General features: G+C 70.9%; 57 protein-coding genes and 5 pseudogenes (2 of these 62 running past the window's edge). 35 read left to right on the top strand and 27 right to left on the bottom strand.

Going from position 1 to position 54,552, the window contains the following annotated elements:
- On the bottom strand, positions 1–842 hold the 5' portion of the coding sequence (locus ACFWI4_RS02245) for a glutamine synthetase family protein (protein WP_387189907.1). It extends 514 nt beyond the left edge of the window; only the first 842 of its 1,356 coding nucleotides appear in the window; its start codon is at positions 840–842; its stop codon lies off the left edge, out of view.
- Positions 843–1,196: 354 nt separating this feature from the next.
- Between ACFWI4_RS02245 and ACFWI4_RS02240 the strand changes: the two genes are divergently transcribed.
- From ACFWI4_RS02240 to ACFWI4_RS02205, 8 genes are all read left to right on the top strand, one after another.
- Positions 1,197–1,385 (top strand): ferredoxin, encoded by a 189-nt coding sequence (locus tag ACFWI4_RS02240; protein WP_037622194.1) that lies wholly within the window; start codon positions 1,197–1,199, stop codon positions 1,383–1,385.
- Positions 1,386–1,390: 5 nt separating this feature from the next.
- Positions 1,391–2,599 carry an NAD(P)/FAD-dependent oxidoreductase gene (locus ACFWI4_RS02235; RefSeq protein WP_387189905.1) on the top strand — a complete coding sequence of 403 codons (1,209 nt, stop codon included), beginning with the start codon at positions 1,391–1,393 and terminating at the stop codon, positions 2,597–2,599.
- Positions 2,600–2,619: 20 nt separating this feature from the next.
- The gene (locus ACFWI4_RS02230) at positions 2,620–3,426 is read left to right on the top strand and encodes an acetoacetate decarboxylase family protein (protein ID WP_385393826.1); all 807 of its coding nucleotides are present in this window, start codon (positions 2,620–2,622) and stop codon (positions 3,424–3,426) included.
- A gap of 40 nt (positions 3,427–3,466) precedes the next feature.
- Complete coding sequence (locus ACFWI4_RS02225; RefSeq protein ID WP_387189902.1) at positions 3,467–4,930, top strand: aldehyde dehydrogenase; 1,464 nt, start codon at positions 3,467–3,469, stop codon at positions 4,928–4,930.
- Positions 4,923–5,861: a 3,4-dihydroxyphenylacetate 2,3-dioxygenase gene (locus ACFWI4_RS02220; protein ID WP_387189899.1), complete on the top strand. Its 939-nt coding sequence runs from the start codon at positions 4,923–4,925 to the stop codon at positions 5,859–5,861. The genes ACFWI4_RS02225 and ACFWI4_RS02220 overlap by 8 nt, the downstream gene beginning before the upstream one ends.
- A 10-nt stretch (positions 5,862–5,871) precedes the next feature.
- Complete coding sequence (locus ACFWI4_RS02215) at positions 5,872–6,717, top strand: fumarylacetoacetate hydrolase family protein (RefSeq protein WP_385393818.1); 846 nt, start codon at positions 5,872–5,874, stop codon at positions 6,715–6,717.
- A gap of 244 nt (positions 6,718–6,961) precedes the next feature.
- The gene (locus tag ACFWI4_RS02210) at positions 6,962–7,588 is read left to right on the top strand and encodes a TetR/AcrR family transcriptional regulator (protein ID WP_387189896.1); all 627 of its coding nucleotides are present in this window, start codon (positions 6,962–6,964) and stop codon (positions 7,586–7,588) included.
- A gap of 170 nt (positions 7,589–7,758) precedes the next feature.
- Positions 7,759–9,219: an APC family permease gene (locus ACFWI4_RS02205; protein WP_387189894.1), complete on the top strand. Its 1,461-nt coding sequence runs from the start codon at positions 7,759–7,761 to the stop codon at positions 9,217–9,219.
- Positions 9,220–9,679: 460 nt separating this feature from the next.
- Here the strand turns inward: ACFWI4_RS02205 and ACFWI4_RS02200 are convergent, their stop codons facing one another.
- Positions 9,680–10,402 (bottom strand): type 1 glutamine amidotransferase, encoded by a 723-nt coding sequence (locus tag ACFWI4_RS02200; protein ID WP_387189892.1) that lies wholly within the window; start codon positions 10,400–10,402, stop codon positions 9,680–9,682.
- Between the two features lie 117 nt (positions 10,403–10,519).
- Between ACFWI4_RS02200 and ACFWI4_RS02195 the strand changes: the two genes are divergently transcribed.
- Complete coding sequence (locus tag ACFWI4_RS02195) at positions 10,520–12,010, top strand: aldehyde dehydrogenase (RefSeq protein WP_387189889.1); 1,491 nt, start codon at positions 10,520–10,522, stop codon at positions 12,008–12,010.
- Positions 12,007–12,708 (top strand): gamma-glutamyl-gamma-aminobutyrate hydrolase family protein, encoded by a 702-nt coding sequence (locus ACFWI4_RS02190; protein WP_387189886.1) that lies wholly within the window; start codon positions 12,007–12,009, stop codon positions 12,706–12,708. Before ACFWI4_RS02195 ends, ACFWI4_RS02190 begins: the two co-directional genes overlap by 4 nt.
- 87 nt (positions 12,709–12,795) lie before the next feature.
- Here ACFWI4_RS02190 and ACFWI4_RS02185 read toward each other — a convergent pair whose 3' ends face one another.
- Complete coding sequence (locus ACFWI4_RS02185; protein WP_387189883.1) at positions 12,796–13,449, bottom strand: response regulator; 654 nt, start codon at positions 13,447–13,449, stop codon at positions 12,796–12,798.
- Positions 13,446–14,471 (bottom strand): sensor histidine kinase, encoded by a 1,026-nt coding sequence (locus ACFWI4_RS02180; protein ID WP_387189881.1) that lies wholly within the window; start codon positions 14,469–14,471, stop codon positions 13,446–13,448. The genes ACFWI4_RS02185 and ACFWI4_RS02180 overlap by 4 nt, the downstream gene beginning before the upstream one ends.
- A gap of 126 nt (positions 14,472–14,597) precedes the next feature.
- Here ACFWI4_RS02180 and ACFWI4_RS02175 point away from each other — a divergent pair, with 126 nt between their 5' ends.
- Together ACFWI4_RS02175 and ACFWI4_RS02170 are read left to right on the top strand one after the other, a co-directional pair.
- On the top strand, positions 14,598–15,332 hold the full coding sequence (locus ACFWI4_RS02175; protein ID WP_387190164.1) for an ABC transporter ATP-binding protein: 735 nt from the start codon (positions 14,598–14,600) through the stop codon (positions 15,330–15,332).
- Entirely contained in the window at positions 15,332–16,120 is a 789-nt protein-coding gene (locus ACFWI4_RS02170; RefSeq protein WP_387189879.1) for an ABC transporter permease, read from the top strand. Before ACFWI4_RS02175 ends, ACFWI4_RS02170 begins: the two co-directional genes overlap by 1 nt.
- Before the next feature lie 15 nt (positions 16,121–16,135).
- On the opposite strand, the gene ACFWI4_RS02165 is transcribed toward ACFWI4_RS02170, so the two are convergent.
- Positions 16,136–16,711 carry a MarR family winged helix-turn-helix transcriptional regulator gene (locus ACFWI4_RS02165; protein WP_387189877.1) on the bottom strand — a complete coding sequence of 192 codons (576 nt, stop codon included), beginning with the start codon at positions 16,709–16,711 and terminating at the stop codon, positions 16,136–16,138.
- 235 nt (positions 16,712–16,946) lie between these two features.
- Between ACFWI4_RS02165 and ACFWI4_RS02160 the strand changes: the two genes are divergently transcribed.
- From ACFWI4_RS02160 to ACFWI4_RS02150, 3 genes are all read left to right on the top strand, one after another.
- Positions 16,947–17,348 carry a YciI family protein gene (locus ACFWI4_RS02160; RefSeq protein WP_385393789.1) on the top strand — a complete coding sequence of 134 codons (402 nt, stop codon included), beginning with the start codon at positions 16,947–16,949 and terminating at the stop codon, positions 17,346–17,348.
- On the top strand, positions 17,345–18,595 hold the full coding sequence (locus ACFWI4_RS02155; RefSeq protein WP_387189875.1) for an RNA polymerase sigma factor: 1,251 nt from the start codon (positions 17,345–17,347) through the stop codon (positions 18,593–18,595). Before ACFWI4_RS02160 ends, ACFWI4_RS02155 begins: the two co-directional genes overlap by 4 nt.
- Before the next feature lie 90 nt (positions 18,596–18,685).
- A complete protein-coding gene (locus ACFWI4_RS02150) occupies positions 18,686–19,606 on the top strand; it encodes a phytoene/squalene synthase family protein (protein WP_387189873.1) in 921 nt (306 codons plus the stop codon).
- A gap of 19 nt (positions 19,607–19,625) precedes the next feature.
- On the opposite strand, the gene ACFWI4_RS02145 is transcribed toward ACFWI4_RS02150, so the two are convergent.
- Complete coding sequence (locus ACFWI4_RS02145) at positions 19,626–20,000, bottom strand: MerR family transcriptional regulator (protein ID WP_387189871.1); 375 nt, start codon at positions 19,998–20,000, stop codon at positions 19,626–19,628.
- A 91-nt stretch (positions 20,001–20,091) separates the two neighbouring features.
- On the opposite strand from ACFWI4_RS02145, the gene ACFWI4_RS02140 reads away from it, so the two are divergent.
- Positions 20,092–20,613 carry a hypothetical protein gene (locus ACFWI4_RS02140; RefSeq protein WP_387189869.1) on the top strand — a complete coding sequence of 174 codons (522 nt, stop codon included), beginning with the start codon at positions 20,092–20,094 and terminating at the stop codon, positions 20,611–20,613.
- A gap of 302 nt (positions 20,614–20,915) precedes the next feature.
- Here the strand turns inward: ACFWI4_RS02140 and sigJ are convergent, their stop codons facing one another.
- Positions 20,916–21,824: an RNA polymerase sigma factor SigJ gene (gene sigJ / locus ACFWI4_RS02135; RefSeq protein WP_387189867.1), complete on the bottom strand. Its 909-nt coding sequence runs from the start codon at positions 21,822–21,824 to the stop codon at positions 20,916–20,918.
- A 139-nt stretch (positions 21,825–21,963) separates the two neighbouring features.
- On the opposite strand from sigJ, the gene ACFWI4_RS02130 reads away from it, so the two are divergent.
- Together ACFWI4_RS02130 and ACFWI4_RS02125 are read left to right on the top strand one after the other, a co-directional pair.
- Positions 21,964–22,380 carry a hypothetical protein gene (locus ACFWI4_RS02130; protein WP_387189864.1) on the top strand — a complete coding sequence of 139 codons (417 nt, stop codon included), beginning with the start codon at positions 21,964–21,966 and terminating at the stop codon, positions 22,378–22,380.
- An 82-nt stretch (positions 22,381–22,462) separates the two neighbouring features.
- A complete protein-coding gene (locus ACFWI4_RS02125; protein ID WP_387189862.1) occupies positions 22,463–22,870 on the top strand; it encodes a hypothetical protein in 408 nt (135 codons plus the stop codon).
- A gap of 323 nt (positions 22,871–23,193) precedes the next feature.
- Here the strand turns inward: ACFWI4_RS02125 and ACFWI4_RS02120 are convergent, their stop codons facing one another.
- The 5 genes from ACFWI4_RS02120 to ACFWI4_RS02100 all read right to left on the bottom strand — a co-directional run bounded on the left by ACFWI4_RS02120 (position 23,194) and on the right by ACFWI4_RS02100 (position 29,258).
- Positions 23,194–23,841, bottom strand: a complete 648-nt coding sequence (locus ACFWI4_RS02120) for a hypothetical protein (RefSeq protein ID WP_387189860.1) — start codon at positions 23,839–23,841, stop codon at positions 23,194–23,196.
- A 42-nt stretch (positions 23,842–23,883) separates the two neighbouring features.
- Positions 23,884–26,304: a SpoIIE family protein phosphatase gene (locus ACFWI4_RS02115; RefSeq protein WP_387189858.1), complete on the bottom strand. Its 2,421-nt coding sequence runs from the start codon at positions 26,302–26,304 to the stop codon at positions 23,884–23,886.
- A 94-nt stretch (positions 26,305–26,398) separates the two neighbouring features.
- The gene (locus ACFWI4_RS02110) at positions 26,399–27,091 is read right to left on the bottom strand and encodes a response regulator (protein WP_387189855.1); all 693 of its coding nucleotides are present in this window, start codon (positions 27,089–27,091) and stop codon (positions 26,399–26,401) included.
- Between the two features lie 4 nt (positions 27,092–27,095).
- Positions 27,096–28,352: a sensor histidine kinase gene (locus ACFWI4_RS02105; RefSeq protein ID WP_387189852.1), complete on the bottom strand. Its 1,257-nt coding sequence runs from the start codon at positions 28,350–28,352 to the stop codon at positions 27,096–27,098.
- A 27-nt stretch (positions 28,353–28,379) separates the two neighbouring features.
- The gene (locus ACFWI4_RS02100; protein ID WP_387189850.1) at positions 28,380–29,258 is read right to left on the bottom strand and encodes a CPBP family intramembrane glutamic endopeptidase; all 879 of its coding nucleotides are present in this window, start codon (positions 29,256–29,258) and stop codon (positions 28,380–28,382) included.
- A gap of 482 nt (positions 29,259–29,740) precedes the next feature.
- Here ACFWI4_RS02100 and ACFWI4_RS02095 point away from each other — a divergent pair, with 482 nt between their 5' ends.
- The 4 genes from ACFWI4_RS02095 (at position 29,741) to ACFWI4_RS02080 (ending at position 34,469) form a co-directional block, all read left to right on the top strand.
- Positions 29,741–30,580, top strand: coding sequence for an RNA polymerase sigma factor SigF (locus ACFWI4_RS02095; protein WP_387189848.1), 840 nt, complete (start codon positions 29,741–29,743; stop codon positions 30,578–30,580).
- Positions 30,581–30,711: 131 nt separating this feature from the next.
- Entirely contained in the window at positions 30,712–31,512 is an 801-nt protein-coding gene (locus ACFWI4_RS02090; RefSeq protein ID WP_387189845.1) for an alpha/beta fold hydrolase, read from the top strand.
- Between the two features lie 2 nt (positions 31,513–31,514).
- The gene (locus tag ACFWI4_RS02085; RefSeq protein ID WP_387189843.1) at positions 31,515–32,795 is read left to right on the top strand and encodes a PP2C family protein-serine/threonine phosphatase; all 1,281 of its coding nucleotides are present in this window, start codon (positions 31,515–31,517) and stop codon (positions 32,793–32,795) included.
- 312 nt (positions 32,796–33,107) lie between these two features.
- Positions 33,108–34,469: a beta-1,3-glucanase family protein gene (locus tag ACFWI4_RS02080; protein WP_387189840.1), complete on the top strand. Its 1,362-nt coding sequence runs from the start codon at positions 33,108–33,110 to the stop codon at positions 34,467–34,469.
- Positions 34,470–34,524: 55 nt separating this feature from the next.
- Here the strand turns inward: ACFWI4_RS02080 and ACFWI4_RS02075 are convergent, their stop codons facing one another.
- A complete protein-coding gene (locus ACFWI4_RS02075; protein WP_387189838.1) occupies positions 34,525–36,132 on the bottom strand; it encodes an FAD-binding oxidoreductase in 1,608 nt (535 codons plus the stop codon).
- Positions 36,133–36,217: 85 nt separating this feature from the next.
- On the opposite strand from ACFWI4_RS02075, the gene ACFWI4_RS02070 reads away from it, so the two are divergent.
- Entirely contained in the window at positions 36,218–36,877 is a 660-nt protein-coding gene (locus ACFWI4_RS02070) for a TetR/AcrR family transcriptional regulator (protein ID WP_387189836.1), read from the top strand.
- A gap of 46 nt (positions 36,878–36,923) precedes the next feature.
- Here ACFWI4_RS02070 and ACFWI4_RS02065 read toward each other — a convergent pair whose 3' ends face one another.
- On the bottom strand, positions 36,924–38,168 hold the full coding sequence (locus ACFWI4_RS02065; RefSeq protein ID WP_387189833.1) for an MFS transporter: 1,245 nt from the start codon (positions 38,166–38,168) through the stop codon (positions 36,924–36,926).
- Positions 38,169–38,332: 164 nt separating this feature from the next.
- Between ACFWI4_RS02065 and ACFWI4_RS02060 the strand changes: the two genes are divergently transcribed.
- On the top strand, positions 38,333–39,295 hold the full coding sequence (locus ACFWI4_RS02060; RefSeq protein ID WP_387189830.1) for a LysR family transcriptional regulator: 963 nt from the start codon (positions 38,333–38,335) through the stop codon (positions 39,293–39,295).
- A gap of 18 nt (positions 39,296–39,313) precedes the next feature.
- On the opposite strand, the gene ACFWI4_RS02055 is transcribed toward ACFWI4_RS02060, so the two are convergent.
- Positions 39,314–40,183 (bottom strand): SDR family oxidoreductase, encoded by an 870-nt coding sequence (locus tag ACFWI4_RS02055; RefSeq protein WP_387189827.1) that lies wholly within the window; start codon positions 40,181–40,183, stop codon positions 39,314–39,316.
- Positions 40,184–40,226: 43 nt separating this feature from the next.
- Complete coding sequence (locus ACFWI4_RS02050) at positions 40,227–40,640, bottom strand: DUF1398 family protein (protein WP_387189825.1); 414 nt, start codon at positions 40,638–40,640, stop codon at positions 40,227–40,229.
- Positions 40,641–40,747: 107 nt separating this feature from the next.
- On the opposite strand from ACFWI4_RS02050, the gene ACFWI4_RS02045 reads away from it, so the two are divergent.
- On the top strand, positions 40,748–41,191 hold the full coding sequence (locus tag ACFWI4_RS02045; RefSeq protein WP_387189823.1) for a MarR family winged helix-turn-helix transcriptional regulator: 444 nt from the start codon (positions 40,748–40,750) through the stop codon (positions 41,189–41,191).
- A gap of 46 nt (positions 41,192–41,237) precedes the next feature.
- Here ACFWI4_RS02045 and ACFWI4_RS02040 read toward each other — a convergent pair whose 3' ends face one another.
- Positions 41,238–41,768, bottom strand: coding sequence for a hypothetical protein (locus ACFWI4_RS02040; RefSeq protein WP_387189821.1), 531 nt, complete (start codon positions 41,766–41,768; stop codon positions 41,238–41,240).
- A gap of 198 nt (positions 41,769–41,966) precedes the next feature.
- On the opposite strand from ACFWI4_RS02040, the gene ACFWI4_RS02035 reads away from it, so the two are divergent.
- Entirely contained in the window at positions 41,967–42,488 is a 522-nt protein-coding gene (locus ACFWI4_RS02035; RefSeq protein WP_387189819.1) for a hypothetical protein, read from the top strand.
- A 59-nt stretch (positions 42,489–42,547) separates the two neighbouring features.
- Here the strand turns inward: ACFWI4_RS02035 and rph are convergent, their stop codons facing one another.
- The 3 genes and pseudogenes from rph to ACFWI4_RS02020 all read right to left on the bottom strand — a co-directional run bounded on the left by rph (position 42,548) and on the right by ACFWI4_RS02020 (position 46,288).
- A complete protein-coding gene (gene rph / locus ACFWI4_RS02030) occupies positions 42,548–45,244 on the bottom strand; it encodes a rifamycin-inactivating phosphotransferase (protein ID WP_387189816.1) in 2,697 nt (898 codons plus the stop codon).
- Between the two features lie 429 nt (positions 45,245–45,673).
- Positions 45,674–46,069: pseudogene (locus ACFWI4_RS02025) on the bottom strand (MerR family transcriptional regulator); the annotation flags it as partial.
- Entirely contained in the window at positions 46,070–46,288 is a 219-nt protein-coding gene (locus ACFWI4_RS02020; RefSeq protein WP_387189814.1) for a hypothetical protein, read from the bottom strand.
- A gap of 202 nt (positions 46,289–46,490) precedes the next feature.
- On the opposite strand from ACFWI4_RS02020, the pseudogene ACFWI4_RS02015 reads away from it, so the two are divergent.
- Positions 46,491–46,670, top strand: a pseudogene (locus tag ACFWI4_RS02015) (site-specific integrase); the annotation flags it as partial.
- A 52-nt stretch (positions 46,671–46,722) separates the two neighbouring features.
- On the opposite strand, the gene ACFWI4_RS02010 reads toward ACFWI4_RS02015, so the two are convergent.
- Complete coding sequence (locus tag ACFWI4_RS02010; protein WP_387189812.1) at positions 46,723–46,980, bottom strand: hypothetical protein; 258 nt, start codon at positions 46,978–46,980, stop codon at positions 46,723–46,725.
- A 346-nt stretch (positions 46,981–47,326) separates the two neighbouring features.
- Between ACFWI4_RS02010 and ACFWI4_RS02005 the strand changes: the two genes are divergently transcribed.
- Positions 47,327–48,022 (top strand): hypothetical protein, encoded by a 696-nt coding sequence (locus tag ACFWI4_RS02005; RefSeq protein ID WP_387189810.1) that lies wholly within the window; start codon positions 47,327–47,329, stop codon positions 48,020–48,022.
- 383 nt (positions 48,023–48,405) lie between these two features.
- Here the strand turns inward: ACFWI4_RS02005 and ACFWI4_RS02000 are convergent, their stop codons facing one another.
- Positions 48,406–48,900 carry a hypothetical protein gene (locus ACFWI4_RS02000; RefSeq protein WP_387189808.1) on the bottom strand — a complete coding sequence of 165 codons (495 nt, stop codon included), beginning with the start codon at positions 48,898–48,900 and terminating at the stop codon, positions 48,406–48,408.
- 471 nt (positions 48,901–49,371) lie between these two features.
- On the opposite strand from ACFWI4_RS02000, the gene ACFWI4_RS01995 reads away from it, so the two are divergent.
- Entirely contained in the window at positions 49,372–49,767 is a 396-nt protein-coding gene (locus ACFWI4_RS01995) for a DUF6234 family protein (RefSeq protein ID WP_387189806.1), read from the top strand.
- 13 nt (positions 49,768–49,780) lie between these two features.
- Here the strand turns inward: ACFWI4_RS01995 and ACFWI4_RS01990 are convergent, their stop codons facing one another.
- From ACFWI4_RS01990 to ACFWI4_RS01980, 3 genes are all read right to left on the bottom strand, one after another.
- Positions 49,781–49,969: a hypothetical protein gene (locus tag ACFWI4_RS01990; RefSeq protein ID WP_387189803.1), complete on the bottom strand. Its 189-nt coding sequence runs from the start codon at positions 49,967–49,969 to the stop codon at positions 49,781–49,783.
- Positions 49,966–50,409 carry a hypothetical protein gene (locus ACFWI4_RS01985; RefSeq protein WP_387189801.1) on the bottom strand — a complete coding sequence of 148 codons (444 nt, stop codon included), beginning with the start codon at positions 50,407–50,409 and terminating at the stop codon, positions 49,966–49,968. Before ACFWI4_RS01985 ends, ACFWI4_RS01990 begins: the two co-directional genes overlap by 4 nt.
- A gap of 123 nt (positions 50,410–50,532) precedes the next feature.
- On the bottom strand, positions 50,533–50,997 hold the full coding sequence (locus ACFWI4_RS01980; protein ID WP_387189798.1) for a hypothetical protein: 465 nt from the start codon (positions 50,995–50,997) through the stop codon (positions 50,533–50,535).
- A 363-nt stretch (positions 50,998–51,360) separates the two neighbouring features.
- Here ACFWI4_RS01980 and ACFWI4_RS01975 point away from each other — a divergent pair, with 363 nt between their 5' ends.
- The 5 genes and pseudogenes from ACFWI4_RS01975 to ACFWI4_RS01955 all read left to right on the top strand — a co-directional run bounded on the left by ACFWI4_RS01975 (position 51,361) and on the right by ACFWI4_RS01955 (position 53,520).
- The gene (locus ACFWI4_RS01975; protein ID WP_387189795.1) at positions 51,361–51,522 is read left to right on the top strand and encodes a hypothetical protein; all 162 of its coding nucleotides are present in this window, start codon (positions 51,361–51,363) and stop codon (positions 51,520–51,522) included.
- 65 nt (positions 51,523–51,587) lie between these two features.
- Positions 51,588–51,737: pseudogene (locus ACFWI4_RS01970) on the top strand (IS256 family transposase); the annotation flags it as partial.
- Positions 51,718–51,917 (top strand): annotated as a pseudogene (locus tag ACFWI4_RS01965) (hypothetical protein); the annotation flags it as partial. The pseudogenes ACFWI4_RS01970 and ACFWI4_RS01965, both read left to right, overlap by 20 nt.
- Before the next feature lie 270 nt (positions 51,918–52,187).
- Positions 52,188–52,823 (top strand): DUF4360 domain-containing protein, encoded by a 636-nt coding sequence (locus ACFWI4_RS01960; RefSeq protein ID WP_387189793.1) that lies wholly within the window; start codon positions 52,188–52,190, stop codon positions 52,821–52,823.
- A 220-nt stretch (positions 52,824–53,043) separates the two neighbouring features.
- On the top strand, positions 53,044–53,520 hold the full coding sequence (locus ACFWI4_RS01955; RefSeq protein WP_387189791.1) for a hypothetical protein: 477 nt from the start codon (positions 53,044–53,046) through the stop codon (positions 53,518–53,520).
- Here ACFWI4_RS01955 and ACFWI4_RS01950 read toward each other — a convergent pair.
- Positions 53,432–53,653, bottom strand: a pseudogene (locus ACFWI4_RS01950) (MerR family transcriptional regulator); the annotation flags it as partial. The gene ACFWI4_RS01955 and the pseudogene ACFWI4_RS01950 sit on opposite strands and share 89 nt — an antisense overlap.
- 159 nt (positions 53,654–53,812) lie before the next feature.
- Here ACFWI4_RS01950 and ACFWI4_RS01945 point away from each other — a divergent pair.
- The gene (locus ACFWI4_RS01945; protein ID WP_387189789.1) at positions 53,813–54,259 is read left to right on the top strand and encodes a hypothetical protein; all 447 of its coding nucleotides are present in this window, start codon (positions 53,813–53,815) and stop codon (positions 54,257–54,259) included.
- Positions 54,260–54,353: 94 nt separating this feature from the next.
- Here ACFWI4_RS01945 and ACFWI4_RS01940 read toward each other — a convergent pair whose 3' ends face one another.
- Positions 54,354–54,552 carry the 3' portion of a MarR family winged helix-turn-helix transcriptional regulator gene (locus ACFWI4_RS01940; protein WP_387189787.1) on the bottom strand. It continues 326 nt past the right edge of the window, so 199 of the gene's 525 nt are visible here — the last part of the coding sequence; its start codon lies off the right edge, out of view — the gene reads right to left on this strand; the stop codon is at positions 54,354–54,356.

Here is a 54,552-nt window from a genome sequence, read left to right as displayed (position 1 = left end):
AGGCCGTGCGCGCCCGTCGGGTCGTCGAAGACGTTGTGGCCCTCGGTGTCCTCGCAGGACAGGTGGAGGTGGAAACCGGAGCCGCCGGCGTCGCCGAAGGGCTTGGCCATGAAGGTGGCGAGGTTGCCCTCCCGGCGGGCGAGCTCCTTGACGGCGGCCTTGAAGCGGAAGGCGCGGTCGGCGGCGTCCAGGGCCGAGGAGTGGGTCAGGTTGATCTCGTACTGTCCGCCGTCGAACTCGTGGTTCCCGGTGACGACACCGAGGCCCAGGTCGCGCAACTGGCGCAGGGTGCGCAGCAGATGGTTGTCCGGGTCCGAGCGCAGTCCGGCGGTGTAGACGGCGCCGGTGGTCTCGGGGGAGCGGCGCCAGCCGGTGGGGGTGCCGGGGGCGGGCTCCAGCAGGAAGTACTCCAGCTCGGGGCCGACGACCGGGCGCAGTCCCTGCTCGGCGCACCGGGCCAGGACGGTCCGCAGCAGGTCGCGCGGTGATTCGGGGGCGGGGGCCGCGGTCGCGGGGTCGGTGACCTCGCCGAGGCAGGTCGCGACGCCGGGCTCCCACGGCAGGACGGCCGCGGTCGACAGGTCCGGGCGTACGGTCACGTCGGGCAGGCCGGCGTCCAGGCCGCCCGCGACGGGGACCACGTCGCCCTGGGGAGTCGTGTGGTAGACGGCGCGGCAGAAGGCCAGTCCGTGATCGCAGGCCGACGGCAGGTGGTCGAGCAGGACGTCACGGGCGCGGTCGGTGCCGATCAGGTCGGGATAGACGACCCGGACCACGTCGACGCCCTCCGCGGCGAGCCGCTCCATGTGCCGGCGGATGTCTGAGGTGTCGGATGCGCTCACCGTTGTCTCCTTGGCGGGAAGAGTGGGATGTCCCCGGGCCGGAGAGCGGGGGACGCGTGGTGTGCAGAGAACGGGAGCCGGGGTGCGGGGCAGGAGCTGCGGACCCCGAGGCAGTCGTTTGAGTCCGAACGGTATGAGCAGGGTTCGGGTCCCGCAAGGGGGTCACGGAAAGAATTTATCCACCTGGACAGGTATTGACCAGGGTCGAACGGCTTCCTATGTTGTTTGAAGCCAAACGAGTCAGGGACGCGGCTTCGCATCCCTTTGGCCGAGGGGCCCGGTCCGACATCGGTCGGGCCCCTCTCTTCCCCTTCACACCCTGCTCAGGCGCCCGCATCCCCAGGAGGACCGGCCATGAAGGTCGTCGTCGACATGATCAAGTGCCAGGACCACGGCCAGTGCGTCTTCGCGGCTCCCGACGTCTTCTCGATGGACGACGCCGGCCACCTCGCCTACGTCTCCGACGTGGACGAAGCACTGCGCGACGAGGTCGAGGAAGCCGCCGACGTGTGCCCGCTCCAGGCCATCCGGATCGAGGGCTGAGGGCCATGACCGGACGCGTAGTGGTCGCGGGCGCCTCGATGGGCGGCCTGCGCGCCGCCGAACAGCTGCGCGCCGCGGGCTGGACCGGCGCCGTCACGATCGTCGGCGACGAGCCGCACATGCCCTACAACCGGCCCCCGCTCTCCAAGGAAGTCCTCGCGGGCAAGGCCTCGTTCGAGTCCCTCGCCTTCACCCCGAAGGCCGCCGCGGCCGACGTGGAGTGGCGCCTCGGGACGGGGATCACCGCCGCCCGCCTCGACGAGCGGACCGTCGAACTCGCCGACGGGGAAAGGCTGTCGTACGACGGACTGGTCGTCGCCACCGGAATGCGACCGCGCCGGCTGCGCTGCCGCGGCCCGCTCGTGGGCCGCCACACCGTCCGCACCCTCACCGACGCCCAGATCCTGCGCGACGCGCTGATCAGGCCCGGAGCACGCGTGGTCGTCGTCGGCGCCGGATTCATCGGCTGCGAGGTCGCCGCCACCGCCGTGGGACTCGGCGCCGCTGAGGTCACGGTCGTCGACCCGCTGCCGCTGCCCATGGCGGGACCGCTCGGCGACCTGCTCGGCCAGGCGCTGCTCAAGCGGCACGAGGAGCGCGGAGTGCGCTTCGCGCTCGGCACCGGGGTCGCCGGGTTCGAGGGCGGCGAACGCGTCACCGGAGTCGTCCTCGGCGACGGAACCGTCCTCCCGGCCGACGTGGTCGTGGAGTCCGTCGGCTCGGTCGCCAACACCGAGTGGCTGGACGGCAACGGACTCGACCTGTCCGACGGCGTCCTCACCGACGAACACCTACGCGTCGGCGGCCGGCCCGAGGTCGTCGCGGTCGGCGACATCGCCCGCTTCCCCAACGCCCGCTACGACGGCGTACCCCGCCGGGTCGAGCACTGGTCCATCCCGACCGACACCGCCAAGCACGCCGCCCGGATCCTCGCCGCCCATCTCGGCGGCACCGAGGCCGAGTTGGCGCCCTTCGCCCCGCTGCCCACCTTCTGGAGCGACCAGCACGAGTTCCGGCTCCAGTCCTTCGGCTCGCCCCTGCTCGGCAAGGACGACGTACGGATCCTCGAAGGCGACCCGGACGGTGACGTCGTGGTCGGCTACCACACCGGTGACCTGCTGGTCGGCGTCGTGGCCCTCGGCGGCCAGTCCGCCGCGATGCGCGCCGCAGGCTACCGCGCCCAGCTGCTCAAGCAGCCCGCCCTCACCGCGTAACGAAGCGTAAGGAACCCCAAGTGACCAGTGTCCGTGGATTCTTCCACCCCAAGACGGCGACCGGTGCCTCGTCGCTCGTCCCCTCGCCGCCGTGGCGCTACTCGGGCGACCTGCTCACCGTCGAGTACCGCACGGACCCCGCGCGCGTACGCGAACTCCTCCCCGAACCCCTGGAACTGGCCGACGAGGACCCGGGCGCGGTCGCGCTGATCTGGGCCGACTGGCAGTCCTGCTCCGACTCCGCCGAGGAACTCCTCGACCCGGTCCGGGCCCAGTACAAGGAGGCCTTCGCGGTCGTCCGCTGCCAGTTCCGGGGCCAGACCTACAGCCGCTGCGTCTACATCTGGGTCGACAAGGACTTCGCGATCGCCCGCGGACTGCACCAGGGCTACCCCAAGAAGCTCGGCTCGATCCACCAGACCCGCCCGCACCCCTACGGCCCGGCCCCGCGCATCGAGGCCGGCGCCCGCTTCGGCGCCACCCTCGCCGCCGCCGACCGGCGCCTCGCCGAGACCGTGGTCACCCTGCGCGAGCCCTCCGAGACCAACGGCTTCGTCAACGGCCACCCCATGGCCCACCACCGCTGGCTGCCCTCCGTCGAGAAGGGCAAGGGCCTCGCGCTCGACGAACTCATCGAGACCGGCGCGGCCTCCTTCGAGGCCGGACAGGCCTGGACCGGCGACGCGGACCTGAAGCTGTTCGAGGCGCCCACCGAGGAACTGGCCCGACTGGAGATCCACGAGCCGATCGCCGCCTACTACCGGCAGGTCGGCGTCGTCTGGGACGGCGGACGCCTGCTGGAGTCCGGCACCTCCGGCGCCGAATGACCCCGACCACCGTACCCACCACAGGACTTGGAGTCCGGACATGACCGAGCACACCCTCACGGTGGCCGGGGTCGCCGTCGACACCCGGCACTGGATCGGCGGCGAACGCGTCGCCTCCGCCGAGACGTTCACCGACGTCTCCCCGATCGACGGCAGCGTCATCGGCGAGATCGCCCGCGGCACCGGCGCCGAGGTCGACCTGGCCGTGGCCGCCGCGAAGGCCGCCTTCCCCGCCTGGGCCGCCACCCCGCGCGCCGAACGCGCCCGCATCCTGCACGCCGTCGCCGACGGCGTGGAGAAGCGGATTGAGGACCTGGCGATCGTCGAGACCACCGACAACGGCGCCCTGCTGCGCTCCCACCGCCGCGGCGTGATGCCCCGCGTCGCCCACAACTTCCGCTTCTTCGCCGACTGGCTCCTGACCCTGGACCACGAGGACTTCGAGACCCGCGGCCACACCAACCACGTCAGCTGGGACCCGGCAGGACCCTCGGTGCTCATCACCCCGTGGAACGCCCCGCTGATGCTGTCGACCTGGAAGGTCGCCCCGGCCCTCGCGGCCGGCAACACGGTCGTCCTCAAGCCCGCCGAGTGGACCCCGCTGACCGCCTCCCTGCTCGCGGACATCGCCGCCGAGGCCGGACTGCCCGCCGGCGTCCTCAACATCGTCCAGGGCTACGGCTCCGAGATCGGCGACGCCCTCACCTCGCACCCCGACGTGCGCCGCATCAGCTTCACCGGCTCCGTGCCGACCGCGCAGCGGATCACGGCGTCCGCCGCCGCGAACCTCACCCCGCTCAGCCTCGAACTCGGCGGCAAGTCGCCCCTGTTGGTGTTCGCGGACGCCGACCTCGACCTCGCCGTCGACCTCGCCGTCGAGCAGTACGACAACGCGGGCCAGGTCTGTCTCGCCGCCACCCGCATCCTGGTCGAGGAGAGCGTCGCCGAGGAGTTCACCCGCCGGTTCGCCGAGAAGGCCGCCACCGTCGTGCAGGGCGACCCGCGCGACGAGGCCACCGACATCGGGCCCAACATCCACGAACGCCAGCTGGAGAAGATCGACGGCTTCGTGCGGCGGGCCCTCGACGCGGGCGCCCGCGCGGTCATCGGCGGCCACCGGGGAGAGGGCCAGTACTACGCGCCGACCCTCCTCACCGACGTCGCCCAGGACTCCGAGATCGTCCAGGAGGAGGTCTTCGGACCCGTCCTGACCCTCCAGACCTTCACCACCGAGGACGAGGCCGTCCGCCTCGCCAACGACACCCGCTTCGGCCTCGCCGCCACCCTCGCCACCGGCGACCGCGACCGCGCCGCCCGCGTCACCCGGCAGCTCGTCGCCGGCACCGTCTGGGTCAACTGCTTCTTCGTACGCGACCTCCAGGCACCCTTCGGCGGCTCCCGCCACTCCGGCGTCGGCCGCGAGGGCGGCACCTGGAGCTTCGACTTCTACTGCGACCTGAAGAACACCGTGACCGCGCCGAAGGGATGGAAGGACCATGGGTGAGATCGTCGGGGCGGGGCTGCTCGCCCACGTGCCCACCATCGTGCTCCCCGAGGAGACCCGGCTGGAGCTGAACGAGGGCAAGGAGATCACCCTCGTCACCGGCCTGGAACAGCTCCGCGCGGACGTCTTCGACCGCGACGACTACGACACCGTCGTCGTCCTCGACTCGCACTGGGCCACCACCGTCGAGTTCGTCGCCACCGCCCAGCACCGCAGGGCAGGAATGTTCACCTCCGAGGAACTCCCGCGGGGCATGAGCCGGATGCCGTACGACTATCCGGGCGACCCCGAACTCGCGCACAACATCGCGAGGTTCGCGGACAAGCACGGCACCTGGATCACCGCGATCGACGACGACTACCTGCCGGTCTACTACGCCACCATCAACCTCTGGAAGTTCCTCGGCGAGGGCCTGCCCGGCAAGCGCTGGGTGACCATCGGGGTGTGCCAGACCGGTGACATGGAGGACCACCTGCGGCTCGGCCGCGCCCTCGCCGACGGCATCGCCGCCACCCCCGGCCGCCGCGTCCTGCTGATCGCCTCGGGCGCCCTGTCGCACACCTTCTGGCCGCTGCGCGAACTGCGCGACCACGAGTCCAGCGACCCGGCGCACATCCGCACTCCCGAGGCCCGCGAGGCCGACCTGGAGCGCATCGAATGGTTCAAGGAGGGCCGTCACGACAAGGTCCTCGACACCATGGACGAGTTCTGGAAGTACAAGCCCGAGGCGAAGTTCTTCCACTACCTGATGATGGCCGGCGCGCTCGGCGAGCAGGCCTGCGTCGCCAGGGCCCGCCAGTACGGCGAGTACGAGAACTCGATCGGCACCGGCCAGGTCCACCTCTGGTTCGACCGTCCGGCCGACGGCTGGACCGGCGCGGGAGCACCCGCCCCGGCCGCCGCACCCCACAACCCCCACCGACGTTCCTAGGAAGGCAGCCATGCCCGAGTACCGCCGCATCCTCCTCGAAGGCGCCGCCGTCCAGGTCACCGTCGACGGGGACGAACTCGTCGCCGCCGACGGCCGCCGCGTCAAGACCGAGGAGGCCCAGCACCTGCCCCCGGTCGTGCCCTCCAAGGTGATCGCCGTCCACCTCAACCACCGCAGCCGCGTCGACGAGTTCGGCATCGAACTCCCGCCCACGCCCACCTACTTCCACAAGCCGACCTCGGCCCTCAACTCCCACAAGGGCGCGATCGTCCGCCCCGAGGGCTGCAAGTGGCTCAACTACGAGGGCGAGGTCGCCATCGTCATCGGGAAGACCGCGCGGAACATCTCCCCGGAGGAGGCGGGGGAGTACATCGCCGGCTACACCGTCGCCAACGACTACGGCCTGCACGACTTCCGCGACACCGACGCCGGCTCCATGCTCCGCGTCAAGGGCTCCGACACCCTCTGCCCGCTCGGCCCCGGCCTGGTCACCGACTGGGACTTCCGCGGCAAGAGCCTGCGCACCTACGTCAACGGCGAGGTGGTGCAGGACGGTTCGACCGACGAGATGCAGTGGGACATGCACTACCTCGTCGCCGACATCGCCCGCACCATCACCCTGTACCCCGGTGACGTGCTGCTGTCCGGCACCCCGGCCAACTCCCGCCCCGTACAGCCCGGTGACGTCGTCGAGGTCGAGGTCGAGGGCCTGGGACGGCTCACCAACCACATCGTGACCGGCCCGACCGCGATCCGCACCGACGTCGGCGCCCAGCCCACCGAGTCCGAAGAGGTCCTGTCCACCGCGCTCGGCGGGGACTGGGAGTTCCGCGGCATCCGCCCGCCCCGGCGCTGATGCGGGACACACGAGCACGCCGTACCGGGCGTCGCGGAGAAGGACGCCCGGTACGGCGTTCCACCCGGTGCCGCGCTCACCGCGGCACGGGCACGGGCGGGCCGTCGGCCCCGTCCGCCACCCCTTTCCCGGCCCCGTCCACGACCCCGTTCCGGGACCTGTCCACGACCCCGTTCCGGTGCCCGTCCGCCACCCCGTTCGGGCCTCTCCCGGGCCCCGTGACCAGGCGGGTAGGGTCGCAGCCATGACCGAACCCGTCGAGACTCCCGAGGGCGGCAGGCCGCGCCGGCGCATGAACTACGGGGAGGGCCGGGAAGCCCTGCTCAACGCCGCCGTTCGCGTCGTGGCCAGGGGCGGCCTGCGCCGGCTCACCTACCGCGCCGTGGCGGAGGAGGCGGGCACCACGCACGGGCTCGTCGTGCACCACTTCGGTTCGCGGGACGCGCTGATCGAGGAGGCGGTCGCGCACGCGATCCGCACCTCCCTGAACACCAGCGCGCTCGAACCCGGAACCGGCGACGTCGAGGACTTCTCGGTGGGCGTCTCCGAGATGGTCACGGCGGATCCGGACATACAGTCGTTCCAGTACGAGCTGCTGCTGGAGGCCAGGCGCCGTCCCGAGCTGCTTCCGCACCTGCGCGCGCTGTACGACGAGTACTTCGACGCGACCGGACGCGAGCTGTCCCGGATGCTGCCCGAGGAAGCGGGACAGCCGCTCACCCGGCTCGTCTTCGCCGCTCTCGACGGCCTGGTGCTGCACCAGCTCGTCTTCGGCGGCCCCGAGATCACCGACGCCGCCGTGGAGGAGCTGCGCTCGCTGCTCCGCCTGCTCCAGAACCGGCCGGGCACCGTCGCCGAGAGTGGCGACTGACTCGCCGAACCGCGAGTTTCAAGGCCCTGGACGCCCGGCGTCCGGGGCCTTGCGCATTCGGGGCAGGAAACCGGGCTCAGCCCCTTGTCAAACGGATAGTTCCAGCCCAGTATGAGGCAACTCGTTTGGCCTGAAACGAATCCCTCTCTCCTCCCTGGCAGGTGATCCGAGTGGACAGTCAGACAGCGGTCGTGAACCAGACCGCGCCCGACGCCCCCACAGCAGGCAAGCTCAAGCCCAACTCCCTCGGGGTCTTGGGCATTCTCTTCTTCGTCCTCTCCGCCCAGGCGCCGCTCACCGGCATCGCGGGAGCCGTTCCGATCGCCGTCGGCGTCGGCAACGGCGCGGGAGCGCCCGCCGCCTATGTGGTGGCGGGCCTGATCACCCTGCTCTTCTCCGTCGGCTTCGTGGCCATGGGCCGGCACGTCGTGGACGCCGGCGCCTTCTACACGTACATCGGCAAGGGGCTCGGCCGGACGACCGGCACCGCCAGCGCGGGTGTCGCGCTGTTCGCCTACTGTGCGATCCAGGCGGCCATGTACGGGCTGTACGGGGCGACCGTGAACGGCCTGCTCGCGCACTACGCCGGGGTGGACGTGCCGTGGTGGGCGTGCGCCCTGGTCACGATGGTGATCGTCCAGGTGCTCGGCAGCGCGGGCATCGAGATGGGCGCGAAGGTGCTGGCGGTCTTCGTCCTCGCGGAGTTCAGCATCCTCAGCGTCTTCGCGCTGGTCACCTTCTTCAAGGGAGGCGGACCCGAGGGGCTGGCGTTCACCCAGTCCTTCTCGCCGAGCGCGGCGTTCAAGGGGGCGCCGGGCGTGGCCCTGATGTTCGCCGTGGCGTCGATGATCGGCTTCGAGGCCACCGCGATCTACGGAGAGGAGGCGCGCGAGCCCCGTAAGACCGTCCCGCGGGCCACCTACGCGGCCGTCGCCTTCGTCACCGGGTTCTTCGGCTTCGCCTCCTGGATGCTGGTCTCCGCCTACGGTCCCTCCAAGGTGTCCGGAGCGGCGGGCAAGGCCCTGGAGAGCGGCGACTCGACGAGCTTCGTCTTCGCGCCCATCGCCGATCTGTTCGGCGGCTGGGTGAACGACGTCCTGCCCGTCCTGCTGGCCACCTCGCTCTTCGCCGGCATCCTCGCCTTCCACAACTCCGCCAACCGCTACCTGTTCTCGCTCAGCCGCGACGGACTCCTGCCCAAGCCGCTGTCGTCGATCAACAGCCGTCACTCGCCGAGCGTGGCCGGCTGGGTCCAGACATCCGTAGCCGTCCTGCTGGTCGTCCCGTTCGCACTGGCCGGCAAGGACCCGGTGCTGACCCTGTTCTCGTGGGGCAGCGGCGTGGCCGTCCTCGGCATCATGGCCCTGTACCTGCTGACCTCGGTCTCCGTGGTGGTCTTCTTCCGCCGCGAGCGCCTGGACAGCCGGCCGTGGAACACCCTGATCGCCCCCTCCCTGGGAGCCGTCGGAGTGGCCGGGGCGATCTGGCTGATCGTCCAGAACTTCACCACGCTCATCGGGGGCGAGAGCAGCACCGCGCTCGTGCTCGAACTGATCGTTCCGGTCGTTCTCGTCCTCGGCGTCGTGGCCGCGCGGCTCACCCGCGACAAGGCGGTCGCGAGCCGCGGCTGACACGGACCGGGCCGCCGTCCGGCCGAGCAGGCCACCGTCCGGCCCGGTCCACGGTCCGGCCGAGCAGGCCACCGTCCGGCCGAGGGTGCCATCGTCTGGCTGATGAGGCCATCGACCGGCCGGCGGACCGGCTCGCCTGCCCGGTCCGCCGCTCGGCCGGTTCGCGGCCTGCTCAGTTCGCCGTCCGGCCGGTTCGCGGCCTGCCGGGTCCGCCAATCGGCCGGTCTGCGGCCTCCCCGGTCCGCGGTCTGGCCGGTCCGCGGTCTGGCCGGTCCGGGTCGGTCCGGCTCGCCGTCCGGCCGGTTCACGGCCGGCCCGGTTCGCTGTCCGGCTGGTCCGCGGCCTGCCTGGTTCGCCATCCGGCCAGTCCACGGCCAGCCCGGTTCGCCGTCTGGCCGGTCGGGCGGTTCGGGCCGTCGTCCGGGCCGTCGTCCGGGCCGGGGAGCCGCCGACGGGGTAATCAGCCCCTTCGGTCCGTACCCCGGCCGGGGAAGCCGTCGAGGAAGCCGTCGACCAGCCGGCGGGCGTTCGCCCGGGCCGCGGGCTCCATGGCCCGGCTCCGCTCCAGCAGCTCGCCGGGGTCCACGCCGTGGCGCAGGCACTGCTCCGCGCCACCGCCGTCGATCCAGCCGCGCACCATCGCGGTGGTGATCTCCGGATGGAACTGCACACCGAGGCCGTGTCCGGTCCTGAAGGCCTGGACGCACACCTCGTTGCGGGCCACCTCCTTGGCGCCGGGCGGCAGCACGCAGCGGTCGAAGTGCCACTGGAACCACGGGCCGGGCCCCACCAGCGACGGCTCGTCCGTGCCGACCTCGACCCAGCCGATCTCCGGGCGCGGCGAAGCCTCCACCCGGCCGCCGAGCGCGGTCGTCAGCGCCTGGGCGCCGAAGCAGACCCCGAGCACCGGGACGCCGATCCGGTCGGCCTCGCGCAGGAGCGCCAGCTCGCCGTCGATCCAGGAACCGACCGCCGTCCGGTCGTACACCGACCACGGAGCGCCGAGCGAGACGATCAGGTCCCAGCGGTCGGCACCCGGGAAGTCGAACGCGACGTCCGGCGCGTGATGGCGGTGCTCGGGCACGACCGTCACGACGGTGAGGTCGTAGCCCCGCTCCTCCAGCCTGGCCCCGACCAGCCCCGGCTCCGTCACATGGTCGTGCTGGACGACGAGTGCGCGCACGTGGCACTCCCTTCCCCGCGGGGGCCGCGGACCTGTCGGATCGATACGAGGAGCCCTTGCCCCGGGCTCGCCGCCCAGCCTATCGTTTGGGTTCAAATAAGATTTCTGGAGGTCCCGATGCTGGACGTCACCCACGAGGAATGGCTGCTCAAGGCCAAGTCCCTGCGTCTCTCCGGCGCCCATCACATCGACGGCGCCGACGAGGACGGCTCGGGAGCCGCCTTCGACGCCGTCTCGCCCCGTGACGGCCAGGTGCTCACCCCGGTCGCCGACGCGGGCACCGCCGAGGTGGACGCGGCCGTCGTCGCCGCCCGCCGCGCCTTCGACACGGGCCCCTGGCCGCGCCTGGCCCCCGCCGAACGCGGCGCGACGCTGCTGCGCATCGCCGACCTGCTCCAGGACCGCCGCGCCGACCTCGCCCTCACCGTCAGCCTGGAGATGGGCAAGCCCATCACCGACGCGTACGACATCGAGCTGCGCGCCCTGATCAACACCTTCCGCTGGTACGGGCAGCTCGCCGACAAGGTCACCGACGAGTCCCCGCACACCGCGGCGGACGCGCTCGCCCTGGTCACCCGCGAACCCGCCGGGGTCGTCGGCGCGGTCGTCCCCTGGAACTTCCCGCTCACCCTCGCCGGCTGGAAGGTCGCCCCGGCCCTCGCCGCAGGCTGCACGGTCGTCCTGAAGCCCTCCGAGAACTCGCCCCTGTCCGCGCTGATGCTGGGCCGGATCGCCACCGAGGCCGGACTGCCGCCGGGCGTCCTCAACGTCGTGGGCGGCACCGGACCGGTCGCGGGCCGGGCGATCGGCCTCCACCCGGACGTCGACGTCCTCGCCTTCACCGGCTCCACCGCCGTCGGACGCCACTTCCTGCGCTACGCCGCCGACTCCAACCTCAAGCGCGTATGGCTCGAACTGGGCGGCAAATCACCGAACATCATCCTTCCCGACGCCCCCGACCTGGAGAAGGCCGCCGCCACCGCCGCCTGGGGCATCTTCTTCAACCAGGGCGAGATGTGCACCGCCCCGTCCCGGCTGCTCGTGCACACCTCCGTGGCCGACCAGGTCACCGAGTCCGTCGTACGGCGGGCACGCGAGCTGCGGATCGGCGACCCCCTCGACCCGTCCACCGAGATGGGCGCCCTGGTCGGCGAAGCGCACCTCGGCCGCGTACAGGACCACATCGCCACCGGGCTCGCCGAGGGCGCCCGACTGCGCGCCGGCGGCGACCGCACTCTCACGGACACCGGCGGCAGCTACCTGGAACCGACCGTCTTCAACCAGGTGGACCCTGGTATGCGGCTCGCCCGGGAGGAGATCTTCGGCCCGGTCCTGTCGGTCCTCACCTTCGACGACCTGGACGAGGCCGTACGCCTGGCCAACGACACCGAGTACGGCCTCGCCGCCGGGCTCTGGACCTCCGACCTGTCCACCGCACACCGGGTCTCCCGCGCCCTGAAGGCCGGCACGGTCTGGGTCAACTGCTACGAGGAGGGCGACCTGACCGTCCCCTTCGGCGGCATGAAGCAGTCGGGCAACGGCCGCGACAAGTCCGCCCACGCCCTGGAGAAGTACACCGAGCTCAAGACCACCTGGATTCAACTGTGACGCGCCCCCTGATCGCCGTTCCGGCCCGTTTCTCCGCCACGACCTCGGCCCTGCGGTACGCCGCCGAGGTCAACGCCCGCGCCCTGATCGAGGCGGTGTGGAGGGCCGGCGGCGAACCGGTGACCGTCCACCCGGCCGATCCCGCCGTCACGGACGTGGCCGGACGCCTCGCCCGCTTCGACGGCGTCCTGCTCCCCGGTGGCGGGGACCTCGCTCCCCACCGCTACGGAGCCGCCGACACGCACGACAGCGTCTACGACGTCGACGAACTCCAGGACGCCTTCGACCTCGAAGTCGCCCGCCGGAGCCTGGACTTGGGCCTCCCCCTGCTGGCCGTCTGCCGCGGTCTCCAGGTGGTGAACGTCGCCCTCGGGGGCACCCTGGAACAGGACATGGGCGGTCCCGAGAGCGAACACCGGCACGTGGTGCACCCGGTGGCCGTCGAACCCGGAACCCTGCTGGAACGGGCCGTCGGCGCCCAGAAGGTGGAGGCGTCCTGCTACCACCACCAGCGGGTCGAGCGCCTCGGAACGGGCCTGAGCGTCACCGCCCGCGCGGCGGACGGAACGGTGGAGGGCCTCGAACTCCCTTCTGCCAAGGGGTGGTTCACGGCGGTGCAGTGGCACCCGGAGGACACGGCCCACGAGGATCCGGTGCAGCAGGCGCTGTTCGACGCACTGGTCGACGCGGCCCGGTAGGGCTGTGGAGACCCAGCTCCCAGCCCCCGGCCCTTTAACCCTTTCAACCCTTACTGACTTCGGCGCATTAGGGTCCGTCTGCGCGGACTAGCCGGTGAGGCCGCTGCGGTAGGCGTGGATGACGAGTTGGACGCGGTCGCGGGCATCGAGTTTGGCCAGCAGCCGGGCGACGTGGGTCTTCACCGTGCCCGCGCCGATGTACAGCCGTTCGGCGATCTCGGCGTTGGTGAGTCCTTCGGCGACGAGGAGCAGCACTTCGCGTTCGCGCGTGGTGACGGCCTCGGGCAGCCGCGGCCGTTCCTTGACGTGTGGTTGTGCCTGCCTGTTGACGTACGCCGCGATGAGCCGTTTGGTGACGCGTGGCGCTAGCAGCGCCTCGCCCTGGGCGACGGTGCGCACGGCGGACAGCAGGTCGAGGGGCGGAACGTCCTTCAGGAGGAAGCCGCTGGCCCCGGCGCGCAGTGCGCCGAAGACGTACTCGTCGAGGTCGAAGGTGGTGAGCATCAGGACACGGGCGTGGCCGGCGGTGGTGATTCGGCGGGTCGCTTCGATGCCGTCCATCTCGGGCATCCGCACGTCCATGAGCACGACGTCCGGCCGGTGTTCGGCGGCTGCCGCGACGGCGTCCCGGCCCGTTGCGACGCTGCCGATCGACTGGAGGTCCGGGGCGGTGTCCACGATTCCGGCCAGGCCGATGCGGATCAACTGCTGGTCGTCGGCGACCAGGACGCGGATGGTCACAGCCGCTCCCGTGCGGCGGCAGTGGGCTCCGGCCTGTCCACGGGGATGCCGGCCCGGACCCTGAAGCCGCCGGTCGCGGTCGGCCCGGCCTCCAGGGTGCCGCCGTAGAGGGCGAGGCGCTCACGCATCCCGGGCAGCCCGCGCCCGGTGCGGCCCGGGGCCGGCCGGATGCTGCCGTCGTCGATCACCGTGAGGGTCAGCTCGTCGGCTCCGTACGCGACGGTGACGCGCGCGGTGCTCGCGTCGGCGTGCTTGACCACGTTGGTCAGCGCCTCCTGGACGATCCGGTACGCGGCTGCCTCCAGCCCAGGGGGCAGGGGCCCGGCGTGCCCCGTGACGGCGAGGTCGATCCGCAGGCCGGGGCGCCGGGTCCGTTCGATGAGACGGTTCAGGTCGGCGAGTCTCGGGGCGGGGGCCAGGCCCGCGTCGTCCGGATCGTCCGTGTCGTCGTGCAGCACGCCGAGCATGCGGCGCAGTTCGACGAGGGTCTCCCGGCCGGTGGTCTCGATCGCCTCCAGCGCGCTCCGTGCGTCCTGGGGACGGTCGTCGAGCACCAGACGGCCGAAGGCTGCCTGGACGGAGATCACGCTCATGGAGTGGGCGATGCTGTCGTGCAACTCGCGGGCGATCCGCAGCCGTTCCGCAGCCGCCTCCCGGTCGGCGCGGTCGCGTTCCTGTCGCACCAGCGCGTGCAGATACCGGCGCCGCTGGCCGACCGCGAAGCCCACCGCCCAGGCGAGGGCGAAGAGCAGCGCGAAGGGCGCGACGGCCCCGGCGTGTTCGAACCTGGGCAGGCCGGTGGACACCGCCACAGCCAGGGCCGCGGCCAGGGTGATTCCCGCGGTGCGGGCCGGGCGCAGGCACGCGACGCAGAAGAGCGCGAAGGCGAGCGGCAATCCGCCCCAGAAGATCGCCTGCGGATGCCACGGCGCCAGGCCGCACACCGCCAGTGACAGAACAACAAGGGCCTCCGGCCAATTGGGCCGGAACGACTCCGGGGCCGCATGCGTCTTCCGTTCCACGACCTGAGCCTATGCGTCTCCCGGCCGTGCCCACATCGTCCGCGGGCCCTATGCCGTACGGCGGACCCGGGCCCCGAAGAACCTGCCCGCGGGCAGATGAAGCGTCTCGCCCGTCCCGGCATCGTCATGGACGTGATTCGATGCGAACATCTCACCAAACGCTTCGGCCGCAAGGCCGCCGTCGACGACCTCACCTTCGAGGTCCAGCCCGCCCGCGTGACCGGCTTCCTCGGCCCCAACGGCGCGGGGAAGTCGACCACGATCCGGGCCGTCCTCGGCCTGGACACACCGGACGCCGGCCGCACCCTGGTGGACGGCGTGCCCTACCGCCGGGCCGAACAGCCGCTGCGCCGCGTCGGCGCGCTCCTCGACGCCGGGGCCGTCCACCGAGGCCGTACGGCGCGGGCGCACCTGGCCGTGCTCGCAGCCACCAACCACATCCGGCGCAGCCGAATCGATGAGGTACTCGCCCTCACCGGCCTCGCCGACGTCGCCCACCGCAGGATCGGCACCTACTCGCTCGGCATGAAGCAGCGCCTGGGCATCGCCGCCGCCCTGCTCGGCGACCCGCCCGTACTCATCTTCGACGAACCCGCCAACGGCCTGGACCCGGAAGGCATCCGATGGATCCGTAACCTCATGCGGTCGCTGGCCGCCGAGGGACGCACCGTCCTTGTCTCCAGCCACCTGATGAGCGAGATGGCCCTCACCGTCGACCACCTTCTCGTCATCGGACGCGGACGTCTGCTCGCCGACGTCCCGATCACCGAATTCGTTCCTGCCGGCGCCTCGCTGGAAGACGCCTACCTCGACCTCTCCGAATCCGCCGTGGAGTACCGGACCGAAGGGACGGGACACTGATGCCCACCGCACTGACAGGCGCCATGGCCGGCGAGGTCATCAAGCTGCGTTCCCTCCGCTCGACCTGGATCACCGCCCTCATCGCGGTGGCGTTCGGCCTGGTGCTGAGCGTCATGGACGTCGCGCACACCGTCGGCGCCTGGCCTCACATGACGACGGCCGACCGGGCCCGGTTCGACCCGGTGGGCGACTCACTCTCCGGCTTCGCCTTCGCCGTGCTCGCCTTCGGCGTCCTCGGCGTGCTGGGCGTCAGCAGCGAGTACACCACCGGACTGATCCGCTCGACGCTGACCGCGACACCCCGGCGCGCGCTCGCCTACACCGCCAAGACCCTCGTCATCGGCGGATTCGCCCTGCTACTGGGCGAACTGACCGCGTTCACCGGCTTCTTCATCGGACAGGCCGTCCTGGCCGAGCAGCACCTCGACGTCGGCCTGGGCACTCCAGGCGTACTTCGCGCCGTGTCCTGTGCCGGGCTCTACCTCTTCGTCGTCACCGTCGTGGGCTACGGCCTCGGAGCCGTCATCCGGCACACCGCCGGAGCCATCGCCGCACTCTTCGCCCTGGTCTATCTCGGCTACGGCGCAGCCAAAGCCGTCGAAGGCTGGTCCTACCTGCCCAGCAAGCTCATGCTGAGCAACGCCGCGGACGCCCTCGGCCAGCTCCACCCGCACCCCCTCCACGCGGAACGCACCCCCTCCCTCTCCTTCGCCCTCTTCGACCTTGCCCTCTACCTCGCACTCGCCCTCACCTGCGGAGCCTGGCGCTTCACTCGCGACGCCTCATAGACACTCCGCCCGAAGTCAGTAACCCTTGGCCCGGCGGCCGCTGCGGCGGCGGGCCGGTTCGGCGCCGTCGAGGAGGGTGAGGCGGCGTTCCTCGCCCCCCTCCTCGACCTGTCGTACGACCTGCCGCAGGCCTTCCGCGACGCTGTGGCACTCCTCGTCGCTGAGCCGTGACGCGACGAACGCCTCTTCCTCGTTGAACCGCGGGAACAGGCGCTGCATCAACGCCTCGCCCTCGTCGGTGAGGCTGAGCAGCTTCAGCCGGCCGTCGGACGGATGGCCGGCCCGCGTCATGAGCCCGCGTCCCTCCAGGGTCCGTGAGACACCGGTGAGGGTGCCCTTGGAGATCCCGGCCTCCTCAGCGACGTGCCGGGTCTCCGTCTCGCCCCAGATCCAGACCACCCAGAGCACGACGAACGAGGTCCAGGTCAGGTCGGCGTCGCGCAGCACCGAGTTCTCCAGGTGCTGGCGGACCGCGGAGGCGGCACGGTAGATGTTCGCGACCACCGCCATCTGCTCGCGGTGGATGGGGATGCCGCCCAGCTTCGCAGCTGCCAGCTTCTCCGCTTCGGTGATGGACCGATGGCCGGGCACAGGCAGGCTCCCTTGATCGTTCGGACCCAAATTGTACGGGACGTGTGGGGAGGTACGGATACGGGCGGGGGCGTGCGGGGGCGCGTGCGCCGGACCGGGCCGAAGGATAGTTGTTCCCGCGCCTGCGCCAGGGTTCGTACCGAATTCCCTGCGGTGCGATGTAGAGAGCGCCTCGGCGGCTCCGTTCACCGGGGGAGTGCGCCACACTGGGCGCGCAGACGATCAAGGAGTTCAGGTGCCGAAGTTCCTGCTGATGGTCAACCACGACGGCGGAGAGTTCGAGCAGCCCATGGACGAGTGGGCCCCCGGCGACATCGCCGCGCACTTCGACTACTACGCGGCGCTGACCGAGGAGCTGGTCGCGAGCGGCGAGATGGTGCAGTTCACCGGGCTGGCGGACCCGCGTCTCGCCAGGATCGTGCGCGCTGACGGGGCCTCGGCGCCGGTGGTCACCGACGGGCCGTTCCCGGAGTCCAAGGAGGTGCTGGCCGGGTTCAATGTCGTCGACGTGGAGTCCGAGGCCCGCGCTCTGGAGATCGCGGCCCGGATCTCGGCGGTGCCAGGGCCCGGCGGGGTGCCGACGCGCCAGCCGGTCGAGGTGCGCCGGGTGATGGACGCCGTCGCGTTCGACCTGTGACCGACGGCCGGGATGTCGAGGACCTGCTGCGCTCGCTGGCGCCGCAGGTCCTCGGTCTGCTCGCACGGCGGCAGGGGGACTTCGACGCGTGCGAGGACGCCGTCCAGGAAGCCTTGATCGCCGCCGCCCGGCACTGGCCCCTCCACGGGATCCCGGAGAATCCGCGCGGCTGGCTGCTGAGGACCGCGACGCGGCGCCGCGTCGACCAGGTGCGCGGCGACACGGCCCGGCGGCGGCGTGAGGAACGCGTGGCGCGGGAGCCGGCGCCGGCCGCGGGGCCCGAAGGTGACGACACCCTGGCGCTGCTGTTCATGTGCTGCCACCCCGCGCTCACCCCCGCCTCGGCCATCGCCCTGACCCTGCGGGCGGTCGGTGGCCTGACGACCGCCGAGATCGCGGCCGCCTACCTCGTGCCCGAGGCGACGATGGCGCAGCGCATCAGCCGGGCCAAGCAGCGCTTGAAGGCGTCGTCGGTGGCGTTCGAGGTGCCGCGGCCGGGGGCACCGGACTGGCCCTCGCGGCTCGGGTCCGTACTGCGAGTGCTGTACCTGGTGTTCAACGAGGGATACGCCGTCTCCGCAGGGCCGGTGCTGCACCGCGCCGACCTGTCAGGCGAGGCGATTCGGCTGGCCAGGCAACTGCACCGGGCCCTGCCGGCCGAGGGCGAGGTGGCCGGGCTGCTGGCGTTGATGCTGCTCACCGAGGCCCGTCGGCCGGCACGTACCGGTCCGCACGGCGAGCTGGTTCCTCTGGCGGAGCAGGACCGCGCACGCTGGAACCGCCGGCTGATCCGGGAGGGCACCGGGCTCCTCGCCGGTACGTTCTCCCGCGGCGCGGGCGTCGGCGAGTACCGGTTGCAGGCCGCCGTCGCGGCGGTCCACGACTCCGCCGCCCGCGCCGAGGACACCGACTGGCCCCAGATCCACGGACTGTACGAGCTGCTGGAACACGTCGCGGGCAGCCCGCTGGTGACCCTCAACCGCGCGGTCGCCCTCGCGATGACCGACGGCCCGGTCCCCGCACTGGAGTTGCTCGACCGGCTCGACGCGGAAGGCCGCGGGCCGCTCGCCGGCCACCACCGGGTGCACGCCGTGCGGGCGCATCTGCTGGAGCTGGCCGGAGAGCCGATCCAGGCGCTGCACCACTACCGTCTGGCGGCCGCGCTCACCGCCAGCACACCAGAGCAGCGCTATCTCACGACCAAGGCGGCTCACCTGCACGGCGTTTCGCACCCACCGGCCGACTGACCGACCACCGTCGGCGTCCTCCGGTCGCGAACTCGTACGCTGCACGGGCACGTTCACGACCTCGACCATCGACAGACCAAGGAATGCGACATGCCCACGTGGACCCGCGCGCTGCGCGAGGCCGGCGTCACCGACCCGGAGCTGCGCGCCGCGTACGGACAGCAGCGCAGGTTCGTACGGCGCTTCAGGACTGCGGAGTACCTGACCGTCCGGCTTCTGCTCCCGGCCCGGCTGCATCCGCCGGTCGTCGCGGCGGTCGCGTTCATGCATGAGACCGACGAGCGCGTTGACACCGGAACACGCGAGGCTCGGGGTGCGGCGCTGGAGGCGTGGGCGACAGCCACCCGGGCGGCGCTGGACGGCGCTACGGTCACCGACGCGACGCTCAGGGCGCTTGCGGACACGGCCGGGCGGTACCCCCAACTGCCGCAGTACGTCGAGGCCTTCCTGCGGGGATCGCGATATGAGGTCGACTACACCGGCTTCGACACCGAGGACGGGCTCCAGTCCTACCTCGACGGATACTCGCTGCCCGCCTTCATGCTCCTGACGTGCCTGCTGGACCGAGTGGAGTCCGCGGAGGACGAGGAGTTCGTACGACGCTGCCGCGACCTCATCGAGGCCATGCAGCGCATCGACTTCCTCGACGACCTCGCCGAGGACGCGGCGCACGGGCAGGTGGGCATCCCGGGCAAGGATCTGGAGCGCCACGGCTTGTCCGTCGAGACTCTGCGGAGCCCAACGGAGTCGGTCCGTGCGCGGCTGGGACAACTGGTGGCGGAGCAAGTGGAATTGACGCGCCCACCCCTGTCCGCGAGCAAGCGCCTGACGGACCTGGCGTCTCCGGGGACGCGCCCCTTCGTCACCGCCTTGCTGGAGGTGCAGGAGCTCCGACTGCGCGCGATCGGACGGAAGGGCAGCGATTTGGTCGACGGTGCCGCGCGTCCGTCCGTACCGGCGATGCTCGGTGTGCTGGCACGTCAGTACCGGGCGGCGAGGCGGACACGATAGACCTCGCGCGGAGTCGTTGTCAGCTCCCTGCGGCCGACTGCCCGATCGGCCGCAGAGGGCATCCGGTGCCGATGCGCGTGACCAAGTCAGCCCGCAAAGTGCTCAGTTCGGCGATACGGCTCTCGACGATCCGCAGCTTCTCCTCGAAGAGCGCGGACAGTGCCTCCGCGCTGTCGGGGGCCTCGCGCAAGGTCTCGCCGGTCCGCGCGATCTCCGCCAGGGTGAATCCGAGGGCCTGCGCGGTCCGGACGTAGGCGAGCCAGGCCACCGTCTCGGGCGGGAAGTCGCGGTACCCGTTGGGCAGACGCAGGCCCGTGACGAGGCCGACCTTCTCGTAGAACCGGATCGTGTCCCTGCTCATGCCTGTCTGCGCGGCAAGCTCACCGATACGCATGCCCCTCCTGCGGATAGCGGGCTTGACCTTGGAGCGTAGTCCACTGTTTAGCGTGAGGCGTCCTTGCAACGAGACCAGCGGGAGTCCTGTCGTGAGCCGCCTTCGAGCACCCGAGTGCCCCACCTACCTTCGTGTCGTCCGGGCGAGCGCTTGGTACGACCTGGCCGTCACGGCCGGATTCGCCACGCCGTGGACCTACGCCCTGGTCCACGACGCCCTGTCCTCGGCCGGCGCCGCTTTCGGCCTCGGCGCCCTGCCCGAACTCGACGTATGGCAGGTCCTGTTCGCCAATCTGATGGGCTCGGTGGTGGTGGTCTGGGCGGCCCTGCGCATCGTCAGACCGCTGCCGGAATACGGCCTGTTCGACGGCATCGCGCGCGCCCTGTTCGCGACGTGGCAGCTCTACGCACTCGCCCACGGTGTGTCACAGCTTGTGTGGCTCTTCTTCGCCGTCGAGGTGACGTTCGGCGTCCTCCAACTCGCGCCGTGGAGATGGACCCGAGACGCGGACCTCGAAGGCGACGAGGCATCGCGACCGACGGTGCGGGCGGCCGAGGTCGCGGGTCCGCCTACCGGACCCGTAGAGGTTGGCGTCGTCGGTCGAGATCACTGACCGGGTCACGCCTGGAACCGGTCGAGCAATCGGGTTGAGTGGCTGTTTCCCCTCGTATAGCAATGCGAGGGAACGCTGCGGCGCTCCGCCTGGGTGTACGGCGCCTACGCGGACGAGGCCATCCTCGGTCTCCTCGCGAGCGACTGGACGCCCCGGGCCTGACCAGTAGCCATGGGGCCCGCAGTTGAGCGGAGGCGAATGGTGGGGTGGTCGGGGACCTGGCGGGAGCATGGGCGTCTTGGTCGCCGACCACGAGGGAGTCCCCTTGGACAGACACGGTCCGTCTCGATGCCGTGGTCGAGTCATTCCCCCTGCGTGGTCGCGATCCGCTCGTTCCAGGCGCGCAGCTTCTCCGGGTTGCGTACGCCCCAGATCCGGGTGATCCGGCCGTCCGCGATCTCGAACGCGGCCACGTTCACGGTCAGGTCCCCGCGCAGCGCCACCAGGCCCGGCCTGCCGTTGACCGAGAGGATCCGCAGTTCCATGCCGGGCGCGCGGACGCCGATGTCCGCGATGTATCGGGCGATCCGCGCAGCGCCCTCCACTGGCCGTAGGGCCGCGCTGGCCAGGCCGCCGCCGTCGGTGACCATGACCGCACGCGGGTCCAGCAGGCCGACCAGGGCCGGGATGTCCTGCTGCTCCCAGGCCTGTTTGAATTCCCGGATGATTCGCGCCTGCTCGGCGCTGGGCACCGGCGCGGACCGCACGGCGCGGACGCGGCGGCGCCCCGAGGAGGCCAGCTGTCGGCAGGCGGCCGGTGTGCGCTCCACGATCGCGGCGACGTCGTCGAAGGGGTATTGGAAGACGTCGTGCAGTACGAAGACCACGCGCTCGGCCGGAGTCAGTGCCTCCAGCACGACCAGGAAGGCCATGTCCACCGATTCGTCCAGCACGATCTGGTCCGCCGGGTCGGCCGTTTCAGCTCTGCGGCCCCGCAACTGCGATGCATCGGGCAGCGGTTCGGGAACCCATTCGCCCACGTACCTCTCGCGTCGTGCACGGGCCGAGCCCAGGACGTCCAGGCAGATGCGGCCCGTCACCGTGGTCAGCCAGGCCTTGGGAGAGGTGACCTTCGCGCGCTGTCCCGGCGTCAACGCGTACCAGCGGGCGAGCGCTTCCTGCACCGCGTCCTCGGCCTCGGCCAGCGAACCCAGCATCCGATAGGCGACGTTCGTCAGCCACGGGCGCTCCTGTGCGACGGCGTCGGTCACGGTGTCTCCCTCACTCGAACCCGATGCCCATCATGATCGTTACCGGCCGTGCAAAGGGCAACGGATCGTGTCGCCTCACATTCTCGGCAGCTGTGTCGTCGTATCCGCGACGGAACACAGACGAGCAGAGGAAGACACCGTGGCCACGCAGACAAGCTCCAGGCCGAGCAGCACCTTCTACCCGGCGTTCGTCCGCGTCGCGGTCGCCGCGCAGACACTGACCTTGTTCTTCCAGGCGGTCACCGCCGGCCTCCTGCTCTCGCACCACCTCGGTGTCCTGCACGCGGTCGGGGCCCGGGTCATGTACGGCGCCGCCATGCTGTACGTCCTGCCCGCCGTCGTGGCCTGGCGCCCGGGTGGCGGCTCGCCCAAGCCCATCCTCTACGGCACCACGTTCCTGGTCCTCGCCTCGGTGCAGGTGGTGCTCGGCATCACGCACACCCTGAGCCTGCACGTCCCGTTGGGAGTCCTGATGTTCGCCATGAGCTTCTACCAGCTCGGCCGTGAACTTGGGTCCATGGGACCGGTGTTGGGGCATGATCGTGGCGGGCGCTAGAACGCGCAGGCTTCAGGACCGACGGTCCGGTTCGCCGCGGTCTCGCCTGCCCGTCACGGTCTCACCTTCCACGGGAGGCACGGTGCAACGCAAGACGGTCGCGGTCCAGGGGGATCGCGTCTCGGAGTGGGGTTGGTTCCTGGCCTGGCTCGGGGTCGGCGGGTGTCTGGCCCTCGGGCTGGCCGCGTTGTTGTCGGTGGGGGTGGCCTTGATCGCCCTGTCCGCCGTGGCCGCTGTCCTCCTGCTCCGGAAGGGGCACAGAAATGCCCTGGTCGGAGCCGTCGCGGGCCTGGCTCTGCCGCTCTTCTATCTCGCTTACCTGAATCGGGGCGGTCCGGGCGACGTATGCCACACCACGGTCGGGGGGAGTACGTGCACCGAGGAGTACGCGCCGATGCCGTTCTTGATCGCCGGTGGCCTCCTGTTCGCCACCGGCTTCGTGATCTTCCTCGTCCTCGATCGTCGGCGCAGGGGTACGCGCCAACCTTGAACTCAGCCGCGGGGAGGCGGCCCGGACCCGGACCCGTCAGCTCTGCTTGGCGGTCGCCGAAGACCGGCTTGAGCAGCACCTCGGCACCGTCGTACGGGGCGGGGGTGGGTGTGCTGGTCATGGACTCCGCCCCGGTGGTCCGCGCGGGACGCGGAACCCTCCTCCGCGCGGCTGTCACAGGCGGTCGCGCACTGGGTGGGACATGCGCCGGCCTCCCGGTCCGAGTCAGATCGTTCAGCTGGTGACAAAGCACCCCGTGCCCTGAACCGACCAGGTGCTCCGTCCAAGCGACAAGGTCGCTGCCCCAAAGCCGGCGGCCTCGTTCAATACCAGCGCACCTGGGCGGCCACGGCCCGGCCTGTACCGGCAGCGTGACGGAGTACGCGCAATGGGCCGTCGAGGAGTTCGTCGGCGTCGTGGTGGGGATCGTCGCCCAGGCCGGTCATCCATGCGTGGATCCGCTCGACGGCAGCCCGGCGCCGGGCTCCGGTCAGGTCGAGGGTCTCCTCGACAGCGGGAAGGCGGGTGCGGACCTGCTCGGCGTCGAGGAGGAAGTCCCCGGCCCGGCCCGGCAGTCGGCGTACCGCGTCGGGTCCGAGAGCGTAGGCCAGGGCCGAGAACGGGCAGGCCTTGCGGGCCACGGCCGCGAACAAGCCCTCTTCGCCGTGCGGCGGAAACCGGTCCATGACCGCGTCGCGCAGGGCCTCCATCTCCTCGGAATCGTCCCGGCAGGCGTCGAGGAACGCGCGAAGCCGGAAGGCGTCCTCTTTGGCGCGCCAACTCCCGCGAGACGTGGCCGACTTGCGGAACATGGACTCCTGAGCCCTGCTCTCCCACCAGGCCAGCTCACCGGAGACGTCCTCACACGTCGACAGCGACGCCGACGTCAGACCCTGAACCGCGGCGCGCGGCAGATCCCGCAAGGCCTCGTCGGGCAGCGCCCCGACGACCCACACACCGGTGACGCTCAACCCCGCCTCCCACGGTTGCTCCCGCCCCAACATCACAGGCGGTCACGGCTGTGGCAAGGGCTGCTCCGTCCAGACCGTCTTGCCGTCGTGGGCGTAGCGGGTGCCCCAGCGTTCCGTGAGTTGGGCCACCAGGAAGAGGCCGCGGCCGCCCTCGTCCGTGCTGAGGGCCCTCCGCAGGTGCGGGGACGTGTGGCTGGTGTCGGAGACCTCGCAGATCAGGCAGTGCGTACGGATCAGGCGCAGGGTGACGGGGCCGTCCCCGTAGCGGTAGGCGTTGGTGACGAGCTCGCTCGCGATCAGCTCGGTCGTGAAGACCATGTCCGACAGCCCCCACTCGGCCAGCTTCGCCGTGATCAGCTCCCTGGCCCGGGACGCGGCGGTCGCCTCCAGCGGCAGCTCCCAGGTGGCGACGTTCTCCGGCGGCAGCACCCGGCTGCGGGCGACGAGCAGGGCGATGTCGTCGGTGGGGCGCCGGTTCGTGGGCAGCAGCGCCTCGACCACACCGTGGCAGGTGCTCTCCAGCGGATCGTCGACATGGGCGAGACAGGTCTGCAGCGTCTCCAGGGCGGCGTCGATGTCGCCGTCGCGCGCCTCCAGGAGGCCGTCGGTGTAGAGCGTGAGCACGCTGCCCTCGGGGAGCTCGGTCTCGTACATCTCGAACGGCAGTCCGCCGAGGCCGAGCGGTGGACCCGCGGGCAGGTCGAGGACGGTCACCTGGCCGTCAGGCGTGGACACGAAGGGAGCCGGGTGGCCGGCGCGAGCCAGGGAGCACCGCCGCGAGACCGGATCGTAGACCGCGTAGACGCAGGTGGCCCCGAACGTCTCCTCGATGGACGACGGGTCGCCGTCGGCGTTCGTCTCCAGTTCGGCGGCCAGCAGGCTGACCAGGTCGTCCAGCCGGGCCACCACCTCGTCCGGCTCCAGGTCGAGGCTGGCCAGGGTGCGTACGGCGGCCCGCAGGCGTCCCATCGAGGCAGCCGCGTGGATTCCGTGGCCGACCACGTCTCCCACGACGAGGGCGACGCGGGCCCCTGACAACGGGATCACGTCGAACCAGTCACCGCCGATGCCCGGTTCCCCGCTCGCCGGGAGGTACCGGCAGGCGACCTCGACGGCCGGCAGGTCGGACACCGTGCCCGGCAGCAGGCTGCGCTGGAGGGTCAGGGCGGCGCTCTGCTGCTGGGTGAAGCGGCGCGCGTTGTCGATGCACACGGCCGCACGCGAGGAGAACTCGTGGGCCACCGCGGCGTCGTCGTCCTCGAAGGGCTCCGAATGGCGTACGCGCCACAGGCTGACCACGCCCAGGACCAGGCCGCGTGCCAGCAGGGGCACCGCGATCAGCGAGTGGACGCCGAGACCGAGGGCGACCTCGATCCGCCGCCGGTCCATGGCGTACCACTCGGGGCGCAGCGACAGCAGCCGTTCGAGGACCGGACGGCGCTCGGCCAGGCAGCGTGCCTGCGGGGAATCCGGGAGGAGCGGGACGACCTCGCCCTCCTGATACGGGACCCGTGGTTCCGCGGGTGACATGGCCACGCGCAGAAGTGCGCCGGCCATGTGCGAGGGCACTTCGTCACCGAGGGTCACCGGCTTCAGGAGGTCCACCGAGCAGTAGTCGGCGAGGCCGGGGGCGGCGACCTCGGCCAGTTCCCGGGCCGTCTGCTCCACGTCCAGGGAGGTTCCGATCCGGGCGCTCGCCTCGTTCAGCAGGGTGAGTCTGCGACGGGCCCGGTAGCGCTGGGTCACGTCCTCGATCGTCTCCGCCACGCCGAGGACCCGGCCCGAGGAGTCCTCCATCCGGAACGCGGAGACGGACACCATCCGTTCCTTGCCGGGTGCGTGGCGTGTCCGTGCGGACTGTTCGGTGAAGATCAGCGGTTCGCCGGTCTCCAGGACGTGGCGTACCCGCTCCTCGGCCGGACCCGCGTCCTCTTCGACCAGGAACTCGCCGGAAAGACGGCCCACCGGCATCTCGGCCGTGATGCCGCTCGCCTTCTCGATGGCGCGGTTGATCCGGATCACCTTGCGGTCCGGGCCGTGGATGGCCAGACCGATCGGGGACCGGTGGTACAGGCCGTCCAGCAGCGCGCGGTCCCGCTGCCAGGCGACGACCTCGGAGGCGGGGGCACCGACCAGGAACCACTCCCGTCGCTCTCCGTCGCGGGTGATCGCGCGGGCCCGGAAACCCATCTCCACCCGCCGGCCGTCATGGTGCCGGACGGGCAGGACCCCGAACCAGCCCCCCGCCCGCATGGCCCCCACGACGACGGACCGAGCGACGGGCAGGTCACGGGCGTCGATCAGGAGGTCACGCCACGCCCGTCCGATGACTTCCTTGGTCCGGTAGCCCAGCAGTTCCTGCGCACGTGTGCTCCAGCCGACCACCGTGCCGTGATCGTCGAGCACGGCCGAGGCGGCGCGTGCGAGGGCGAACGGATCCTCCGGACTCTCGCTGAAATGCATCGAAGGTGTCCCCATAACCACCTCTTCGTCTTCGTGACTCCGATGTTCCTCCACCCGCTCTCCGTCCGCGACTCTCCCGTTACTCCCGGCCCCGTCAGTCCGCCGCGGGAACGAGTCCGACCCGGTAGGCGAGGACCACGGCCTGGACCCGGTCGCGCAGGCCGAGTTTGGCCAGGATCCGCGAGACGTACGTCTTGACCGTCTCGGGGGCGATGAAGAGCGCCGCGGCGATCTCCGCGTTCGACAGCCCCTCGGCGATCTGCCGGAGCACGTCCAGCTCGCGGACGGTCAGCGCGCGCACGACGTCCTCCCTGGCCTGCCGGGAGGTGTCGGCCGGCCGCAGGTGCTCGGCGAAGTGGCCTATGAGGTGACGGGTGACGGCGGGCGCCAGCAGGGACTCGCCCCGGGCGACCGTACGGATCCCGTTCACCAGCTCCGCGGGAGGCGCGTCCTTGAGGAGGAAGCCGCTGGCTCCGGCCCGCAGCGCGTCGTAGACATAGGCGTCGACGTTGAACGTGGTCACGACCAGGACCTTCGGCGGGGCCTCGGCGTCAGGACCGGCCAGCTGCCGGGTCGCCTGGATGCCGTCGAGCAGGGGCATCCGGATGTCCATCACCACCACGTCGGGCCGCAGCCGCCGTGCGGCTTCGACCGCCGCGTGCCCGTTCTCGGCCTCCCCGACGACCTCGATGTCGGGCTGCGCGGAGAAGATGGTGACGTAACCGGTCCGCACCAGTTCCTGGTCGTCGCAGACGAGTACACGGACGGGCTGCGGCGCATGGCTCACGGGGTCACTCCTGAACGGGCTGGGACGGAATCGTCGCGCGGACCTCGAACCCGCCCTCGGGCCGGGCTCCGGCCTCCAGTTCACCATCCAGCATCCGCACCCGTGCGCGTAATCCGGCCAGACCGCGTCCGCCCTCCGGGCCGGGCTTCCGCGTGAGCGGCACGGCGGCCGGGGAGGCGGCGAGCCCGTCGGTGGCCGGGGAGGCGGCGGGCCCGTCGGTCGTCACCCTGATCTCGATGTGCTCCTCGCGGTGCCGGACCAGCACACGGGTCAGCTGCCCGGACGCGTGCTTCATCGCGTTGGTGAGCGCCTCCTGCACCACCCGGTACGCGGCCAGCTCCACGTCCACGGACCGTGCCCGCCGCTCACCCTCCTCGCTGAGTTCGACCGACTGACCGGACCTGCGGGCCTGTTCGACCAGGTCCGTCACCCGGCCCAGGGCCGGGGCCCGGTCCGCGCGCGCAGGGTCGGCGACCGCGGACTCGCCGGTGGCCTCCAACACCCCCAGCAGGTACCGCAGTTCGGTCAGGGCGCGGCGGCCGGTGTCACTGACGGCCGTCAGCGACACCGCGGCCCGTTCGGGCGCGGACGTGAGCAGGAACTGCGCCGCGTCGGACTGGACCACCATGGCCGTCACATGATGGGTGACCACGTCGTGCAGTTCGCGGGCGATCCGTGCCCGTTCGGCGCCCGTGGCCACCTCGGCGGCAAGCCGCCGCCGCTCCGCCTCTTCCCGCCGCCGCGTGCGCACGGTACCGCCCACCAGCCAGATCGCGGCCAGAGCCAGATAGAACGCGAGATAGTCCGGGACCCGCTGCGGTGACCCGAGGTGGTGCAGGACGACGGCCAGTACGGCGTAGGCCGCGCTCGCCGTGGCCATCAACGGGCGGCGGTGGCCTGCCTGGTGGGCCCCGGCGGAGTACAGGGCGAGATACAGCCCCACACTCCCGAACGTCGTCGCGAAGCCCAGCGCCTGATGTGTGGCGAAGGCGCCCGCGACGACGGCCAGGCAGCCGGCGGGCCACCGGCGGCGGGCCGCCAGCGGCAGGGTCTGGGCCAGGGTCAGCGCGATGCTCAGCGCGTTCGCGGGCCGCTCGGGCAGATCGCCGATCTGCCCTCCGATGGCCGACAGGGTCGGCACGAAGGCCAGCAGGGTGAGCGTCAGAGCGAGGACGCCGTCCTTGACGGAGGCGTCCAGCTCGTTCCACCGGTCGAGGCTCGCCCGGAGCTGCGGGGGGCTCCAGAGCGCCTGACGCGACATCACTTCCGTTTCCTCCAGGGACCTCTCTCAGCGCCGGGTCCGCCGCCGGGGCAGCAGCCGGCCGTTCCGGTGGGCGAGGACCGCCATCGGAAAGGTGATCAGGACACTGAGGACGATGGGCACGAGCGACGACTCCAGGCCGAAGCCGCCGCCGTTCAGCAGGGCGGAACCATGGACACCGACGGTGTACAGACCCTCGGGGGAGTGTCCGGAGACCGGGACGCCGAGCAGCTGCTCGACGGTGTTCCAGGTGAAGTGCAGCCCCACGACGAACCAGATGCTACGCCGCCACAGGAACGCGGTACCGAGCATGACGCCCGCCTCCAGGGCGATCGCCACCCCGCTCCATCCGTTGGCTCCCGGAGCCCCCAGGTGGGCGACGCCGAAGAACAGCGCGGTGATCGCGACGGCGGCCCGGCTGCCCCACAGCCGCTCCAGAGCCTGCAGGGCGAGGCCGCGGAACAGGAGCTCCTCGGTGACCGCGGCGCCGGCCTGCACCATGACCGCGGACCACACGACCGGCACGAAGCCGTTGCCCGCCCAGGAGAACGAGTAGCCCCCGAGCGCCGTGATCAGCAGTGCCGACACGAGGATGAAGCCCAGACCGAGAGCGCCGCCGAGCAGGGCCTCCCGGCCCGCCCCGCGCCGGGCGATCTCCGGCGTCGGGCGCCGTGCGGCGAAGCGCATGACCGCCCAGTACACGGCCACCGCGGCGGCCGCTCCCAGCGCCGGCACCGGACCGGGGCCCGTCGCGGTCAGGCCGGAGACGAGACCGACACCGACCATGCCCGTCAGCATCCAGCCGAGTGGGGAGCGCACGATCCGGCCGGGACGGCCGCCCCGGGCGCCGTCCTCCTCGTCCGGTCCCGAGCCCGTGCCGTGCGGTGCGGTGGTCGTCGTGCCCATCGTGGCCTCCCCCTGTCGTGGTGGCCGCACCCGTGGCGACCTGACGACCACGCTAGGGACGCGCCGGCCTCCGCGAGTCACCCCCACAGGGACGGTTCTCGTAGCTCTCACGGGGGATGCGGCGCCACCGCCCCGGATCACGACCGGGCAAAAGACCTGTCCCGCCGGGGGCTAAAAGGTGTGGTCGGGGGCAGTCGGCATCCTGCGGCACCGATCGGTGCCGCACGTCGAGAGAAGAGAGAGACCCGTGTACATCAGCCTGGGAACCGTCGTCCTGATCATCGTCGTGGTCGCCGTCGTCATGATGCTGCGCCGCCGCTGACCCGCGCCGACGGGCGGGTCCGTCGAAGGGGACCACCCGGTGTTCGTGGAGTCCGGCCCGGAATTGCCCGGCATGCTTTCCCGAAACCCGGGTACGCGCACTGGCGCCGGTGGCCACGAGGCCGCGGCACGGGGGCGACAACGTAGGGGAGGGCCCTGAGATGACGGTCACCGAGGTGGCAGAGGCGCGGACGACGGCGCTGCCGGAGATAGCGGACCCGTCCCAGATCGCGCCCAAGGACGCCCGCCGGATGTCCCGGCTGTTCTTCGACCGGCTCGCCGTTCTCGAAGAGGGCACGGCGGAGTACCAGTACGCACGCAACACGCTGATCGAGATGAACATCTCCCTGGTCCGCTTCGCCGCGGCGCGCTTCCGCAGCCGCGGCGCGGAGGAGATGGAGGACATCGTCCAGGTCGGCACGATCGGACTGATCAAGGCGATCGACCGGTTCGAACTCACCCGTGAGGTCGAGTTCACCTCCTTCGCGGTGCCCTACATCGTCGGCGAGATCAAGCGGTTCTTCCGCGACACCTCCTGGGCCGTCCACGTTCCCCGCCGTCTCCAGGAGGCCCGCGTCCAGCTCGCCAAGGCCACCGAGGAACTGCGGAGCCGGCTCGGCCGTACCCCCACGGTCAAGGAACTGTCCCAGCTGATGTGTCTGACCGAGGAAGAGGTCAACGAGGCACGCCTCGCCTCCAACGGCTACAACTCCAGCTCCCTCGACGCGGCCATCGGCACCAACGACGACGGCGAGAGCGCGCTGTCCGATTTCATCGGCACGGAGGACGGCGCCCTCGAACTCGTCGAGGACTTCCACGCGCTCGCCCCGCTGATCGCCCAGCTGGACCGGCGTGAACGCCGCATCATTCACATGCGGTTCGTCGACGAGCTGACCCAGGCACAGATCGGCGAACACCTCGGCGTCTCGCAGATGCACGTCTCCCGCCTGCTCTCCCGCACCCTCGCCAAGCTGCGCCAGGGCATGGCGACCACGGGCTGAACCCGCGGGCCGACCGGACGCGGGACCCCTGCCCCCGGAGGTGGAGGCTGACAGGGCCCCTACTCCTGGGAGGCGGAGGCCGACAGGACCCCTGCCCCGGGGAGGCGGAGGCCGATGGGAGACTGCCGGACATGGACATCCGCCGCAGGAACAACGTCACCGTGACCGGCAGCGCCGACGGGCCGGTGCTCCTGCTGGCGCACGGCTTCGGCTGTGACCAGAACATGTGGCGTCTGGTGGTACCGGCTCTGGCGGAGCACCACCGGGTGGTGCTCTTCGACTACGTGGGCTCGGGCCTGGCGGACCCCTCGGCCTGGCATGAGCGGCGCTACAGCTCGCTGGACGGCTATGCCCGCGACGTTCTGGACATACTGGACGACCTGGACCTGCGGGACGTGACGTTCGTGGGGCATTCGGTCAGCGCGATGATCGGGGTGATCGCGGCGGCGCAGGCACCGCGGCGCATCTCCCGCCTGGTGATGGTGGCCCCCTCTCCCCGCTACATCGACGACGAGGGATACCGGGGCGGATTCAGCACCGAGGACATCGACGAGCTGCTGGAGTCCCTGGAGTCGAACTATCTGGGCTGGTCGGCGGCGATGGCCCCGGTCATCATGGGCAACGCCGACCGCCCGGAACTCGGCCAGGAACTGACCGCCTCGTTCTGCGCCACCGATCCGGACATGGCCCGCGTCTTCGCCCGCACCACCTTCCTGTCCGACAGCCGCAAGGACCTCGAGACGGTCACCGTGCCGACACTGGTCCTGGAGTGCGCACAGGACGTCATCGCTCCCCGCGAGGTCGGCGCCTACGTGCATGCCGCGATCCCCGGCAGCCGGCTGGTGACACTGGTGGCGACGGGCCACTGCCCACAGCTGAGCGCCCCAGGGGCCACCGCCGAGGCCATCACCGCCTTCACCAGCGCGGCTTGAGGATGCACCGCACGGATCAGGCGTCCGAACCGGACGGGGAGCGGGTCGCGCCCGACACCGCCCTGGCCGCCCCGCTGCCGGAGGACAGCGCCGAGGAGCTGTACGAGCAGGCACCGTGCGGGTATCTGTCGACGCTGATGGACGGAACCATCGCGAAGATCAACGCCACGCTGCTGGACTGGCTGGGACTGGAACGCCACGCGGTGGTGGGGCGGATGAGGTTCGCCGATCTGCTCACCGTGGGAGGCAAGCTCTACCACGAGACGCATTTCGCGCCGCTGCTCCAGATGAAGGGGGAGATCAGCGGCATCGCCCTGGACATCAAGGCCGCCGCCGGCCGACGGATGCCGGTGCTGGTCACCTCGAAGGTGAAGACCGGCGAGGGCGGAGAACCGCTGCTGATCCGCACCACCGTCTTCGACGCCGGGGACCGCCGTGCGTACGAGGCCGAGCTGCTGCGCGCTCGCCAGGCGGCCGAGGAGGCGCGCCGCCAGGCGGAGGCCGACCGCCGGCGGCTCCAGGAGGCGTTCGCCGTCCTTCAGCAGAGCCTGCTGCCCGCCGAACTCCCCACCATTCCCGGGCTCGAGGCCGCCTCCCACTACCACACGGCCTCCCCGGACCTGCTGGGCGGAGACTTCTACGATCTGTTTCCCCTGGACGCCGGCCGGTGGGCCTTCTTCCTCGGGGACGTGTGCGGAAAAGGCCCCCAGGCCGCCGCGGTGACCTCGCTGACCCGCTACACCCTGCGCGCCGCCGCACTGCACGACGCCGACCCGGTCACCGTGCTGACCACCTTGAACACCGTGCTGCACGACAGGTACACCGGCGGCGACCCCCGCTACTGCACGGCCATATTCGGTGTCCTGGAGCAGGACGGCGGCCGGGTCCGCGTGGACCTGGCCTCCGGCGGACACCCCTCGGCGCTGATCCAGCGCGCCGACGGCACCGCCGACTACCTTCCCACCCCGGGCGGGCTGCTCATCGGTGTCCTGCCCCGGGCCCCGTTCGCCGCCGCCCGCGCGTGGCTGCGGCCCGGTGACACCCTCCTCCTCTACACCGACGGCCTGACCGAGGCCCGTACGGGACCTCTGCGCCAGTTGTACGGGGAGGACGCCCTGCGCGCCTTCATCACCGGCCGGCCTCCCGCCGGACCGCGAGGCCTGATCGCGGCCCTGACAGGACTGCTCGCCTCCTTCGGCGAGGGACTCGACGACGACACCGCGCTGCTCGCCCTCGGCGTACCCGCCGCGCTTCCCGCCACCGCGAGCGAAACCCTGACATGAGCCCTTTCTCCTCCATCCATCCGGACGTGTCCGTGGCCACCGCCACCGCCGTCGACTCCGGGCGATGAGTCAACTCTTGAATACGCGGCCCGGTCCCGGGCGTTCGCGTCGTCGGGGTCCGAAAACTCCGGGCCGCCGGACGGGGTCCCGACGGTGACGCAGGGGCCGTTGCGGGGCCGAGAAGCCAACTGCGGTGATTTCGGCTTCAGTTGTTGACGTCTTGAGGGTGCGGGGATACAACCCGGAGAGAGCGCTCTCCGTCTGCTGTTGCTCCGCCCCCACGCACGCCGACCCGGCATGAGGAGATCCCGCATGCAGTCCTTAGCCAGCGCCAGCGCACTTCCCCCGCGACCGTCGGGCAGAACCGCCCGGTCCCGCACGGCCCTCGGTATCGTCGTCGTCCTGCTCGCCGCCTGCGTCGCCTTCCTGAGCCCCTCGTCCGCGCACGCGGCCGACCAGCTGCTGTCCCAGGGGAAGCCGGCCGCGGCCTCCTCGGTCGAGAACGCCTCCTTCCCGGCCGGGGCCGCCGTCGACGGCAACACCGGCACCCGGTGGTCCTCCGCCTTCGCCGACCCGCAGTGGCTGCGCGTCGACCTCGGATCGGTCCAGCAGCTCACCCGCGTCACCCTGAACTGGGAAGCCGCCTACGCCACCGCCTTCCAGATCCAGACCTCCGCCGACGCCAACACCTGGGCCACCGTGTACTCCACGACGACGGGCACCGGCGGCACCCAGAACATCGGCGTCACCGGCAGCGGCCGGTACGTGCGCGTCCTCGGGACGACCCGAGCCACCCCGTACGGCTACTCCCTGTGGGAGTTCCAGGTGTACGGGCCCGGAGGCACCACCCCGCCGGACAGCTTCTGGGGCAGCACGAGCGACATACCCGCCGCGAACAACGCCGTCGAGGTGAAGATCCTCAACCGCACCAACGGCAAGTACCCCGACAGCCAGGTGTACTGGAGCTTCAACGGCCAGGTCCACTCCATCGCCGAGCAGCCCTACCTCGACATGCCGGCCAACTCCGCGGGCCGCATGTACTTCTACCTCGGCTCGCCCACCAGCGCGTACTACGACTTCATCGAGTTCACGGTCGGCAACAACGTCTTCAACGGCAACACCACCAGAGTCGACGCCTTCGGCCTCAAGCTGGCGATGCGCCTGCACTCCAAGGACGGGTACGACATCGAGGTCGGTGAGAACCGGCAGACCTTCGCCGAGGACCGCGCGACCACGTTCCAGCGGTTCACGGCCGCCGTCCCCGACCAGTTCAAGGTGCTGGCCCAGACCCAGTCCCCGTACCGGATCATCGCCCCCGGCAGCGACCCGAGCTTCCGGGCCGGCGGCGCGAACGCCAACTACTTCACGTCCTACGCCCAGTCCGTGGGCGTGAACGCCGCCACCTCCGACATCTTCGGCTGCGCGGCGGCGCTCGCGAGCAACCCGAACATGTGCGCCGCGCTCAACCGCCATGTGGCGACACTGTCCTCCTCCCAGCAGGGCGATCCCGCCCAGTTCTACAAGGCGGCGCCCGCCAACTACTACGCCAAGTTCTGGCACGACAACGCCATCGACAACCTCGCCTACGGCTTCCCCTACGACGACGTGGCCGGCCAGTCCTCGTTCATCTCCCACGGCAGCCCGCAGTGGCTGCTGGTCGCCGTCGGCTGGTAGCCGCGGAGGCGGGCGCGGGGCGGCTCGGCCCCGCGCCCGCTGCGAGGGAGCCGGTTCAGCGAAGGGGGTCGATCACGACGCCGGGATTGAGGATCCCGGACGGGTCGAGCACGGCCTTGCCCGCCCGCAGGGCGGCGGCGAACAGGTCCGGGCGCTGCCGGTCGTACCACGGCCGATGGTCCCGGCCCACCGCGTGATGGTGGGTGATGGTCGCGCCGTGCGCGAGCAGCGCCTCGGAGACCGCCTGCTTGATCTCGTCCCACTGCTCGACGGTCCTGCCCCACGTGCCCGAGGCGTAGACGCCGAAGTACGGGGCGGGACCGTCGGGATAGACATGGGTGAACCGGCAGGTCACGACACCCGTGGCGCCGACCTGCCGCATGGCGTCCCGGGCCGCGCCGTCCACGGCCGCGCGCAGCGCGTCGAACCGGTCCCAGGTGCAGGCCGTCTCGAACGTCTCGACGATCATGCCCTGAGCCGCGAGGGCGTCCCGCTGGTAGGGCATCCGCAGGAAGGAGGAGCGCCAGGTGGCGGCGGCCGAGGTCGGCGCGGCCGGGTCCGCGGTGCCGGTGTGGCGCGGCGGCTCCGGCAGCGTGCCCCCGTGGTCCCGGCAGAGTTCCAGGGCGCGGTCCATCCAGGCGGTCACCGGGTGGTCGGCGGACTCGAAGCCGAGCACCAGGACCGCCGTCGGGCTGCCCGCGTTGATGAACGCCTCCACCGGGTCCAGCAGGCGGCAGTTGGCGGGATCGAGCCCGGACTGCGCGAGGGCTCGTACGGCCCGGACGCCCGCCTCGTGGTCCTTGAACTCGACGGACGCCCCGGACCGCCAGCGCGGACGGTCCTGGAGGCGTACCCAGGCCTGGGTGATGACGCCGAGCGATCCCTCGGAACCGAGGAACATCCGGTCGGGCGAAGGACCGGCGCCCGAACCCGGTAGCCGGCGGCTCTCGACCACTCCGGCGGGGGTGACCACCCGCAGCGACTCGGTGAGGTCGTCGATGTGCGTGAGGCGGGTCGCGAAGTGGCCGCCGGCCCGGGTCGCGAGCCAGCCGCCGAGAGTGGAGAACTCGAAGGACTGGGGGAAGAACCGGAGCGTGTACCCGTGGGGCCTGAGCTGCTTCTCCAGGTGCGGACCGAGGACGCCGGCCTGGACGAGCGCCGCGCGGCTGGTCCCGTCCACCTCAAGGACCCGGTCGAGCGAGCCGAGGTCCAGGCTGACCACCCCGGCGTACTCCGCGCCCGTACGGGGTTCGACGCCTCCCACCACCGAGGTCCCGCCGCCGAACGGCACGACCGCGATCCCGGCGCCGTCGCACCACTCCAGTGTCCGTACGACCTCCGCCTCGGACGTGGGGCGCATGACCAGGTCCGGCACATGGGGCAGCCGTCCGAGCAGTGCGCGGACGACGTCGCGGAACGCCTGACCGTGGCTGTGCGCCAGCCGGTCGCGGGTGTCGTACGACGCCAGCCGCGCCAGCGCGGGCGGAGCGGTGACCCGGCTCGGGGCCACGTCGAACGACTCCACCGGAGGAGCCGCGTGCACGGTCAGATCCGCGTCCGGGAGCAACTCGGCGGTGCGGCGGGTGAGTTCGGCGCGCTCCGTCCCGGTCACCGCGTCCTCGACGTTTCCCCAGCCCCACCACGAACGGGTCCTGTCGCTCATCGTTCTCCCCAGGTCATCGGATGTGAACCACTGAACTGAACATCGGGTAACTTACCGGTCGGTCACTTTGGCATAGGGTGGGGGCATGAGCAAGCAGGCGAGGGCCGCGCAGGGCGCGGGCAGCCATGTGGGCACCAAGGGGATGCCCCGCGCGGACCGGGAGCGGCTGATCCTGGAGGCGGCCGCCGAGGAGTTCGGCACGAAGGGCTACGCGCGTGGGTCGACCGCGCTGGTGGCAGCACGGGCCGGCATCACCAAACCCATGATCTACGAGTACTTCGGGTCCAAGGACAGCCTCTATCTGACCTGCCTCGACCAGGCGGGCACCCGGCTGGTCGAGGCCGTCGCGTCCGCTCAGGAGGGCCCTTCGGACCTCTCGCGTGCCGTGCGCACCCTGGAGGCCGTCTTCCGCGCGCTCGAATCGCGCCGGCACGACTGGGAACTCGTCTACGACGGGACGCTTCCGGCCGAGGGTCCGCTGCCCGCCGCCGCGGCCCGGTACCGCGGGGAGCTCAACCGGATGGGCGCGGTGGGCGTGGCCGAGTTCCTGGAGGCCTCCCCGGGCGTCGAACCGCTCGACGCCGACCTCGTCACCCATCTCTGGTACGGGACGGTGAGCGCCGCCGTCGCCTGGTGGCGGCACCACCCCGAGCAGACCGCGGACGAGATGGCGGCGCGCTTCGAACGGATCGTCGCTGTGCTCTGCCCGGATCTGTGGGCGACGCCTTCGCCCCCCTCAAGTTGACGCGACACCCCTTCCGGGGGCCGTGCTTCAGGTGGACCGGAGGTCCTCAGACGCGCTCCGCCGCCACCTCCGCCCCCGTGACGGGCACCCCGGCCCGCCGGGGGAGGAGCAGCGGGGTCGCGAGCAGGAGCGCACCGGCCAGGGCGACGGCGATGCGCGGGCCGAGCAGTGCGCCGAGCACGCCCCACAGTGCCGTCAGCAGCGCGGTCGAGGCCTTGGTCGTCACCGCCCAGGCGGTCAGCGTGCGGGTGACCCGGTCGTTCCGGGTGCGTTCGAGGCGGTAGGTGGAGGAGACCGGGTTGAACACCCCGCAGCAGAAGATCAGCCCGAGCTCGACCCCCATGACCAGCAGCAGCCCTCCGGTGCCCGGTCCGATGAAGGCCAGGCCGATCGGCCAGAGCGCGCGCAGGGCTCCGGAGGCGACCATGACCCGGTGCTGCCCGTACCGGGTGACCAGCGGCCGGGCCAGCCGGGAGCCGAGCAGTCCGCCGATCGAGGGCGCGGCGAACGCGAGGCCGTACTGCCACGGTGAGAACCCGAGCCGGCCGAGCATCAGGACGGCCAGCAGCGGCTGGGCGGCCATCACCAGGGCGTTGAACAGGGCGGTGTTGAAGAACAGCGGGCGCAGGATGGGATCGGCGAGGATGTACCGCCAGCCGTCGAGCAGTTCCGGGGCCCGCATCCGCGCGGCCTTCTGCCGTTCGGGCCGCGGTTCGTGCCCGCCCGACGCCCGGACGCCCAGGGCGGAGAGCAGATAGCTGACCCCGTCGGCCACCACCGTCGCCACCGGACCCAGAAGTCCGATCGCCGCGCCGCCCAGCGGTGGACCGATGATCGTGGTCGTCCAGGCGGTCGACTCGAACCGGGCCCCGGCGACCAGCAGGTCCTCGGCCCGTACCAGCGTCTTCAGATACGCGCCGGACGCGGCGCGGAAGGTGATGTCGGCCGCCGCGACGACGACGGACACGACCAGGAGCTGGACGAAGGTGAGGACGCCGAGGGCGAAGGCGGCGGGGACCGTCAGCAGGGCCGCGAACCGTACCAGGTCCATCGCGATCAGCACCGGCCGCTTGCGGCGGAACTCCACCCACGGGCCCAGCGGCACCGCCACGGCCGCGCCCACCGCGGCTCCCACCGAGGCGAGCGCCGCCACCACGGCCGGTCCGGCGTGCAGGACGCGGATGGCGATCAGCTCGAACGAGCCGAAGGCGAGCCAGGTGCCGAGCGCGCTGGCTCCGTAGGCACCCCAGAGCCACCCGAAGCGCCGCCCCAGCCGCTGCCCGCTCCTCATACCGCGGCCCCCTCGCCCGTCACTCGTACCGTCGGCCACCCGAACCGCCCGGCACCCGGGCCGCCGATCCTTGCCCGGGACATCAAAGCGAGCATCGGGACCGGGGATCAAACAACCGGCGGACCTCACGCCACAACCGATGGTTGTGGGGCTAGGCTGGGTGGGTGGACCTCGACACCGTTCGGACCTTCGTCGCCGTCGCCGACGCGGGGCGGTTCCAGGAGGCCGCCGCCGAGCTGGCCGTCACCCAGCAGGCCGTCTCCAAACGCGTCGCCGCGCTGGAACGCGGCCTGGGGGTGAGGCTGTTCACCCGCACCCCACGAGGCGCCGAGCTCACCATCGACGGCCAGGCGTTCCTGCCCCACGCGCGCGAGCTGCTGCGGGTCTCCGAACGGGCGGTCGCGTCCGTGCGCACCGCCCGCCGCCCGCTGCGCGTCGACATCATCGCCTCGCGCGGCGCGGCCTCGGGCCTCATGCGCGGCTTCCACGGTACGTACCCCGAGGTCGACCTCGACGTGGTGATGCTCTTCGACATCGACAAGGCCGTCGCCGCCATCCGGTCGGGCGAGATCGACGCGTCCTTCCGCGCGGTCGCCGTCCCGGGCAGGCCGCTTCCCGAGGACATCGCGTCCGTACGGGTTCTCGACGAGCCCCTCCACCTGCTCACCGGCCCCGCGCACGCGCTGGCGGAAGCCGCGTCGGTGACCCTCGCCGAGCTGGTCGGGCACCGGATCTGGATGCCCGGCATCGTCCCCGGCACCGAGTGGGCCGCCTACTACGACGACCTCGTCGCCGCGTTCGGGCTCACCATCGAGGCGACCGGCCCCAACTTCGGCTCCGACGCGCTCCTCGACACCGTCGCCGACACACCGGCGCTCGCCACCTTCCTGGGCGAGCGGACCCTTCCGCGACTGCCGAGGAACGGCGCCCCCGGCGTCGGGCCGGCCGGCCACGGTCTGCGCCTGATCCCGGTGACCGACCCGACGCCCGTCTACCCGCACTCGCTGCTGTGGCACCGCGACAACCCCCACCCGGCGCTGGCCACCCTGCGCACGCACCTGGCCGCCGCGGCGACCGGTCACGACGCGGCCGGGACCTGGACCCCGGACTGGGTGGTCCCCCGCTGAGCTCCGCCGCCACGATGGTCAGGGCGCGGCGGGCCCGTCGGCTGAAGCCCGCAGGAGCTGGTCGAGGGACGTCGGCCGGTGTCCCGTGAGGTCCTCGACGGCGGTGGTCACGGTGGCGAGCGAACCGTCGGCGATGGCCGCGTAGGTGGACACCCACGCGTCGAGCTGCCAGTCGGGAGCCCCGTACACCGCGCGGGAGGCGTACGCCTCCTCGGTCGTCTCCGGGACGTAGGAGACCGGCCGGCCGCCCACGGCGCCGAGGGTGCGCGCCACTTCGGTCAGGGTGAGGGACTCGGGACCGGTGAGCTCGTACGTACGGCCGGTGTGCGGAAGCGGGTCGCGCAGCACCGCCACCACGGCGTCGGCGATGTCGTCCTGGGCGACGACGGCCGCCGCGCCGTCACCGGCGGGTCCGCGGATGACCCCGTCGGCGCCCACGAGGGCGGGCATGAAGTCGGCGTAGAGGTTGTCCCGCAGGAAGGTGAAGGGGATTCCGGCGGCACGGATGTGCTGCTCGGTGTGCCAGTGGTCCCGGGCCAGCGTGAAGGTCGCGTCGGGTGCGGCTCCGTAGAAGGAGATGTAGACCAGGTGCGCGACCCCGGCCCGGGCTGCGGCGTCGACGAAGGTGCGGTGGTCCCGGAGCCGGTCGGGGGACTCCGAGGCCGACACCATCAGGACCCGGTCGGTGCCGCGCAGGGCGTCCGCGAGGGCGTCCCCGTCGTCGTAGGCGCCGGGCACGGCGACCGCGCCGGGCAGCACCGGCGCGCGGGACGGGGTGCGGCACAGGAGGGTCTGCGCGACGCCGGCGTCGGCCAGTCTGCGGGCGACACGTCCGCCGAGGCGGCCGGTGGCTCCGGTGATCGCGTAGGTGACATCGGCGGGAGCCAAGGTTCTCCTCCTTGAACGGGCACCGGGAGTGGCCTTCCCGACGCTACAGCGCGACCGCCTCGTACGACTCGACGTAGGAGCTGCCGTCGGCGCCGAAATAGGTGCAGGTGCGGGCCGTCAGGTCGACGTCGTACCGGACGACGCCCGCCGTCCAGCAGCCCCGGATGAACTCGGGGAACGTCGTCCGGCCGGTCTGGTCGGCGCGCAGTGCCGTGATCAGCGCTTGGGGGTCGAACGGCGGGACGTCGGTCATGCCGGTGATCAGGGGCTCGCCCTGGACGGCCACCGGTCCGGCGGCGGTGAGGTAAAGCATCGCGTTGGACGGCACGGCCATCCGGCAGTGGGTGACGCCGGCCTGGCGCAGCGCCTCGGCGAGGTGGGGGAAACCGCCGACCCGGGGCCGGACGGCCTCTGCGCGCGCCAGCGCGGCCCTCAGGTTGTCGATCGCGTGGGTCATGGTGCTCTCCCGGTCGGGGTGTGGAGGCGCCGCGGAGCGGACACCGCGAGTAGGATGACAACAAATGTACAGAGTGACAACATGTTGTCAAAGTGGAGGAGGCCGGCGTGTCCCGAGTGCCGGACGAGATGGCCCTGCTGGTCGCCGACATCTATGAGGCGGCCGGTGTGCTGCGCAGGTCGGGGGAGGCGCTCGCGGCGGCCGAGGGGCAGACGCAGGCACGTTGGCAGTTGCTCAGCGCCGTTTCCGACGAGCCGCTGCCCGTGGCCCGGGCCGCACGGCGCCTGGGTGTCACCCGGCAGGGGGTTCAGCGCATCGCCAACGACCTGGCCCGCGACGGACTGGCCGACTTCCGGCCCAATCCCGATCACCGGAGTTCGCCGCTCCTCGGCCTCACTCCGCAGGGGCGCCGTGTACTGGAAGGGATCACGGACCGGGCCGCGGCCGCCCACCGGCTGCTCGCCGCAGGGATCGAGCCCGAGGAGATCGCGGCCGCCAGGGATCTGCTGCGGCGCGTGATCGGGCAAGTGGGACGGCAGTGGGGCGAGTAGCCGTCGTCCGGGCCGCCGAGGCCCGGCCGACGGCAGTGTCACGGGGTCACGTCTCCGCGGTCGTCAGCCATCGGCCCGGGTGCCCGGGCGGCAGCCGGAGATCCTCGCGCACGGCCGCGTAGTAGCCCTCGCGGCCCCGGCGCTGGCGTTCCAGGAGCGCCTGCCACGCCTGGGGGTCGAGGGTGCCCGCACGCTGGAAGCGCTCCATCTCCATCACCACGGTCACCCAGACCCGGGCCCGGTCCACCACCTCACGGCTGCCCAGCATGATCAGGGCCTCTCCGGCGGGATCGCGGTCGTCGGTGGCCCGGGCCAGCAGCGGTTCGGCCTCGGCCAGGGCCAAGGGGTGCGGGTGCGGGTCGTTGCCCAGGTGGGCGGCGACCCGGTAGGTGAGGGTCACCGACTTCTTCAACGACCGCGCGTACTCGGAGTACACGGCCAGACGACGTTCGTCCCACCGGTCCGCCCGGTCGCGTTCGAAGCGCTCGCGATCACTGCGGACGAGGGCCAGGTACGAACCCAGGGCACCGATCACGACGCCCACGAGAGCCGGGAGTTGCTGAAGAAAGGCGGACATGTGCGCACCGTACCGGCCCAGTTGGGCGACCGGACAGCGACTGTTGATCTTCCCCGGGCCGGACCTCCGTCACCGCCCGGCTCCTGCCCGCTGCATCTTCCAACTCCGCCCACGGAAAAGCTGGTTGGCCCCGGCGGCGAGGATCCCTTCTCCCGGTGCACCTGGTGCCGCCGGTACGCGATGGCCCAAGCTGGCCGCATGGACTGGTTGCCACTGCTCTCCACCCTGGCCGGGGCCGTGATCGGTGTCGGCTCCACCGTCGTCGCCGACCGGACCCGGTGGAGGCGCGAGGAGGCCAAGGACGGCCTGCGGCTGAGGCTCGATCTCTACACGCAGTACACGACCACCGTGAAGGTCCTCGGCGAGACCCTGCGTGCCCTGGCCGAGCGGCCGTACCCCTCCGACGGCGAGCGGGCGTCGGCGTTGCGCGAGGCCTTCCGGGAGTCGGGCATCGCGGTCGCGTCCGAGCGCATGTGGCTGATCGCGCCCCAGCCCGTCGTGAAGGCCTGCGACGGCGTGTTCCACTGCCTGCGCCGCATCTGCGAGGGATACGCCGACGGCTCCGCGGTCAACAGCCCGGAGGACCGCGCCCGTTGGGAGGCGCGTGGCGTCGCGGCCGCCAGGATGCGCAGACTCATGCGTGAGGATCTGGGCGTCGGCCCCCTCACCGAACGCCACAGCCCGCTTCTCGACAGCCAGGACAACCCGGCCGCACCGTGAGAGCGGGCCGTGGACGTGGGACCGGCGACCGGCACCGACGCCTCGCCCGGCCCGGGCGGTCAGGTCAGGATCTCGACGTACCCGTCGGTGCCGTGCACCCGGATCCGCTGTCCGTCCCGGATCCTCCGGGTGGCCCGGTCCACGCCCACGACGGCCGGCAGACCGTACTCGCGGGCGATCACCGCGCCGTGGGTCATCAGACCGCCCACCTCCGTCACCAGCCCCGCGACCGCGACGAACAGCGGTGACCAGCTCGGGTCCGTGAACGGCGTGACCAGGATGTCGCCCTCCTCCAGATCGGCGTCCGCCATGTCGAGGATCACGCGGGCCCGTCCCTCGACGGTCCCAGCGGACACGGGCAGACCGACCAGGGCGCCGGCCGGGGCGTCGTCGCGACGGTACGCCCCGTCGACGGCCTCACCGTCCGAGGTGAGCACCCGGGGCGGGGTGAGCGCCTCGTACGACCGGAACGCATCCTTGCGCCGTGCCAGGAGCCCTTCATCCACCCGGTTCGTGCGCGCGACGTCCTGGAACTCCTGGAACGTCAGATAGAAGACGTCCTCGGCCTCACGCAGCACCCCGGCCCGGGCGAGGCGCCCGGCCTCCTCCAGCAGGGCCCGCTTGTAGACGAAGGAGCGGCTGACGATGCCGTACTTCGGATACTCCCGGTACCCGGCGAAGGCCCTGACCTGGTCGATCATCCGCTTGGCCGCGTCGGCTCTCCGGTCCCCGTCCGGCAGCTCCCGCAGACGGGCCAGCACGTCCTGTTCCTTCGCCGCCGCCTTCCGGCGCCCCTGCTCGAAGCGCCGCGCGGCAGCGCCCGGTTCGAAGTTCCTGACGTTGTCGAGGATCACGGGAACCAGGGTTCCGGGGCGTTCACGCCAGCGCGGCCGGGTGATGTCGATCTCGCCGACGCAGCGCATGCCGTACCGGTCGAGATAGGCCTCGACGGCGTCGCGGGCCTCGGCCCCGCCCGCGACCTTCGCCAGCTCGTCCAGGAACCCGTCGCCCTCGACGTTCCGCAGGAACGCCACCACCTCCGGCCGCGCCCGGACCACGTCGGCGACGTCGAGCAGGTCGAGACCCATCTCCGAGGTGATGTTGTCCGGGGCGGACAGCGTCAGCGTGTCGGCCGCGTTCTTCTCGCCCAGCCAGTCAAGCAGTCTGTCGTTGAGCCACCAGGTGGCCTCCATCCCCGCCATGATCGCCTGGATGTTCAGCGGATCACCGAGGACCCGCCGGTGCTCGGCGAAGGCCTCCAGCAGGAACGCGAACAGTGCCGGTCCGGTCTTCGAACGGATGCCGTGCTCCAGCGCCGCGAGGGACGCACGGCTGCGCTCGATCAGTTCGGTGACGATGGCCGGATCGGCCTCGGCCGGGGTGGCGCACGGGTCTTCCTCCGGCGGCTCGACCGAACCGTCCGCCGACGTCCCGACCGGCTCGGCCTTCGACGGTCCGCCCTGGCCTTCCGGGGTCGTCCCGACCCGGTCTCCCGCCGGCGGTCCGACGGGATCCGGTTCCGGGAGGGACGGGAGGAGGCCGCTGTGGTCGATGACGGTCTCCAGCGCGTCCCTGACCAGGGGGTCCCCTCGCCCCATGACCTCCAGGAGGGCGGCCCGGCTCGCGGGCGAGGCCAGACGGGGCGCGGCGTCGACGAACAGCCGTCCGCCGGCCTCGTGCATCGGCGCCATCGCCGTGAGCTGCCACATGGACAGGCCCAGCGGCTTCATGGCGTCGGTCATCATCTGCTGGTGCCCGACCGAGACATAGATGTGGTTCTCCTGGTCACCGCGCTCGGGAACGGGGAACAGGGTCGTGATGGGCCGGCTCTGGACGATCCGGAAGCCGTCGTCGGCCAGGCACCATTCGATGTCCTGGGGGCGCCCGAAGTGCGCCTCGACGCGCCGCCCCAACTCCACCAGCCGTACGGCCTGTTCATCCGTCAGCGCGGGCAGCTCCTGGTGCCGCGGCTCGATCGCCGTCTCCCGGGTGCCGCCGCCCGGCAGGGCGTGGACGGCGAGCCGCTTGGCGGCGATCGTCCTCTCGACCACCGCGCCGTCGCGCACCTTGAAGACGTCCGGGTTCACCAGGCCGGACACCAGGGCCTCGCCGAGGCCGAAGCCGGCGTCCACGGTGGCGACCTTCCGGTGTCCCGTCACGGGGTCGGCGGTGAACAGGATGCCGGACGCCTCCGGGAGGACCATCCGCTGCACGACCACGGCCATGTGGACCGTACGGTCGTCGATGCCGTTCCGCCGGCGGTAGGTCACGGCCCGCTCGGTGAACAGCGAGGCCCAGCACCGGCTGATGTGCCGGAGGATCTCCGCCGGTCCCACGACGTTCAGATACGTGTCCTGCTGGCCGGCGAAGGAGGCCGTCGGGAGGTCCTCCGCCGTCGCGCTGGACCGGACCGCGTACGCCGAGTCCTCGCCCAGCCGGGCCAGCGCCCCGGCGATCGCCGCCGCGATGTCGGCCGGCACGGCCGTGCCCTCGACGCCCGCGCGGATCCGGGCACTCAGCGCGCGGATCGCCTCGCGGTCGTCCGCGCTCACCCGCGCCAGCTCGTCGAGCGCCCCGCCGATCGACGGCGTCCGCGCCAGAACGCGCTCGAAGGCCTGCGTCGTCACGCAGAAGCCGGCCGGTACCCGGGTGCCCTCGATCCGCGACAGCTCGCCCAGGTGCGCGCCCTTGCCACCGACGTCCGCGATCCGAGTCCCGTCGACCTCGTGAAGATCCATCACGTACCGCTCGGTCATGCCGATTCCTCCGAGGCCGCCCTGCTCCGTCGTCCCACGATGTCCGGTCGCGTCACTGGCGCCTTCCGCTCCGTCCGGGCCCATGTCGTGCACGTTCTCATTTCTGATCCCCGATTCCCGATCCCAAAAGGCCCTCCCGCCGACGCGTCGTCGGGACGTTCCGCCGGCCGGTGCCGCACCCACGCGTCCCGCGGGACGGGGCGCAGGTCGACGATTGTGCGCCGTGACCGGGGCCTTGCGGCAAGGCCCCCCATGCGCTATACGTTAAGAGAGGCAAGGAGAGGACTCTCCTTGCCTTCGCCATGTGCCGGTCCTAGTCCTGGCCTTGCTGGTGTGCCGGATCCCGGCCCCGTGCCGTACGGGCCTTCGCCCTGGGCGCCCCGCGCCCCGTGCCGTCGGGTGCCTCGGCCCCGTGCCGTCCGGCCGGTCTCAGGCCACGACCAGGCGCAGGCCGAGTACTGCCGTGTCGAGGGCGAGCATGTCGCGGTTGCGTTCGGCCCAGCGGCCCGAGGCGAGGTCCTTGCTCAGTCCGGTCACGGCCCGCTCCTCGGCCCACGGCCCGACCCTGGTCCACACCGACAGGGCGCGGCGCACGGACGCGTCCAGATACGCCTCCGGCCGGCGCCAGTGCGCCTCGAAGAAGCCGTCCGCGCAGTCCCACGGAATCAGCACCGGCTCCGCCCGGCCCTCGATCGCCCGGGTCAGCTCGGCCGGCGAGGGCCAGTCGGCGACGAGCCCGGCGACCTCGGGCAGATAGTCGCGGGTGAGCCAGAACCGATCGCTCCACGCCGCGCCGCTGCCGTCGTGCGTGAACACCACCACGCGTCAGCCACCCGCCGTGGCGTTCTCGTCCGGGCCTGTTGCCTCGGCGGCTTCGCCGTACATGCGGACGCGGAGGCGCTCCTTGGCCGTGTCAAGACGCTGGGAGTAGTCGGGCATGAAGATCTCGCTCAGCGTCGTGTCCAGCGTTCCGGAGATCGCATAGATCGGTGACCAGACGGCTCGGTCGCACACGATCCCCTCAAGGTCGTCGGACTGGAACATCACTTGATAGAGCCGGTCCGACAGTACGAAGGAACCAGGCTGGGTGGAAGCTGAACCACAGGTGCTCATGTTCCCAGAACCAGTGCGAAAGGCGGTGTTGAGCTGGGCACTGCGAGACGGGTAGTTGCCCGCTCAGTCGTGGCAGGCAGTCCGCCCTCGCCATTTCCCGCCCGGTGCCGGCAGCCTGCCGCTGACGACGTTGACTCGCACCGGGCGCCAGGTGGAGCCGCGGAACGTCTATCGCTCCTTCACCCGGGTCGCCGAGTCCGCCGGCCTTCGTGTGGATCCGGCTGTATGACGCTCGGCACGGCACGCCACCTTGCTCGCGGCGGCCGGAGTCGCGCCCCGCGTCGTGATGGAGATCTTGGGGCAGCCTGCTGTCCGCCAGTGACCGTGACTCCCTGCTGTATCCCGACTGAACGGGCACGGACTACTCATTCAGCATCCGGATCTTCGAGGCCGAGGTGTTCCGGAGTTTCGAGGAGCGCCGCCTGCCTCTGGGCGTCGGGCTCACGGCTGGCCACCTCGCGGATTATCTGGGCAAGTCTGTGCCTGTCCTCGACGGAGAGCTGGTTGAACTTGTCCGCGATGTCTTCGAACCACGGCACGCAGACGTCCGGGTCGACGTCATCGTCATCAGTCATGTCGATGGAGATCAGGAGGTTTGCCAGGGCATCGGCAAGCGTGATCAACAAAGGGTCCGGCATGGTGTCCTCCGGTGGTTCGAGACAGTTGGCCGGACCCTACGTGAGGTCAGCGGAACGGCTTTGCGCTGGCACTGTTTTGGGGAGTGATGATGGCCCCGTAGCTTCCGGCGCGTCGGGCAGTCTGTGGACCTGCCAGGTAAAGCACGACGTTGGGGCCATGATCTTCGAGGCTCCCTTCCCCAAAAAAGTGGCTGCCTAAAGCCGTGAGCCGACCGCCCCAGCCACGACGGGTTCTGGCCTCGTGCCGCCGGCCAACCCTTTCCAGGGCGAGCGTCGGCGCAGCGCGCGGACGGGTTACGCCGGCCGCAGCTTGGGTCCGTAGCCTGGCGCTATGTCCGATGACATTCTCGCCCTGTGGCCTCTCGCGCTCGCTTCCGAGACCGACTGGCTCGCCGAGCTTGCCCAGAACGATGGCCTCACCGGCTACGAGGCGCCGGCGCTGCCTGACGCCGCCTGGGTGCTCAGCGGCATGTATCAACGCGGTGTAGCCGCAGGCGATTCGGTCAACGACAGTCAGAGCCGAAACGAGCATCCCGGTCCGGGTTGGGAGCGGCTGCGCTGGGCAGAGCTGGCCGCCCGTATTGGTGATCCGGTCGTGCCGCAGGGCCTGTACCCCTGCCATCGTTGCTTCCCTTCCTGGAAGAGGGCGGGCCTTGGGCCCGACTCCGTCGAATGGCCCGCCGAAGGTAGTCTCGACAGGCCGACATGGGATCAGCTGATCCGGCTTCTTACAGCTCACAGCCCTCAGGGGCCGAACACTCCTTGCCTGGCGTACTACAACCCGATCGTCACAAGGGACTTTGAGAAGGGGCAGGTTCGTTCCGGCCGCTTGGGCGACGCCCAAGGGCTCTTCGACAACCCGGACATCCTCTGCATTCCGTCCAACTTGTGGGCCGTGGACCGTTCCTGGGTAGTCTTCACCGACTACGACCTCTGGGGGACCAAGGTGTGCGGCCCCCGCGCACTGGTTGAGGCGCTGCTCGCGGATCCAGAGATCGAAGCGATCCGCCTGCCTTGGACCAGCTGATGACTTGGCGGGCGGGTCAATCGCCGGTTCTGGAAGAGTCCACCGTGCCGCGGTTTCGGGCTCTGCGCGTGGATGCTGGCCTGACGGGTGCCGTATTGGCACGTGGGGCAGCCGACGGTTTCCCAAGTGGAGAACGGGCCGGATGGTTCCCAGCCGTGCCCTGACAGGGCTGCGGAACCGGTCGGGTGGTTTCTGGATTGCCGAACCCGACCCGCGGGTGGCCGAGCAAGCCTTCACCGGGACGGCACTGGTGGGGCCGCTTGGCTGTGTGACGCTGCTTAGCGATGGCGCGACGCGACTTGTCGACCTCTTCGAACTCGACACCTGGCAAGAGACGTTGGCCGTTCCCGCATCGGTCGGACCCGGTCGGGCCATGAGGCTGCTCATTGCGGGAACGAAGATCCCTCGCTGACAGCGGCAAGGAGTTCGAACGGGAACTCTCTGTCGCCCTGCCCGATCGTGAGCCCGAGCCAACGACCGGTGGACGGTATCCGCCATGCCAGCAGATTGATGGCGAGGCCGCTCAAAGAGCTCAAAGGCTCGGGCGCGGGCTCGGTGTTGGGATAGTCCGGGTCGTCGAGTCCGAGGTACAGCCACAGGTCGACCGCGGTCGGATCGCCCCAACGCTCGGTCAGAATGCCAGCCAGTGCCGTTAGGTCGACCTCCAGCTCCTGTACCGCTGGCTCGACAATTTCGGAGCTTCGGTCATCCCAGAAATCCTGGGTCGCCCGAAGGACGGCTATGTGGAAGCCAGCCCCGCCCCAGCCGTGTTCCGTCTTCGTGTCCCCCTTCCCCTCGGGGAACGGCTGGGCGATCAGGGTGTCGATGATCGACAGCTGTTCATCGGTGGAACTTGCGGACTGGTTCTGGGGCGGCACGGGGCTGGAGTGTAGGGCTGTCGCCGCACGGAGCCCCGCCTGTTCGAGGTGACTTGGACGAATGCTCAACCGAAGTTGACGACCCGCGTATCCAGCACCGACAACGGTGACCACGGAACCGACTGCTGGCCACTCTGTGGGGTCGAGATGGCCCTCAGCGATATCGACGCGGTCGACCACACCAATCTCCCCGGACGGAATCTGCACCCTGAGCCCGTAGTGCATGTGCTGGACCACTGTTCCGCCGGTCAGAGACCACTTCCGCAGTTGGTGAGGCATAGCCCCAAGACTTCCAGGGCTTCGGCGGGCGGAGCAGTTGATCGCCCGACATAACGCCTTCAAGCTCACTACACACTCGCCGTTGCTGTTGCGGCTCGGAGATGGCGCACCTGTCTGGCCGCATTCCCCACCGCAAGTGGGTTGAGTACGGGTGCTCATGTGCATCACCGCCGGTCTCGGCACCATGCAGCCATGACGAAGAGTGCCTTAGCGCCGGAGCGGCGACGCCCCTGGTCGCACCGAACACCCCTGGGCCAGGACTTTGTGCTCGCGATTCCGCTGTTCCTGACCGGGACCGCGTGGCTGGTGAAGGACTGGGTGCTTGATTTCGGCCTGGCGGTACGGGCCGCGCAGGGCGACCAAGCGCAGGTCGATACCGCCAGCTTCGCGTTCATGGGCAGGCTGCGGGTGGTGCTGGTCACGGCACTTGTTTTGGTGGTTCTCGCGGGACCTTTCCGCGCGCCCTGGACGGTGACCGCGCACCTGGTGGCTCTCCTGTCCGCCGTGATGCTCGGGCACGTGCAGCAGCAGTGGGAGCACGACCATGCTCCGCCGGCCGGGTGCATCCGCTACAGCTCGAACTGCTGAGACGGCCCCGGCGCTACCGCTTCTGGGCTCGGTACTTCTTGAGCAGGGCCGTGATCTTTTCGCTGTCGGCCGCGCCGTTCAGCTCGACCAGGAGAAGATCGGGACACAGTTCGTAGAGATCGCCCCACCATCGGCGCCCTCTGTTGTCCCAGATCCGGTAGCCGCCCGGCACGCCTCTGGCCACGTACCGACGCTTACTCATGGCTGCTTCCCGGGTCGTGACAGTCGCAGGGCTTCGTCACGGACTCCCTTGTCATTGTCGGCGGCGAGTCTCACGAGCTGGTCCACGAACTCGTCCGTCCGGTCGTCGGCGATCATCCGACTCTGGTAGCCGAACACCTCGCCGTCCAGTTGGTCGACGGTCGACCACTCCTCGGCCCGCGACAGCGCCGCCAGCACCGCGCGCAGACCGACCAGGTCCCTCCGTTCGAGCAAGGCCCGCGCCGTCTCCTGCGTAACTGCCGTGTCGTGGGCGTCCAGGAGGAGCCGCTCAAGGACCGGGCCGACCTCTTCCCGCTCGGCCCACGCCGCAAGCTGTCGGCCGGCCGCGGTTCTTCGAGACCACGATTCCGATTCCGAGTCACGAAGCGCTGCCGCCAATCGGTCCGCCCACTGGTCCTGGCTCACATAGCCATACTGCATGGAGCGCGATCGTGCAGGAAGAGACCAAAGCACTGCTCAAGCGCCGGGAGAAGGCTTGAGAAACGTCGTGGCGCAAGTCACCGTGGCTACCTGCTCGGCCGGGCGCGCAAGGGGGCACGCTGCCTAGACGGCCTCTTGGTAGACCTCGACCTTCATGGGTGTCTGCTCACGGATGGCAGCCCAGGCATCCCGAGCGGTGAGGGCTTCCAGCCACCGTTCTAGATCCTCACCTGAGTCGTGAAAGAACCAAGAGCTGAAGTCCCCCAGAGCGGCCAAAGCCGGTACCGGCTCGTAGATCAGCTCGCAGTGGACCTGGACGAAGTGGGCATGGTCGCCGTCCTCGTCCAGCACTTCGAATTGGCGCGTGAGGTCGAGTGAGAACGCGTCCGGACCATCGAAGGTGTACACCCCATACTGAAACAGCAGACCGTCGGCGTCGGTCGAATCCGCCGTGCTGAACCGCATCCGGCCGAAGCGGATGAAGGCAGACCATGCGTCCTCGGTCATTGAAGGGCCCGATAGCCGGCCCACGCGCAGCTCCGCCCGAAGGAGGTCTGCCGCTTCGCCGATCGATGATCTGCCGGACATGCGCTGATCCCGTCTCTCGCGGAGGAGTGCTCAGCGTACGAGCGCGGTCGGTGGAGCGGCTTTGGGCGGGACCTGCCATGGGGCGAGTGATCATGGCCCCGTAAGCGGAGCCGACCGCCCCGGCCGCGACGTGTTCTGACTCAGGAAGGCTACGAAGTCTGGTGCCGGTCAAGGTAGTTCAGTGCGGTTGCCGTACCTCGCTGCTTTACGACTGCGACGTCACGCGGATTGGGAGCCGCTCGCACTGCCCCGTAGTCTCTGTATCGACCACATGGCAAGGACGGGGGCGTTCACGCAATGGCGAAGCCGGTACGTGCAGCACTGGGGGATGTCTGGCTCAACTGCCAGGTCTGCCGAGGAGATGTGTTCCGAGAGCGAGGTGTTCTGCTGAACAGCACCGGCATGGAGTTCATGAAGCTGGCCTGGGCCGATGAGAACGCCACCGGTCTGATCTGCTGGCGGTGCGGCTACGTGCACCTCTTCGTCAACAAGGACATCAAGCTCTACCGAGCGGACAAACAGTAGAGCCGAGTACGGCTTTGGTCGCTTCGGCCGCCTTCCCCAACTGCCCCGAGTTGGTCCCTGAGCGAGACGAGCACGGGCGCCGCCTGGTGGTCCGCAACGGTCATCATCGGCCCCGCACCGGAGAAACTGCGGCCGGCCCGGTCGAGGTGGCGGCCCCGCGGGTGAACGACCGTCGTGCCGACGAGGCCACCGGCGAGCGCAAGCGGTTCTCAAGCTGCCCGCGCCGCCGGCATGCGAGCCTTCGCCTATGCCGGCGGACTCACCCCGGCCTCACCCCGGCCGAACGCCTCGAAGGCCCCGCCACCGTCGTCTTCCACGACATGCGCCGACTGCCGAACCTCGTCGCCGAGCGGCAGTCGGCTCTTCACCAAGCACCGCCCACCCACAAGGTTTGACAATTGCTCACCGCCCCTGTGGGCCTGGACATCGGCGTAGCCCCGTGGGGCTTGTTCGAATTCACGCCGGCCACCGCATCCGGGCTCGCGCCGCTCTGTCCCCGCGTGTGGGTGAACCAGCCCTCCACCTCGAAGGCCGATTGAGTGACTGACCGGTCACGTTACGTATGCGGGTGCGCAGTACGTGGTGCGATGCCCACGTCAAATCCGGTTGGCCGGGCTCGGACAGTGGCGCCCGCCCCGGATCCGTGGACAAGTGAAGGAAAGCCCATGGTACTCCGCGCGCTCGCGGCGGCTGGTGTCGCCACGTCATTGTTCGGCTGGTCGGCCTCTGGTGCTGGCGCGGCTACGCCCCGGCCGCCCGACCGGATCGTCGTCGACAGTGTGGCGGCCAACGGTACCGGCTGCCCGCAGGGGACGGCCGCCGTCGCCGTCTCCCCTGACGGCAGCGCCTTCAGCGTCACCTACAGTAACTACCTCGCCCAGGTGGGACCTGGCTCGGCGCCGGCCGACTCCCGGAAGAACTGTCAGCTCGACCTGGCCGTGCACGTCCCCGGTGGCCTCACGTACGCGATCGTGTCCACCCAGTACAACGGCTTCGCGTCACTGGCGCCGGGGGCGTCCGGGACCCAGCGGGCCAGCTATCACCTCCAGGGCAACGCCGCCACCAGCAAGACCCATAACTTCGCAGGCGGGTTCACAGGCGACTGGCAGACGACCGACACCGTGCCCGTCGCCGCCCTGGTCTTCGCCCCCTGTGGTCAGGAGAGCAACCTCGACATCAACACCGAACTGCAGGTCGACCCCGGCACCTCAAGTCCGGGCGCCACCAGTTTCCTGGGCATGGACTCGACGAACGGCACGGTCAAAACCGTGTACCACGTGGCCTTGAAGAAGTGTCAGTGATCTCGTGATTCCCTGGTCAGGGTGAACAGCTGGGGTGCCTCCTCCGCCACAGCGGTTGATCCCCTTGCGCGCGCCGGAGAATCTCCGAACACTGCTGTGACGCTCGCGGAACCGGGTCGGCTTCGGCGCTGCACTACGGCTGTTCCTGGGTCGGCCGACCATGTGCGGGAACCGGTCACTCGTCCACCGCGTCAAGTCCGACTGGTGGAGGAAGGTGCGCATGAAGAAGTTGACCGTCTCGCTCGGCGGTGGGCTGCTGGTCGTCGGGATCACCGCAGGGGCGTGGTGGAACTGGTTCCGCGAGCCTTATGCCCTGGCCGACGCGCCCAGGGTCGACGTGACGGTGCGCGCGGAGAAGTCCACGTACCCCGACGTGCAGGAGACGGCCGAGGACGTCGACACTCTCGTACGGGTCTACGTGCAGCGGCTCAAGGACGGAGACACGAAGGGGATCGCCGAGCTCGCCGGGCCCGCTTACCAGCAGCCCGGGCCCACCGCGGCCGAGTACGTGCGCAAGTACGGCCGAGCGGCGGGCGGCCACGTCGAAGCCACCGTGCTGGAGGGGGTCGTGCCCTACTTCAACCCGGTGACGGTGACGTACGAACGAACCGGCCAGCGGCAGGAGCTGCTGCTGGTGAAGGACGACGGGCACTGGTGGATAGGCCTCGGCGACGGAGATCCTGCGGCGGGCTCGTAGCGAGTCGCGCGATCTCCCGCAGTCCGAACCCCAGCCGCCGGTGGGCGAGTACCTCCCGCAGCCGCTCCACGTCGCCCGCCGTGTACGCCCGGTATCCGGCGGGGGTCCGCGCGGACGGCCGTACGAGGCCGATCGCGTCGTAGTGCGCCGCTTTGGTGCGGACTTGTCAACTCAACGGACGCGCAACGATAGTTGTCCCGTTCGATGCGGTAGGGGCGGGTGGCGAGGGGGCGGGCCGTTGAGGCGGGACGAGGGTGCGGGGGAACTCGGTGGCAGGCGCGGGACCTATCCGATGGCGAGCGTCACCGGGGCCGTGCTTCAGATGTTGCGGCGGTTCGCTGTGCTCTTCTGCATCATCGTGCTGGGATTCCTGGTCTTCAAGAGGCCGGACGGGGGGCTGTCCAAAGGGCTGATCATGGTGGCCGTGATCGTCGGTCTGGTCGGTCTGCGGGCCGCGTGGGGCTGGTTGTCCGTGCGGCTCGGGGTGCGCGTGTGTCACCTCCACACCGGCGGTGTCGTGGTCACCGGGCTGTTCGGCCAGACGAAGCACGTCGTGCCCTGGGACCGGGTCGCCGTCCTGAAGCACATGTCCAACATGTCGCCGCTGCTGACCTTCCACCGGTTCGAGCTGGTGCGCCACGACGGCGGGAGCGTGGCGATCCTCGTCCTCCAGCGGAACCCGGAGTTCGCGTCGGCGCTGAAGCGGGCGTCGCATCTGGCCGGTATGCGGGAGGCGTGACCGCGGGGGCCACAGGCCCGCCGGACGGGCACGGACCCGCACGAGGACCGGGTGCCGGGTGTGTGCCCGGCGCGATCTGGCGGCGAGCGGGGTGTCACCCGGTGCCGTGAGCGCCCGGGTTTTCGATCCGGGAGAGCCAGGTGGTCAACAGGGTCTCCAGCGACGCGGCCTCCGTCGTGGTCAGTAGATCCAGCAGACGGCGTTCATTGCGCATGTGGTCCGTGAACGCCTGGTCGATCAGCTCGCGTCCCGGCCCGGTCAGGGCCACGATCCGGGCTCGCTGGTCGTCGCCG

The organism is Streptomyces sp. NPDC127038 (genome assembly GCF_042725875.1).
Classification (GTDB): domain Bacteria; phylum Actinomycetota; class Actinomycetes; order Streptomycetales; family Streptomycetaceae; genus Streptomyces.
The sequence above is the reverse complement of the archived record's forward strand: the minus strand, read 5'-3'. Positions and strand labels throughout refer to the sequence as shown.

Bases quoted from the DNA above. Each gene is read 5' to 3' on its own strand.
- ACFWI4_RS02240 (WP_037622194.1), top strand. From the start codon at position 1,197: ATGAAGGTCGTCGTCGACATGATCAAGTGCCAGGACCACGGCCAGTGC.
- ACFWI4_RS02235 (WP_387189905.1), top strand. From the start codon at position 1,391: ATGACCGGACGCGTAGTGGTCGCGGGCGCCTCGATGGGCGGCCTGCGC.
- ACFWI4_RS02225 (WP_387189902.1), top strand. From the start codon at position 3,467: ATGACCGAGCACACCCTCACGGTGGCCGGGGTCGCCGTCGACACCCGG.
- ACFWI4_RS02220 (WP_387189899.1), top strand. From the start codon at position 4,923: ATGGGTGAGATCGTCGGGGCGGGGCTGCTCGCCCACGTGCCCACCATC.
- ACFWI4_RS02215 (WP_385393818.1), top strand. From the start codon at position 5,872: ATGCCCGAGTACCGCCGCATCCTCCTCGAAGGCGCCGCCGTCCAGGTC.
- ACFWI4_RS02210 (WP_387189896.1), top strand. From the start codon at position 6,962: ATGACCGAACCCGTCGAGACTCCCGAGGGCGGCAGGCCGCGCCGGCGC.
- ACFWI4_RS02195 (WP_387189889.1), top strand. From the start codon at position 10,520: ATGCTGGACGTCACCCACGAGGAATGGCTGCTCAAGGCCAAGTCCCTG.
- ACFWI4_RS02175 (WP_387190164.1), top strand. From the start codon at position 14,598: ATGGACGTGATTCGATGCGAACATCTCACCAAACGCTTCGGCCGCAAG.
- ACFWI4_RS02170 (WP_387189879.1), top strand. From the start codon at position 15,332: ATGCCCACCGCACTGACAGGCGCCATGGCCGGCGAGGTCATCAAGCTG.
- ACFWI4_RS02150 (WP_387189873.1), top strand. From the start codon at position 18,686: ATGCCCACGTGGACCCGCGCGCTGCGCGAGGCCGGCGTCACCGACCCG.
- ACFWI4_RS02145 (WP_387189871.1), bottom strand. From the start codon at position 20,000: ATGCGTATCGGTGAGCTTGCCGCGCAGACAGGCATGAGCAGGGACACG.
- ACFWI4_RS02115 (WP_387189858.1), bottom strand. From the start codon at position 26,304: ATGCATTTCAGCGAGAGTCCGGAGGATCCGTTCGCCCTCGCACGCGCC.
- ACFWI4_RS02105 (WP_387189852.1), bottom strand. From the start codon at position 28,352: ATGTCGCGTCAGGCGCTCTGGAGCCCCCCGCAGCTCCGGGCGAGCCTC.
- ACFWI4_RS02100 (WP_387189850.1), bottom strand. From the start codon at position 29,258: ATGGGCACGACGACCACCGCACCGCACGGCACGGGCTCGGGACCGGAC.
- ACFWI4_RS02095 (WP_387189848.1), top strand. From the start codon at position 29,741: ATGACGGTCACCGAGGTGGCAGAGGCGCGGACGACGGCGCTGCCGGAG.
- ACFWI4_RS02090 (WP_387189845.1), top strand. From the start codon at position 30,712: ATGGACATCCGCCGCAGGAACAACGTCACCGTGACCGGCAGCGCCGAC.
- ACFWI4_RS02085 (WP_387189843.1), top strand. From the start codon at position 31,515: ATGCACCGCACGGATCAGGCGTCCGAACCGGACGGGGAGCGGGTCGCG.
- ACFWI4_RS02080 (WP_387189840.1), top strand. From the start codon at position 33,108: ATGCAGTCCTTAGCCAGCGCCAGCGCACTTCCCCCGCGACCGTCGGGC.
- ACFWI4_RS02075 (WP_387189838.1), bottom strand. From the start codon at position 36,132: ATGAGCGACAGGACCCGTTCGTGGTGGGGCTGGGGAAACGTCGAGGAC.
- ACFWI4_RS02070 (WP_387189836.1), top strand. From the start codon at position 36,218: ATGAGCAAGCAGGCGAGGGCCGCGCAGGGCGCGGGCAGCCATGTGGGC.
- ACFWI4_RS02065 (WP_387189833.1), bottom strand. From the start codon at position 38,168: ATGAGGAGCGGGCAGCGGCTGGGGCGGCGCTTCGGGTGGCTCTGGGGT.
- ACFWI4_RS02050 (WP_387189825.1), bottom strand. From the start codon at position 40,640: ATGACCCACGCGATCGACAACCTGAGGGCCGCGCTGGCGCGCGCAGAG.
- ACFWI4_RS02040 (WP_387189821.1), bottom strand. From the start codon at position 41,768: ATGTCCGCCTTTCTTCAGCAACTCCCGGCTCTCGTGGGCGTCGTGATC.
- ACFWI4_RS02035 (WP_387189819.1), top strand. From the start codon at position 41,967: ATGGACTGGTTGCCACTGCTCTCCACCCTGGCCGGGGCCGTGATCGGT.
- rph (WP_387189816.1), bottom strand. From the start codon at position 45,244: ATGACCGAGCGGTACGTGATGGATCTTCACGAGGTCGACGGGACTCGG.
- ACFWI4_RS02020 (WP_387189814.1), bottom strand. From the start codon at position 46,288: ATGTTCCAGTCCGACGACCTTGAGGGGATCGTGTGCGACCGAGCCGTC.
- ACFWI4_RS02005 (WP_387189810.1), top strand. From the start codon at position 47,327: ATGTCCGATGACATTCTCGCCCTGTGGCCTCTCGCGCTCGCTTCCGAG.
- ACFWI4_RS01995 (WP_387189806.1), top strand. From the start codon at position 49,372: ATGACGAAGAGTGCCTTAGCGCCGGAGCGGCGACGCCCCTGGTCGCAC.
- ACFWI4_RS01990 (WP_387189803.1), bottom strand. From the start codon at position 49,969: ATGAGTAAGCGTCGGTACGTGGCCAGAGGCGTGCCGGGCGGCTACCGG.
- ACFWI4_RS01985 (WP_387189801.1), bottom strand. From the start codon at position 50,409: ATGCAGTATGGCTATGTGAGCCAGGACCAGTGGGCGGACCGATTGGCG.
- ACFWI4_RS01980 (WP_387189798.1), bottom strand. From the start codon at position 50,997: ATGTCCGGCAGATCATCGATCGGCGAAGCGGCAGACCTCCTTCGGGCG.
- ACFWI4_RS01960 (WP_387189793.1), top strand. From the start codon at position 52,188: ATGGTACTCCGCGCGCTCGCGGCGGCTGGTGTCGCCACGTCATTGTTC.
- ACFWI4_RS01955 (WP_387189791.1), top strand. From the start codon at position 53,044: ATGAAGAAGTTGACCGTCTCGCTCGGCGGTGGGCTGCTGGTCGTCGGG.
- ACFWI4_RS01945 (WP_387189789.1), top strand. From the start codon at position 53,813: ATGGCGAGCGTCACCGGGGCCGTGCTTCAGATGTTGCGGCGGTTCGCT.